Source organism: Oceanicaulis sp., assembly GCF_051859625.1.
Classification (GTDB): domain Bacteria; phylum Pseudomonadota; class Alphaproteobacteria; order Caulobacterales; family Maricaulaceae; genus Oceanicaulis.
The window spans coordinates 275,330-331,151 of sequence record NZ_JBHYFH010000003.1 but is presented as its reverse complement, the minus strand read 5'-3'; the positions used below and the strand labels follow the sequence as shown (position 1 = coordinate 331,151).

Here is a 55,822-nt window from a genome sequence, read left to right as displayed (position 1 = left end):
TTTGCGAAGGCGGCTTCAAAGCGTTCATCAATGCCCATGACCTCGCCGGTGGAGCGCATTTCCGGGCCGAGAATCGGGTCGACGCCGGGGAAGCGCGAGAACGGCATCACCGCCTCCTTCACCGCGATATGGCGGCTTGGCATGGCCGGGGTCTCGAACTCTGACAATTTCGCGCCGGCCATCACCTTGGCGGCGATCTTGGCCACCGGCGCGCCGATGGTTTTCGCCACAAACGGCACGGTGCGGCTGGCGCGCGGGTTCACCTCGATGAGGTAGACCATGTTGTCCTTCACCGCGTACTGCACGTTCATCAGGCCCTTGACGCCGATGGCTTTCGCGAGGGCTTTCGTCTGGCGGCGCAATTCGCTGACGGTCTGGTCAGAGAGCGAGTAAGGCGGCAAGGAACAGGCGCTATCGCCCGAGTGCACGCCCGCTTCCTCGATATGCTCCATGATGCCGGAAATCCAGACATCCTCGCCGTCGCAGACCGCGTCCACATCCACTTCGGACGCGTCTGACAGATAACGGTCGAGCAGCAGCGGCGCCTTGCCCGACACATGCACGGCTTCGCGGATATAGCGGCTGAAGCTCTCGACATCGCGCACGATCTCCATGCCGCGACCGCCGAGCACGTGCGACGGGCGCAGCACCAGCGGGAAGCCCAGCTCCTCGGCCATGACGCGCGCTTCAGCTTCATCATGGGCGATGGCGTTGGGCGGCTGTTTCAGGTTCAGATCATCCAGCAGCGCCTTGAAGCGTTCGCGGTCTTCAGCAAGGTCGATGGCGTCCGGCGCGGTGCCGAGGATCGGCACGCCCGCCGCTTCCAGCTCCGGCGCCAGTTTCAGCGGGGTCTGGCCGCCATACTGGACCACCACGCCCAGCAGCTCGCCCGATTGCATTTCGGTCTCGATCAGCTCCAGCACGTCTTCGGCGGTCAGAGGTTCGAAATACAGCCGGTCCGCGGTGTCGTAATCGGTGGAGACGGTCTCGGGGTTGCAGTTCACCATGATGGATTCAATGCCCATCTCGGCGAAGGCGAAGGCCGCGTGACAGCAGCAATAGTCAAACTCGATGCCCTGGCCGATCCGGTTCGGCCCGCCACCCAGAATGATCGCCTTTTTGCGATCCGTCGGCGCGCTTTCGCATTCGCCGCCGCGCTCATAGGTCGAATACATATAGGGGGTGGGCGAAGCGAATTCGGCCGCACAGGTGTCCACGCGCTTGTAGACGGGGCGTACGCCGAAGGTCTTGCGCAGCGCCTTCACCTCGGTCTCCTCGACCTTGGCGAGGGTTGCCAGACGCTTGTCGGAGAAGCCCATGGATTTGAGCTTTAAGAGCTCGTCGCCATTTTGCGGCAGGCCCAGCATGCGCACCTGTTCTTCGGCGTGCACGATCACTTCGATCTGACGCAGGAACCACGGCTCATAAAGGCACGCGCTCTGGATGCGCTCCACGGTCAGTCCTTCGCGGAAGGCCTGGGCGATCACTAACAGGCGATCCGGCGTGGGTTGCGACAGCGCCGCCAGCACGGATTGATGACGCGCGGCCTCGTCTTCGGCCTGGTCCAGACCGTCGATCTCGATCTCGTCAAAGCCCGACAGGCCGGTTTCCAGGCTGCGCAGGGCTTTTTGCACGCTTTCGGCAAAGCTGCGGCCCATGGACATGGCTTCGCCCACCGACTTCATGGAGGTGGTCAGCGTGGCTTTCGCGCCGGGATATTTCTCAAAGGCGAAGCGCGGGATCTTGGTGACCACATAATCGATGGTGGGCTCAAAGCTCGCCGGGGTCGCGCCGCCGGTGATGTCGTTGTCGATCTCATCGAGCGTGTAGCCGACCGCCAGCTTGGCCGCGACTTTGGCGATGGGAAAGCCGGTGGCCTTGGACGCCAGCGCGGAAGAGCGCGACACGCGCGGGTTCATCTCGATGACCACCATGCGGCCATCCTTGGGGTTCACGGCGAACTGCACGTTCGAGCCGCCGGTCTCCACCCCGATCTCGCGCAGCACGGCGATCGAGGCCGAACGCATGCGCTGGTATTCCTTGTCGGTCAGGGTCAGCGCGGGCGCGACGGTGATGGAATCGCCGGTGTGAACGCCCATAGGATCGATGTTTTCGATCGAGCAGATGATGATGCAGTTGTCCGCTTTGTCGCGAACCACTTCCATCTCGTATTCTTTCCAGCCCAGAACGCTTTCCTCGATCAGCACTTCTGTGACCGGGGAGTGATAGAGGCCCGAGGTGACGATCTCGCGGAACTCTTCAACATTGTAGGCGATGCCGCCGCCGGTGCCGCCCATGGTGAAAGAGGGGCGGATCACGGCCGGCAGGCCCAATTCCTCAAGCACGATCTCGGCTTCCGCCATCGTGTGCACGGTTCGCGAGATCGGGCTTTCAAGGCCGATGGAGTCCATCGCCACGCGGAAGCGCTCGCGGTTTTCCGCCTTGTCGATGACATCGGCCTTGGCGCCGATCATCTCCACATTGAACAGCTCCAGCACGCCGCGCTTGTCGAGTTCCAGCGCGCAATTGAGCGCGGTCTGTCCGCCCATGGTGGGCAGAAGCGCGTCGGGGCGTTCCTTCTCGATCACCTTGGCGACCATTTCAGGCGTGATCGGCTCGATATAGGTGGCGTCGGCCAGATCGGGGTCGGTCATGATCGTGGCGGGGTTGGAGTTCACCAGGATCACCCGGTAGCCCTCTTCCTTGAGCGCTTTCACCGCCTGAACGCCCGAATAGTCAAACTCGCAGGCCTGGCCGATCACGATGGGACCGGCGCCGATGATCAGGATGGACTGGATGTCTGTGCGCTTGGGCATGGCCGGCCTCTTAAAGTTTTGCACGCGCGCGCGAAAACGCAGCCTCTGACAAGCCCGAAACGGGGCGGAGGCGGCGTGCGGCGCTGATGATGTACGCTGAAACCCGTGCTTAGACCGGAATCGGTCGCTTGGCGAGAGGTGATTGCGGTCTATTCACATGCCAGCTGGAACGCGGGTGCGTCCGGCTGTCCAGTTGAGTGAATTATTCCTTGAAATGTATCTCTTTGGGGGAAATGTTGCTTCCTTTCGGGGGGAGCGATCATGAAAAGCATTATAGCCAGCGTCGTGTGTCTGGGGGTGGCGGTTTTCGCTGCGTCCCCGGCTGTTCAGGCTCAGACCTTGGCGGATTACGCCGCGACGCCGCTGGATTCAAACCCCCGGCTTTCGCCGAACGGTCGCTGGATGGCGACGCATTGTCGGCAGCAATCGCGGATCGCCGCTTGCGTTTATGATCTTCAGGCGAATGCGCTGCTGCATATCATTCCAGCGCCTGAAGACACCTCGCTGGAGGACGCCTATTTCGCTTCTGACGGTTATCTGCTTTTGAGCTTTTCGTCCTACAACACGCTGAGCACGTCTGAAGGCCTTCGCCATTACCTGGTCTCGCGCAGCGTGTCTCTGAACGTCGAGAGCGGGGAGGTGGTGCTTCTGGCGCCCAATCTTCGCAGCAGCACGAACACCACCAATATCGTCTCCATGGCTATCAACGACCCTGAATCGGTCTTGATGGAGATGAATTATTATCGCGACGGCCAAAGTCAGGTCGGCACGCGGTTTGAGACACGATCCGGGTTTGACAGCAGCCTGTATCGGGTCAGCCTCGAAACGGGGGGCGCGCGGCGTATCGATCGTAGCGACATCATGGGGCGCGTCGTCAGCGCGACCGGCGACGTCGTGGCCGAGACCCATTTTGATGAAGGATCAAATCTGCTCGAAATCCGCGAGCCGGGCCGGGATGGGGCGGTGATCTATTCGCGCCAGCACTTGAGTGACGCCCCGTCGATCCTGGGCTTTGTCGGAGACACGGATTTTCTCGCGATGTTCCCGAGCGAGCAAGGCGGATACCGTCAGATTGATCGCACGACCGGCGACATCTCCCTGCCGGATGAGCACGATCTGGATATCGTTGAGCGGCCTGTCTGGGGTCATGACCGACAATTGTTGGGATTTATCGGCGAGCGCGAAGGCCTCAGGGCGCAATATTTCTATGATCAACAGCTGCGAGCGGATGCGAGCGCGCTTGAGGGGGCTCTGGGGGCGCCGGTCATCATTGAATCCTTCAGCGCCGACCGGAACATGCTGCTTCTGACCCTGTCTGAACCAGGACGCCCGCAAACCTATTATTTGTACGAGCGGTCGGCAGGCAGCGTGGCCGTCGTGGCCGCCGGCTATCCGAACCTGTCTGCGCAAGATCTGCCTGAACGCCGGTTTTACACCTATCAGGCCTCCGATGGTCTGGAGATCGAAGGGGTGCTGACGACGCCGGCGGGATGGACCGAAGCTGCAGGTCCGCTCCCCTTGATCCTTTTGCCGCATGGCGGTCCCGCCAGCCGCGATGATCTGGACTTTGACTGGTGGGCTCAAGCCTATGCGTCACAAGGCTACATGGTTCTTCAGCCCAATTTTCGCGGCTCGTTGGGGTATGGCGTCGAGTTCCAGCGCGCCGGATTTGGCGAGTTCGGCGATCGGATGATCGAGGACAGTCTGGATGGGGCGCGGGCGCTGCAGGCGGCGTCATTGGCCCGACCGGGTCAATTCTGCGTCGCGGGCGCGTCTTATGGCGGGTATGCAGCGCTCAGAGCGGCGATCATGGCGCCGGAGGATGTGGGCTGCGTTGTGGCGGTGGCGCCGGTGACGGATCCGGTCAGCTTGCTGGCGGAGGCCCGTCAATCGGGCGGCGGCGTGTTCGCCTATGATTTCTGGGAACAATATATCGGCGATCTTGTCTTTGATCGCGAAGAGGCCGCCCGGATTTCGATTTTCCGCAATGCTGACGCATTGGACGCGCCGATTCTGCTGATGCATGGCGATGAAGATTCCGTCGTGCCGATCGAGGCGTCCAATGCGCTTCGGCGGAACATGTCATCAGAGCAGGCGTTTGATTTTATCCTGCTGGAGGGGGAGACCCACTTCCTGGAGCTGAGCGCCTCGCGCCAGATTCTGCTGAACCGGTCGCTGGCCCTGTTTGACGAGGTGTTGCGCGCCGACTAGCGCGTCAGCTTCTCCAACTCGCGCTGCATATTGGCGCGCGCCTGCGCTTCAAACCGGTCCTGATAGGCGGCGGTGTGAAACAGGCGTTCCCGCTCGAGCTGGCGTTTGAGAAACGCCGCGCGGCCTTTTTTATAGGAATGCGGCAGCGCCCAGACATGTTCTGCGCGCACCTGCCGGGCATACTGGTCATAGGCGTCAGGGGCGGCGCCCAAAACGGCGCAGTCCATGTCCAGAAACAATGCGTCATCAGCATCCGCCCCGCCGCCGGCATGATCCGCCGTCGCCAGAATGAGGCGGTGTACGCGCGCCGCCAGATCTTCGCTCGCGCCCATGTCCACAAGCGCCGTTTGCGCCCAGTCGGCGCTGCGCTGCTCATTGTCGCGGCGCCAGCTCTTATAGATCGCGTCATGAAACCAGGCGGCGTAGATCAGGCGCGGCAGGTCGGTGATCTGGTCCGTCTGCGCTTCGATTTGCTCAAACAGAACCGCCAGATGATCCAGGCCGTGATAGCGCCGCAGCCAGCCGGCATGATTGGCGATCACGCGCTTGCCGGTCTTCAGCTGGCGGTCTTGCAGCTCAAAGCGCACCAAGTCCGCACGCCAGAGCGTGAGGGCGAAATCGGGGGTCATGGTTTAGCTATAGGCCAGGAAGCGGGCGAGCCTGTCGGTCGCGGCCTGAGGATTACGAGCCCCCTCGATCTGGGCCAGCAGGGCCGGAGACAATGCGGTGTCATCCATATCCGTCGTCGCCGCCGCGGTTTTGCCGCTGATCACGGTGGCCGAGCCAGACTGCTGGGCGCTGACGCCGCGCTTGTCGTCATTTTCCTCAGCTTGTTGAACCGTTTCGCCTGTCGCGCCGCCCGATGCGTCGTCCGTATCTGTCAAATTGGCGCTGCCGCCATCCACGCTGGTGGCGCCGTTCGCGATTTCAGAGCCGGCTTCGTTGTCCCGGTCCCCCATGGGATTGGATTGCGCGAAATTCTGCATATCGAGCAAGGCGGCGAACAATTGCGACGACAGGCTTTCATTGATCTTGCCTGCCTTTTCCTCCCGGTTCAGCTCAGGCGCAGCGGCGGCCTGTTCGCTCTCGCGGGCGTCTTCGGGCTTTTTTGTGGGATCGGGCAGGGCCATTTCGCCCAGGGCGGCGCCTTTGGCGTGCTTGGTGTCCCACGGTGTCCATGAGGGGCCGGTAATGGCGCTCGCGCTCATGTGTCTTCTCCTGACGTCTTGTCCCCGAAGGTCGGGTCACAGGCTGCGGCAGGTCGGTCTTGCCGTCCAAATCTGCATATCGGCAGTTTCTTCCGCCTTCAGGATCGCCCCTTAAGGGGCGGCGCAACCGCTTTGCGGTCGCGCTGAACGCCTTGAAATAAAAGCGCTCTTCAGGCATTTGAACATGGCTTGGGCTCTGTAGCGCCCTGTCCGTATTCGCATGTCCGGGGAAAGAACGTGCAACGCTCATGCCGCGCTCGCGCGTCTGGCCTAGCGGAGCGCCAGATCCCGCCAGAGCTGGGGCTGGATGTCGTCAGGGGTGCGGGTGCGGTCCGAGACCAGCCAATAGGCGCGTTCATGCAGGAGCGGGATATTGGGCATCGCCTCCAGAAAGATCGCTTCCGCGCGTCGGAACTGCGCCGCCCGCTCCGCCGGGTCGATCATGGCGTAGGCGTCCGCCATCAGCGCGTCGAAATTCTCCCGCGCCGCGCCGGACCAATTTGTGTTGTCAGCGAAGCCGTTGCGGGAAAAGGGCTGCAGCATGAAGTCGGGGTCCGATTTCAGCCCGCGATCAAACCTGGCCAGCGCCACATCGAAATCCCCGGCGTCCACCGCCTGATAAAGATCGAGGGGATAGCTGGCGAGCAGCTCGCCCTCCACCCCGATTTGCGACCAGTCATCAAGCAGGGCGATGGCCAGCCGGTCTCGGTCGCCGGCGGTCGCGCGCACGGTCAGCCGCAAAGGCGATTGGGCGGTGAAGCCCGCCTCGGCCAGCAGCGCGCGTGCGCGCTCAGGGTCAGGGCGCGGCGGCGTGTAGGCGTCGCCCTGACGCGGGATCACGGTGTCTGAGGATTGCGCCTCGTCATTGAAGAAATGCGTGTTCAGGAACGCCCGGTCGAGCCCCAGGCTCAGCGCCCGCCGCACCCGTGGATCGCTCAGATGGGGCTGGGCGCAATTGAGCTTGAGATAGGTCAGGATCGGGGCGGGATAGGCGTGCAGGCGATCGCCCACAGTCTCACGCAGAAAGCCGATCTGATCGGTGGGCGGACGCTCGGCCAGATCATAATCGCCGGCCCGGAACCGACGCGCGCGGGCGGAGGGCGTATCAATCACATCCACGCTGATGGCGTTGACCTTGACGCTGTCAGCGGCGGGAAAGCGCGGGTTTTTCACCAGCTGCAAAGACAGCGCTTCGTAGCGGTCCAGCACGTAAGGTCCCGCCGAAACCCAGTGTTCGGGGCGGATCCAGTCATCGGGATACGCTTCCACCTGATAGCGGGGCAGGGGGTAGAACTCGCGCATCAGCACCGGGAAATTACCCACCGGGCGATCCAGCTCGAATACGACGGTGCGCGGGTCAGGGGCGCTGACGGCGATGGTGTCGGGATCACGCTCTCCCGCCAGCGCTTCGCGCGCGCCGATCACGGCGAAAAAATCGCCCAGATCCGCAAAACCTGTGGTGGGGTCCACGGCGCGCCGGGCCGTCCAGACCACGTCATCGGCGGTCAGGGGCGCGCCGTCCGACCACACCAGGTCCGGGCGCAGAGTGAAGCGCCAGACGCGGGCGTCTTCGCTGCGCCACGTCAAAGCCAGTCCCGGCGCCAGCCCGCCAGAGGGCGCATATTCGGTCAGCGGCGCATGGAGCTGCTTGTATAAAAGCGCGGCGGAGGCGAACTGACCGCGCAACGGGTCCAGGCTGTCAGGCTCGGTCTCGATGGCGACGCGCAACAGATTGTCTGGCGCACCTGTCCGCCCAGAACAGGCGGCGACCGTCAATCCTGTCAGCCCCGCCAACCCCGTGGCCAGCGTTTGCCGCCGTGTCAGCTCCATCATGCGCGCGCCTCCCCTTCCCGGCAGGCAGACTAGCATTGCGCCAGACGGAGCCGCTAGCGGCTTAACCGGCTTTCAGCCCGCCGACAAAGCTCTCAAAGACCTTGAAGCTGTCTTGCGGGCCGGGGCTGGCTTCAGGGTGATGCTGGACCGCCCAGACCGGCTTGTCGGTTAGTTTGAACCCGCAATTGGTGCCGTCAAACAGCGACACATGGGTCTCGACCGCGCCCTCGGGCAGGCTGTCGCGATCCACCGCGAAGCCGTGGTTCATCGACACGATCTCCACCTGGCCGGTCTCGATGTTTTTCACCGGATGGTTCGCGCCGTGATGTCCCTGAACCATCTTCTCGGTCTTCGCGCCAAGCGCCAGCGCCAGCATCTGATGGCCCAGGCAGATGCCCAGAACCGGCACGCCGGCCTCGATCACGCCGCGGATCGTATCGAGCGCGTATTCGCCGGTGGCGGCGGGATCACCCGGCCCGTTGGAGACCAGAACGCCGGCGGGGTTGAGCTTGAGGACATCGTCCTTGCTCGCCTTGCCCGGCACGACCTGTACGCGGGCGCCGGCGGAGACGAGGCGGCGCAGAATGTTGGCCTTCACGCCATAATCGAGCACCACGACGAGCGGGCCGTCTTCGGGGCCTTTGGCGAAGCCTTCCGACCAGCCCCAATCGCCGTCCGTCCAGTCATTGGCGGCGTCGCAGGCGACGGCGCCCGCCAGCTCGACGCCTTCCATCGGCGGGGCGTTCCTGGCTTGGGCTTTCAGCGCGGCGATGTCGAGCTTGCCGTCGCGCGCATGGGCGATGGTGGCCATGGGCATGCCGGTCTCGCGGATGCGGCGGGTGATGGCGCGGGTGTCGACGCCGGTGATGGCGATGATTTCGCGCGCCGCCAGCCATTCGTCAAAACCGGTTTCCGCCCGCCAGCTCGCCGGCGGGGTGATCTCCTCGCGGCTGACCATGCCCACGGCCGCCTTGCGGGCGATGAGGCTCGAGGCCTCTTCGTCTTCGGCGTTGGCGCCCACATTGCCCACATGGGGGAAGGTGAAACACACGATCTGGCCCGCATAGGAGGGATCGGCCAGGATTTCCTGGTGCCCGGTCATCGCGGTATTGAAACAGAGTTCGGCGACGGCGGAGCCGGTCGCGCCTGCCCCTGTTCCGTAAAACACTGTTCCGTCTGCTAAAATCAGAGCGGCTGTGGCCCAATCGGGCTGGGAATCGGAAGAAGTTGATTGCATCGGCTCTTGATTCTTGATCGCTTCCGGCATAGGTGCTCGCCTCCTGACACGCGCGGGACCGCGAGCTGGGCTCCAGCGGCGGGCGGTTAAACGCGCGGAACGTAGGCGAGCGGTGAGGCCGGGTCAAGCTAAAGGCAGCGCTGCAAATTCTTGTAATTCCAATGGCTTGGCGCTTATTAGCAGCGCCGCCGAAAATAGGTGCCCTCATGTCGCTTCGCGACCGCATCCTCTCTGACCTCAAAGACGCCATGCGCGCCAAGGACAGCACGCGTGTCTCCACGCTGCGCCTGATCCAGGCCGCCATCAAGGATCGCGACATCGCCGCGCGGGCGGAAGACCGCTGCGACGGCTGCGATTTGCCTGAGATCCAGGCGATCTTGCAAAAACTCCTCAAGCAACGCGAAGAGAGCGCCGAGACGTATGAAAATGCGGGCCGGCTGGATCTCGCCGAGCGCGAACGCGCGGAAGCCGAGATCGTCAGCTCTTATCTGCCGGAACCCATGAAGCCCGCCGAGATCGCCCAGGCCGCCCAATCTGTGGTCAGCGAGCTTGAAGCGGGGGGGCTGAAAGACATGGGCCGCTGCATGGCGGCGCTTAAAGAGCGCTATACCGGCCGCATGGATTTCGCCAAAGCTGGCAAGGAAGTGAAAACTTTGCTGCAAGGTCAGGCTTAGGCTCCTAGCCGTCTGACCCGCGCAGGTTTATGCTGTCGGGCTGGAGGATGTTCAGTTCGTGGCGATTCCCGACGGTTTCAAAGACGAGATCAAGACGCGCATCCGCCCATCCGAGCTGATCGGGCGTACGGTGCCGCTCAAGCGGCAGGGCCGCGAGTTCGTCGGATTGTCTCCGTTCAAGAAAGAGCGCACGCCCTCGTTTTTCGTCAATGACGAGAAGGGCTTCTACCATTGCTTCGCCAGCCAGGAGCATGGCGACATCTTCACCTGGCTTCAGAAAACCCAAGGCCTGAGCTTCATGGAAGCGATCGAGGCTTTGGCTCAGGAAGCCGGTCTTGAAGTGCCGCGCATGGAGCAGCGCGACCCCCAGCAAGAACAGCATCGCAAGACGCTGCTCGACTGGATCGCGCTCGCCCAGGAGTATTTCACGCGCTCTCTTTATGCGCCTGAAGGCGAAGAGGCGCGGCTTTATCTCGAACGCCGCGGGCTCAGCCGGTCGGATATGGAGCGCTTTGGTCTGGGATTTGCGCCCGATAATCGCCGCGGCCTGACCCGCGCGTTGATCCAGAAGGGCGCCAGCGCGCAAGACATGTCGGACGCCGGCCTGTCGATCCTGCCCGATGATGGCGGCGAGCCTTATGACCGGTTTCGCGGCCGGGTGATGTTTCCCATCAAGGATGCGCGCGACCGGCTGGTGGCGTTTGGCGGCCGCGCGATGAGCAAGGACGTCCGGGCTAAATATCTCAACTCGCCCGAGACCGAATTGTTTCACAAGGGCTCGCTTTTATACCGCTATCCCGAAGCGCGCGCCTTCGCCCATGATCCCAAGATCAAGGCCAAGGGCCTTATCGTGGCTGAGGGCTATATGGACGTGATCGCGTTTGCGCGCGCCGGGCTGGGCCAGGCCGTGGCGCCGCTGGGAACCGCGCTGACCGAAAACCAGCTGCGTTTATTATGGCGCGCCGGACCGGAGCCTGTGGTGTGCCTGGACGGCGATGTCGCGGGCACGCGCGCGGCGGCGCTGGCGGCGGAACGCGCGCTTGAATTGCTGGAGCCGGGGCGCACCTTGCGCTTTGTTTTTCTGCCCGACGGACAGGATCCCGACGACCTGTTGCGCGACCAGGGCGCCCAGGCGCTGAAAGACGCCATCAGCGACGCCAAGCCGCTGATCGACGTGTTATGGCGGCGCGAAGTTGAGTTGGAACCGCTGGACGATCCGGATCGCCGCGCGGGGTTCCGCAAGCGGATCAAGGCGTTGGTCGCCAAGATCAAGGACCCTGACATCAAGGCGGAATACCGCGCCGAGTTTGATGTGCGCATCGATGCGCAGTTCGGGCGCACGCCCCAGGCCGGCTTCCGAGCTGAACGAAATCGTGGCGGATACGCCGGGCGCGGCGCCGGTCGGCGCTTCACCCCGTTGCAGCCGCCGACCGCGGAACTGGTGGCGCAGCGCAAGCACAAATCGCCGTCCGCGCCCTTGCGTCAACTGCTGCTGGCGGTGATCGAACACCCCGAAATCGCCGAGGCTGAGGCCGAAACTTTGCTGCAAATCTCGTTCGGAACGCTTGACAGCCTTAGGGACGCGATTCTAGACGCGTGTTTCTCTGGGGAACCTCTGCCTGTCGGCGGACTGCGCGATGCGTTGTCTCGACGGGGTTTCGGGCCTCAACTGACACGTTTGGCGGTAGACAAAGCGCCGATGCGCGCCAGTCTTGGGGGGAGTGAAGCGGATGCTGACAGCCGGCTTGAGGCTTGGCGCAGACTTTCGGCTTCTTATATGGAAAGAGTTGCGCAAGACGCTCAGGACCGACCAAGACACGCCGACTTCTTTGAAGAGGGTGATTCTGACGCCCTCAAAAATTACCTCGTCGCGGAGCGGCGGGGTCGACAGCGCTAGCGCGCGCCCACGCCGCCCTATGTGCGCGCAGCCAATGAAATCCTCCGGGAGCATGATCACCGAATGAGCAAAGCCGCCGCTGAAAACGCTGAAGCGACCTCTGAAAATCAGGACGGCCCGCTGCTGGACCTGACCGATCAGACCGTCAAAGCCATGATCAAAACCGCGAAAAAACGCGGTTATGTGACCCATGACGAGCTGAACAAGGTCCTGCCGAGCGAAGAATTCAGCTCCGAGCAGATCGAGGACATCCTCGCCCAGCTCTCCGAGATGGGGATCACGGTCGTGGATTCCGAAGAGGACGCGGACACGGAAGCGTCCGGCGCCGAGGCGGACGACGAGGAGGACGAGGAGAAGTCCACCGCCGTCACCAAGAAAGCCAAAGCGGACGTCGTCGCCGGTCAGAACACCACCTCTGCGCAAGACCGCACCGATGACCCGGTGCGCATGTATCTGCGCGAGATGGGCTCGGTCGAGCTGTTGTCGCGCGAGGGCGAGATCGCCATCGCCAAACGCATCGAGGCGGGCCGCAACGCGATGATCCGCGGGCTGTGCGAAAGCCCGCTGACCTTTGAAGCCATCATGGTCTGGCGCGACGAGCTGCGCGAAGGCCAGGTGCTGTTGCGCGACATCATCGATCTGGACGCCACCTATGGCGGCGTGCGCGAAGACGCCACGGCGGTGACCGAAGAGGGTGAAGACGGCGAAGCCGAGGGCGATGAGGCCAAGGCGGACGACGCTGACGCCAAATCCGGTGATGAGGCTTCGGACAGTGACTCGTCAGACAGCGAAGACGGCGAGAAAGCCGAAGGCGAGTCTGAAGGTGATAGCGACGACGACGATGATGATGACGGCGCGAACATGTCGCTTGCCGCCATGGAGGCCGAACTGCGCGACGGGGTCATGGAGACCCTGGACGCCATCGCCACCGACTTTGACGTCTTCCGCCAGCTGCAGGACCGTCTGGTCTCCTCGCGCCTGTCCGGCAAGCATCTGAGCGACAAGGATCAGGCCGCCTATGACGATGTGTTCGAGCGCATCGTGGCGAACCTCAATTCGCTGCACCTGAACAACGCCCGGATCGAGGCGCTGGTCGAACAGCTGGACGCCATCAACAAGAAGCTGATGGGCCTTGAAGGCAAGCTGTTGCGCATGGCGGAAGCCCATGGCGTGCCGCGCACGGACTTCCTCAAATCCTATCAGGGCCATGAGCTTGATCCTGACTGGCTGAAAGACATGTCCGGCAAGACCAAGGCCTGGACGCGCTTTGTCGAGCGTGAAGAGAAAGAGGCGGGCGAGCTGCGCGAACAGATCGCCACTCTGGCTCAGGAATCCGGCGTTCCGATCGATGACTATCGCCGCATCGTCGCCACCGTCCAGAAAGGCGCCCGCGAAGCGCGCGTCGCCAAGAAGGAAATGGTGGAGGCCAACCTGCGCCTGGTGATCTCCATCGCCAAGAAATACACCAATCGCGGCCTGCAATTCCTCGACCTCATCCAGGAAGGCAATATCGGCCTGATGAAGGCGGTGGATAAGTTCGAATATCGCCGCGGCTACAAGTTCTCCACCTATGCGACGTGGTGGATCCGTCAGGCGATCACCCGCTCGATCGCCGACCAGGCGCGCACCATCCGTATTCCGGTGCACATGATCGAGACGATCAACAAGATCGTGCGCACCAGCCGTCAGATGCTCCACGAGATCGGCCGCGAGCCGACCCCGGAAGAGCTGGCGGAAAAGCTCTCCATGCCGCTTGAGAAAGTGCGCAAGGTGATGAAGATCGCCAAGGAGCCGATCTCCCTTGAAACCCCGATCGGGGACGAGGAAGACAGCCATCTAGGCGATTTCATCGAGGACAAGAACGCGGTTCTGCCCATCGACGCCGCGATCCACTCAAACTTGCGTGAAACCACCACTTTGGTGCTCGCCTCGCTCACCCCGCGCGAAGAACGTGTGCTGCGCATGCGTTTCGGCATCGGCATGAACACCGACCACACTCTGGAAGAAGTGGGCCAGCAGTTCAGCGTGACCCGCGAGCGGATCCGTCAGATCGAAGCGAAAGCGCTGCGCAAGCTCAAGCACCCGAGCCGGAGCCGCAAGCTGCGCTCCTTCCTCGACAGCTAGAGCGCCGCCGACAGACAGACACGAAAAGCCCCGCTGTTTCCAGCGGGGCTTTTTGCTGTCGGGGGCGCAACCAATGGGGCGGCGGGGCGTTTGGTCTAAAGCGACTTTTCTTTTCCTGCGCCTTGCGCAAGTCTTGCCGGATGAACCCTCTGACCCTGTTCCGCTCTCTCGCCCTGTTGATCCTTCTGGCGAGCGCCTTTGCGCTGTGTCCAGAGACGGCGTTCGCGCAAGTCGAAGGCGGTGAGGCGGGCGGCGAGATCGCGCTTGAGACCGACGCGCCGTCGGACGCCGCCATCGCCGCGCGGATCGCCACGATCTTTGGAGAGATCGACACCCTGTCCGGGGTCGAGATCAGCGTTGAATCAGGCGTCGTCACCCTGACGGGGGACACCCTGACCGCCGAGGCCGCAAGCCGCGCCGAGGCGCTGGCGCTTCGGGTCGAGGGCGTGGTGACGGTGGAGAACCGGATTGATCGTGATCTGTCGGTCTCCACCCGCGTCGCACCGGCCATGGGCGAGCTGGAGACGACGCTGCAAGACCTCGTGCGGGTCATTCCACTTCTGGCGTTGGCGATAGCGGTGTTTCTGGTCCTTGGCGGGATCGGCTGGCTGCTGAGCCGCTGGGACGGGCTGTGGCGTCTGCTCGCGCCCAACAGCTTTGTGGCCGATCTTCTGGGCTCCACGGTGTTCAGCCTGTTCGTGGTGTTCGGACTGGTGTCGGCGCTGACCTTGCTGGACGCCGCCGCCTTTCTCGGGGCGCTCTTGGGCGCCGCGGGGGTGATCGGCCTCGCGGTCGGGTTCGCGGTCAAGGACACGATCGAGAACTACATCGCTTCGATCATGCTGTCGGTGCGCCAGCCGTTCCGCCCCAATGACCATGTCGTCATCGACGGGCAGGAGGGGCGGGTGATCCGGCTCACCTCGCGCGCCACCGTGCTGATGACGCTGGAGGGCAATCATCTGCGCCTGCCGAACGCGCTGGTCTTCAAGGCGGTCATTCTCAACTACACCCGCAACCCTGAGCGCCGCTTTGATTTCACCCTCGGCGTGGACCCCGAGGATGATCCGTTATCCGCGCTCGAGACGGGTCTTGAGGCGATGAAGGCTCTGAACTTCGTGATGGCGGAGCCCGATCCGGCGGCCGGCATCCGCGAAGTGGGCGATTCCACCATTAATCTGTTCTTCTCCGCCTGGATCGACCAGACGGAATCCGACTTCCTCAAATCGCGCTCGGTGGCCATTGCGACCGTCAAGGCGGCGCTCGATCAGGCGGGCTTCACCTTGCCCGATCCGACCTATCGCCTGCGCATCGAAAGCGGAGCCTTGCCAGCGACGGCGGCGCAGCCAAAACCCGCGCCAACTTCTGACCGCGCATCCGCGCGGCCCGTCAAGGCGGCGAGCCCTGAGATCACGGACGTGGCGCCAGACACATCTCTGGCCGAACGCGTCGAGGCAGAGCGCCGGGAGGACACCTCAGGCGATCTGCTGTCCGAAGACGCGCCGAGCGAATAGCCGAGGGCGCCCCCTCGGCTTCATCTCACATCTCAAAGGAGATCCCATGAGCCAGTCAGATCTGACCGTCCGGGCCGCGCGCCCCCGCGATGCGGCGGCGATCGCGCGTCTGTCGCGCGAACTCAATCAAGTCGTCGGCGATTCAACCGAGCACTGCACCCCGGAAAACATCAAGACCACCCTGTTCGGTCATGACGCCAGCTTTCATGTGCTCGTTGCGGCGACCGCGAATGGCGAGCCCATCGGATATGCGGTCTGGCACGCCTATTATGATAGCGGCCATGGCGGCGCCGGCGCCTGGCTGGCGGAAGTGTGCGTGGGCAAGGCCGGCCGCGGCGAAGGCGCGGGCCGCGCCCTTTTTGAAGCCGTGGTCGAGGATGTGCGCGAAAGCCCCGCCACCTTCCTGATGTGGACCAGCTCTGAAACCGAAGCCGCCGAAGCGCTCTATGAGAGCTCGGGAGGATACGCCAAGCCCGTCCGCCGCTGGGAGTTGAACGGGCTTTAGGCGAGGGCGGCCGACGTCATACCCTTTCACCTTGAGGGTTCGTCATTAGGGCGTGCGGCCTCGCCAGGATAGGCTGAGAGCTAAGAGGGGGATCCATGCTCAGAACAAGCCTGATGATGCTAGCGCTCACGGCCATGCCGGCTGCCGCGCAGGACACGCCGCCACGCCTTGAGGCGGTGGACGCCGCGGTCTCGCCGATCATGGACGAGGGACGCTTCCCCGGCGTCGTGGTGGCCGTTCTCGAGCACGGCGAGCCGGTTCATGTGGGCGAGTATGGTTTTGCAAGTCTCGAGCATTCCGCTCCCGCCAGCGCAGCCACCGTGTTCGAGCTCGCCTCTCTCACCAAGCATATGACCGCCCTGATGGTGCTCAGCCTGGCTGAAGAGGGGCGCCTGTCACTGGATGGTCCGCTCTCTTTCTACATCGAAGATACGCCAGAGGATTGGTCGGCGATCACTGTCAACCAGCTGCTCAGCCACATGGCCGGGCTGGCGCATCGGTTTGAAGACATGCCGAACGGACAGTTCCAGATCGCCTATTCCACCGATCAGATGCTGGCCTCAGCGATCGAGACCCCGCTTCAATCAGAACCGGGTACGGACTGGCGCTATTCCGATCAGGGCTATTTCCTGCTCGGTCTGGTGATCGAGGAGGTGACGGGGCGGTCCTTCGAGACGGCCTTGCGGGACCGGTTCTGGACGCCGCTGGGCATGGACCAGACACGCATGCTCGACCAGTCCGCCATCGTGTCCCATCGCGCGGAGGGCTATGGTGTTTATGACGGTGAGCTGGCGAGAAACCGCCGGGTCTGGCAGTTCGGCCTGACGTCTCATTTTGGCGTCACCTCATCACTCAACGATCTGATGATCTGGGAAGCGGAGCTGGATGACCCGCAGGTGCTCGATCCGGACGTGATTGCGCAGGCCGCCGAAATCCAGCGGGCGTTTGATGCGGGCGAAAGCTGCGAACGCTGGGGGTATGCGCGCGGCTGGTGGAGCCATGACGTGGACGGTCGCCAGATCACCAGCCATGCCGGTTATTCCGGCACGGCCTATGTGAGGGACATGACGACGGGCCAGTCCGTGATCGTCTTGACCAATCGCGAAGACGGGGAGGAGCTTGTCTCCCCCATGGCGATCGCCTGGGCCGCTGGCCATGCCGCCGGGATGGACGTTCCAGAAAACGGCCTGACCTGCTGGCGCTAGCGGTCTACCCGCAGCACGACCCGCTGCTGGGCGCATGCGGGGAGGGCAGGGTGAAGGGATCGCCGCTTTCCTGACGCGGGGCGTCATTGGCGGGGGCGGGGCGAAGCTCGACCGTGGCGGAGACGAATTTGAGGCCGTCCAGTTTCTCGATGAGCGCTTTGTCGGTGATCGCCAGCGGGCGGTGATCGACGAGCTCCGGCGCGTCAAAGCCGGTGTCTTCAGCGATGGCGAGAAAATCTGACCAGGCCAAAGCGCCCGCCAGGCATTCGCCATAGAGCACCGGGTCGGTGCGCAGCTCTTCCGGCACGGCGCGCTCGGCGTAGACATCCGCGAAATGCATCACGCCGTCAGGCTTCAGAAGATGACGCACGCCCGCAAAGACCGCCGGCTTGTCGGTGGAGAGATTGATCACGCAGTTTGAGATGATCAGATCAAAGCTGCCTTGCTCAAGGTCGAGCTGGTCGAGCGCCTCGATATAGCCCTTGAGGAAGCGGGTGTTGGGTTTGGCATAGCCGAACCGGCCGGCGTGCCAGGCTTCATGCTCCAGCGCGACGGCAAGCTGGTTGTCGGTCATGTCGACGCCGACGACTTCGCCGGTTTCGCCCACCAATTGGGCCAGCAGGAACACGTCGCGCCCCGTGCCGCAGCCCAGATCGAGCACGCGCTTGCCTGTGATGTCGTCGGGCGCGATCAGGCCGCAGCCATAGTATTTGTTCGCCACGTCGGGATGGATGTTTGTCAGCGCGTCACGGATATGGGGTTCGGGCGCGGAAATCTCGCAGCAGGCGTCAGATTTCAGATCGCCGCTCGATTGCAGCACGTCGCCATAATAATCCCGAACCTGTTCGCGCATGTCTTACCTTCCAAGCCGCCGCTGAATTGATGCGGGACTGTTTCAGATTTACCCCTCAGGGTCGAGACACAGACTGGTGAGCCTGAAGGAGACGCGCACATGCCGCAGACGGTGCTGGAGATCGAAACCCGCGGGCCCGGCCTGTATGAGGTCACCCGCGAGGCGGCGCGGTTCGTGGCGGCGTCGGGCATGGGCGAGGGGCTTCTGACCTGTTTCGTGCGCCACACCTCGGCGTCCGTGGTGATCCAGGAAAACGCCGATCCGGACGTGCAGCGCGATCTGCAGGCGTTTTTCGCGCGGCTGGTTCCGCGCTCGGATGATCTGTCGATGGCTTGGCTCAGCCACACCACCGAAGGCCCGGACGACATGCCCGCCCACATCAAGTCCGCGCTGACGGCGGTTTCAGTGGGCGTGCCGGTCAGCGGCGGCCGGTTGATGCTTGGGACCTGGCAGGGGCTCTACCTGTTTGAGCATCGGGACCGGCCGCATGTCCGGCAGATGGTGCTGCACCTTTCGGCCTAGCTCGCCGCTTTCTTCCGGCGCAGCAGGCGGCGGAAGCCGATGACGACGCCCGAGATCACGGGAACCGCGATCACCAGCCAGGGCAGGGCGCCGGCGAGGAACAAGATCAGGCTGGCGACAGATTCAGCGAACACTTCGCCCATTTCCTTGAAGGCGCGCCCGATCGGATTGAAGGTTTCAGGCTCCACCACCTGACGCTCGGCCTGATAGTTCAGCGTCAGCATGGAGGTGTTCACCCGCTGGCGCAGGGCGGCCAGAACGCTCGCCTGGGCGTCGAGATTGGCCTGTACGTTCGCGAGCTCCCGCTCCACCGCCAGCAGATCGCTGAGATCGCCGTCGCGGGTCTCCAGAAGCTGCTGCAGCCGGTCGCGCAAGGTGGTCTGGGCCGCAACGCGCGCAGCGGTATCCACGATGCGCGTGGTCAGATCCTCGACCGAGGTCTGGTCTGACAGCACCTGACCGCCCAGCTCTTCGGTCTCGCCTTCAAGCCCGGCGCGGAACTCCACGATCCAGTCCGGCGCGGCGCGCAGCTGCAGATAGGCGCTGGGGCGCGGCCCGTCGGCGTTGTTCACCTGCGCGCGGATCACCTGACAGGTCGCGGGCCCCGCATCCTGACACGCCGCCACATGGCTGGCCTGTGTGGCCGCCAGAACCTCGCCCGGCAGCTCGAGGCTGGTTTGATAGGAGTAGGCCAGCAAGGGCGCGGAGACGTCCTCTGGCGCGTTCTGAGCGGCGCCGGAGCCTGCGACCGTCACGGCCTCTGACCGGGCGCGCATGGGGGCGGGGGCCGCTTGCGGGGCCTCCATCATCGCCATGTCATCGACCATATAGCCTTCGGAATCGTTGGTGTAGGTCGATTGTTGGCCGCAGCCGACCAGCGCGGTGCTGGCGATCAGTATCAATCCTGTGGTCCGAACCATGTGGTCTCTCCCCTCAATTCGCCCGTGTGAACCCTATCATGCGCAGAGCCTAGCTGAACCGGAGTTGAAAGGGCGCGGCGATTTCAAGGCGATTGCAAGGCGAGGGCTCCGTTTTCCCTGTCAGCGCCTGCGTCAGTTCGGCGGGTGCGCGCGCGCCGCTATTTGCTAGTCTGGATGAAAGTGCGGCGCTCTGATTCGCGCCGCCTCGCCAAGGAGCTCGCCCATGACCACCGCCCCGCTCGGATCCAAAGCCAATCCCAGCAAGCATGACTGCCTGCCCGACCTCGCCGATGACGAGCCCTATTTCGTCATCCGCGCCGACGACCCGCTGGCCAACGCGCTTGTGGAGCTGCACGCCTATATCGGCGCGGGCCAGGCGGGCGCCGCCCATAACAAGCTGGCGGAAATCATGGAGCTGACCCGCGAACAACCGCCCCGCCCCGCCGGCAGCCCCAAATACCGCGAAACTTTCGCCATCTCCCTGTCCATGGAAGCCTGGCGCGGCCAGCACCCGAAATAGGCGCCGGAGCGGCGCGCGGAGTGTCCCGATGGGAGTCATGAGAGTCTCATCGCGGTGACTCCTATCACGACTACGATGACTCTCACGCCTCTCATGGCGGCGGAATGGCGTCTCTGAAAGCTGAGAAAGAACGCTGCGGAGTCTAGCGCGGTTTCGGGGGAGGGGGATTGGGGGCGGTATCAGGCTCTCGCCTGTTCCAGTTTTTCCCTCTTTCCCGGACTGGGTCCGGGACCCAGAGAGCATCGAGCGCCGCGCCTTGCGGCTCTGGGTCCCCGCCTTCGCGGGGAAAGAGACGGATGGTGACCACCCGCGTCATCCCGGCCTTGAGCCGGGATCTGCTGCAGGCGTCTCTGTGATAAGAACGCGGCCTATCGGCTACCCGCCCCAACACACGCATTCCCTGAATGTGGAAATGTAGGTGAAAGTTGGTGTCCTATAGAGACAACGGTATGGGTGTGCACCTTATGACCGATAAAGATTTATCATGATATCGTCCGACCAGAACGGCTTCCCTATCGAAGAGATGATGTCGCGCTCGTCCAACCACCTGACCAGTTCGCTGTTTTCACTCGTCCTCTCGAGCGTCGGACGTGCATACCCAGTTTGGATTTTCGAGTATGGGTAAGGAAGCTGTCCCATAACCTCACGAACGTCGTTCATATTGAGCGTTTCATGAAGGAGGTTGAGCAACTGGACCTGTGTGCTTACTGGCTCAGCGTTTGCTACAACTGCCTTGACGATATCAGGTGTGAGTGAGGGCAGCGCGCCATTCGTGCGCAACAGAATCGGCCCGACCTTGCCGGCACGTTCTGGAATGCTGGGAAGTTCGCTCAAGTCCATCAAATCGATAATCTTACGCTTATGGTCATCCGAGACATCGGCGCCAAGCAATCTCTCGTGCAGGTCATCATTGATAGAGAAAGAGCTGGGGTCGCGAAGATATGAGGCGATGTTCTGGCTGAGGAACAACGTTTGAAGTTCGACCTCGCCGTCAAGTTCAGCTAAATTCTCGGCTACAAATGTGACGCGCTGCTCTTCGATAAGTATACGGCGTTTAAGGGTGCTTACAGCCTCTGGAAACTTTTTAAATTCATTGGGTAGCGCTCTGATATAAGCACGGTATGCCTCATCCTCGAGTTCTTCAGCTTCGATCAGGAACTGACCGAGAGAGAACGCTTCCTTCGTTGCTGGAATCGACGTTTTCAGAAGAGTGTTACGGACCTCGTCATCATCAAGGAAGGCGATGAGAGCGTCCCTCTCGAAAGATTCTGAGCGGAGGTAAGCAAGGCAGTTGGACCATGTGGGAACGATCTGTGCCTTGCGGACTACAAGGGTCTGAAAACGCTCTGGTACTTCTTCGAGTGTCGGAAAGAGCTTGGTTTGGCGCAGGAAGAAGGTTTCTATTTTTTCGGTGCCGAGCTCTTCGTGGGACATTACAGCTAAAATTGCTTCGATATCTTCCTCATCGTTATCGTCCATCTCCAGCAAAATATTCATAAAATAATCTGCGAAATCGCCTTCTACCCGTCTCATCAGCGGTTTGGCGTCTGAATTTAGAACTCTTGAATAATGCCGTTTCCGCAGGTCCAGGCCTTTCTCTTCTCCGAGGATAGAGCCGAAGATGTAGTCAAAATTCATTTCGTTCAGTTGGTAATGGCCGAGCTCATACAGCCTGCGCACCACGTGTGGATGCTCTCCGATTGCCTCAAAATCCTTCGTCTCGATTTGCAACTCGTCAAATTTTACCGGGTCCACGCCCTCCAAGAGCTCGAGAATGTCCCTAAGATTATCGGCTACGAACGACCGTAGTTCGGGATGCTGCTCTCGTTCGCGAGCCAGTAAAGACTGAGGAAGAAGCTCGATCAGACGTGCGATGTGTAAGACTGCAGAGGAACTTTTAATGGCCGCGGGTGCGAATCCGCGCCAAGCGTTAACGAGCTCCCTCAGAAAATCGCCAACCTTCGATCCCATCGTGTAATAGGCTTCGAAGAATTCCTGCTGGTTCGCAAACTCGCTCGAAATGTATGCGAATACCTTTCTGAGCCGTTCCTTATGTTCCTCGCGCTCTAGTAGCGCGTCGACGAGTCGCACGTTTAGCGCATAATCCAAGCCGAAATCGACCTCTCTCATTCCCGCGATAACTTCATTCGGGTTGTCAATCGGGAATAGGGGTTCAGGCGTTTGGAAGGCCCTGATCTGTATGAGGAATTTGTTGTCGTTCGGTGAAAGTCGTCCTTTGTGGAACAAAGACGTATACTGGTAGTAGCTATCATCGAGATAGCCTTCCAATACTAAGAAACGGGCGAGTTCACCGCCATCCCCTAGGTTTGCAAAGAGACTCTCTAATTCTTGTTGACTGGATCGCAAAAGGACATTGAACTTGCTCGTCCGGATCGATTTTATCTCGTTTCTCAGGTGGGCGATTTTCTGATGAATAAGTTTTTCGCGTTCCTGCGTTTTGCTTTCAATTATCCGTTTTCGTTCGGCATAACTTGCGTTGGGATCAACGCTCTCTTGGAAGTCGGCGTTACTATATTGGTGGTCGCTACCATTTGTCATGCGGCAGTAGAAAGATGAAGCCGTAATTAGCTTCTCAAAATCCTTACACTCGGGTAATTCCGCGGGCGTAATAGTAGTGTTATGATCTAAGCTCACCCATAAGGTTCTAGCGGGTAGCCTTTCAAGCAGAGCCATTGCATATATTTGTCTTAGCTCTCGCAGATCCTTCGGGGTCTGATGTTCGGCCCTCTCGATATCACGTTCTAATTCGATAATCTCGGATCGATACTTTTCTTCACGTGTGGCGATGAGCTCGTCTTTGCGGCTCAAAATACCGGCGAGCTGCCCTATACCGCGATGGAGTTGCTCGAAATCTCTTGGGTAAACGTTCTTGTAGATCAGTACTGCGAGCAGCTTCGTGGGGTTTAATATGTTCTCCCCGTCGGTTTCCAAGTTTGCGACGTAAATAGCGTACTCGTTGAAAATATTATGGATCAGTCGCATATCGCTTACGTAGCGCGACACTTCTCGTAAGAACTGTTGATCGAGCCTTCCTCCTAGTTCTAGCCGTTTGCCCTGCGCGAGCACCATGTCAATTGAGTTCGAGCTGTTGATTATTGGAATGACAGGGATGATGAATTCGAAGAACTTTGTCCGGTCGGTGTTGTTGAACATGTCGTCGCGCAGCGCGTATAGAAATCTGACTCGGCGTTTCACACCCACATTCCCGTTCACAAGACTATTGATCTCACGAAGCGTGACGAAGATGTCAGAATCCTCGAAGCGATCGAGATCCTCGACGACAACGAGGTCGTATCGCGTCGACTGAAAGAAGTAGACGATTTCATCCAGGTGACGATTGAGGATAGAATCCTGTTCGTCTGAGGAGGGTCGCAACTCAATATCCTTCAGCGATATGCTTTTGAGAGACACACCGAAACTGGCGACGTAGAAGAAATGTACTGCGGACCAAAGAAATAACAGTGCGTAAGTGGCTACAGAAATTCCGAATAAGTTTGTAAAATTGAATTGTTCGAAAAACGTCCCCTGTAAAAACGTTGTACGATTGTAGAAAACATGACAAAGAGCGAGCAGTCCGGTAACAATGTATAGTGACCGGAAAATCGACCAGAAACCTGGCGATTGGATGCGCTTGAAACGCGAGAGTGGCAATTTGTCTGCATCTGCACCATAAAGCAGTTGCTGAAGGATGCTCCGCTCAATCTCCTGTTTAGTAACTTTACGTCGCTCATCGTCTGCTTCCGGAAGGAAGGCGGCGAGAGATATCGGCAGGGCTTCACGGGGGTAGGACTTCAGGAATGACCGGATGATGCTGCTCTTGCCAGAGCCATAAGGTCCAGTGAGAGCTATATTGGATACATTCGGACTGTCAGTCGCGAATTTCAACGCGGCCGAATATACCCCTTCCTTGTCAGCTTCATCAGTCGGGGCGAGGTCGACGAATTTCGCTGATTCCTCTGGCGAACCGGATAGAGAGCTCAAGTTTTTTGCTAATTTGGTGAGCTTCTCTGAGAACCAACGTAAGACCCTATTAAGTCTTGTATTCATAATGGGCTGCCTACCAAGTTCGAGGTTTTATTCTAGCCTCATATAGAGTTAAGTCGACCATGCGCGTCTAGACGAGGCGTTCGCTGTCGCTTGAATTTGGAAAGTTCATTGTGTTGATCGCATATATCCGCTTTCGAGATTCAAGCGATCTTTCCCCTAACACCTCCCCCCTCACGACACCAGCACAGGCCCTTCGGCCCCCGGCTTCAGCCAGTCTTGCAGTTCGGCGAGCCAGCCGGCTTTGCGGGCGATTTTGAGGCGGTGTCTGGGGTCGCACTCGGCGATGAGGACTTGCTCGTCGCTGCCGGCGCGGGCGAGGATTTCGCCGTCAGGGCCGGCGATGACGGAGTGGCCGGCATAGGCCTGGCCGTCCTCGGTTCCGCAGCGATTGGACATGGCGGCGTAGACCGAATTCTGCATGGCCATGACGCTGATCTCGCTGGCGAAGAGATCGAGATTTTCAGGGGCGAGATTGCAGGCGGGAATGGCGATGATCTCCGCGCCTTTCAGGGCGCAGGCGCGCCAGCTTTCAGGGAAATGCCGGTCATAGCAGATCACCACGCCGACCCGGCCCACGGCAGTGTCATAGACCTCAAACCCCTCGCCATGATCGTAATAGTCTTTCTCCCAGAAGCCGTCGAACTGGGCCACATGGACCATCTCGCTGACGCCCAGCAGCGTCCCGTCCGCGTCAATGACGGGCGAGGCGTCAAAGCGGCGGCCGTCGCGAGACATGTAGAGATTGGCCACGGTGACGAGCTTGTGGGCGCGCGCCAGCTCTGACAGGCGGTTGAGGGCGGGGTGGGACCGATCCATCAGGTGTTGGGCGGAGGGATCGTCCTGGGCATTGGCGCGGCGCTTGGGGAAGAAGGGGCTGAGCTGCAGCTCGGGGAAGACCACCAGCCGCGCGCCCGCCTCGGCGGCGTCACGCATCAGGCGTTCGGCGGTGTCGAGATTGGCGTCGATCTCTGGCGCCATGGCGTGTTGCAGAACCGCAATTTTGAACATTTCTGACGGGCCCCCCGGAGCGCTAGAGGCCAGCATGGCCTTAAAAAACGCACATGTGAAACCTATCTGACAAATATGTCAGTGAAGGTTGGGCTGTAATTTCTTCACCAATAGCGTATACCGCAGTGCAACAGACTCATTTTCATGACGAGGGCGGCATGCAACTCACCATGATGAAGACCAAGCTTCACCGCGCCGCGGTGACGCAAGCGGACCTTCACTATGAAGGCTCCATCTCCATCGACCAGGACCTGCTGGAAGCGGCGGGCATTCTGGTCAATGAGCAGGTGGATGTCCTGAACATCAACAATGGCGAACGGTTCACCACCTACGCCATCTCCGCCCCGCGCGGCTCCAAGATGTTCGGCATCAATGGCGCGGCGGCGCGTCTGGCCCAGCCCGGCGACCGCATCATCGTGGTGGCGTATGCGGGCATGGCGGCGGAAGAAGCGCGCCAGTTCGTCCCCACCGTGGTGCTGCTGGACGAGAACAATGACGTGGTCAGCGTCGAGGAAGGCTCGGGCCGCAAGCTGGACGCCGCCTAGGCGACTATTGCTGGGCGCTTTTTCGAACCGTAAAACCGGTTCCCACTTTTACTGAAAAAGCGCCTGAAGACAGACACGAAAAAAAGCCCCGCCGGGATCCGGCGGGGCTTTTTTCATGCGTGGATCAACACGCATGGTGTTCGTGTGATTTTTTCAGGTCGCTTTTTCGAACCGCAAAACCGGTTTCCACTTTTGCTGAAAAAGCTCTCCGGTTTAATCAAACAGCGCGTCGATGGAATCCTGGTCCATGGCCAGCAGATCATCGACATTGTCCTGACCCACTTCCGGTCCGCCAATGGCCGGGCCGTTGAGGTGGAGCTTGGCTTTGCGCTCTTCCTCGGCCTTTTCGTTGGCGGTGGCCTCGGCGTCGTTCACGCCCATGGTCTGGGCGAAGCGCGCCACCCGCTCTTCAATATGCTTGAGCGAGCTGACCACTTTGGACACGCGTTGACCGGTGAGATCCTGGAACGAGCACGCCTCGATGATCTTGGTCATCGAATCGCTGACCTCGGTCTTGTAGGCGTCCAGGTCTTCAGTCTCACTGCACATGAGCGTTTCAGCTTCGCTCATGATGGTCTCGGTCGCCCGTTCAGTGTCGGCGATCAGCGCTTCCAGTTCGGCGCCCGCGCCCGGAAGCCGGGAATCGCGGATGTCGTTGGGGCGCAGATGGGCGATTTCATCGCGTGTCTTCGCGATGTATTCCGCGATGGAATTGAATTCCTCGTGGATCGACTTGTCCAGAGACCCGAAAAACATCTGCATGGTGTCGGTGAGCTGCTGCGCCATGCGCAACACCTCGATCAGCTGTACGTCTTCGAGATCGGAAACTTTGACCGCCTCCAGAGACTGGCGTACCCGTGCGGCGACTTCTGCGGCAGGCATGTCGGTCTTCCTTTCACTCCAGCCCTAGCGGGACTTCAACAGCACCGCCCCTAACGACTTGTTAGTCATGAGGGGCGGACGAAGCGCCCGCCCTAGAATTCGCCGATGACGGCGGTCATCTTGGCTTTTAGCGTTCCGGCGTTGAACGGTTTCACGATATAATTGTTCACGCCGGCTTTTTTCGCTGCGATCACGTTCTCGGTTTTGGATTCCGCCGTGACCATGATGAAAGGCGTGGCCTTGACGGATTCGTCAGCCCGGACTTTCTGCAGCAGCTCATAGCCGGTCATCGGCTCCATATTCCAGTCGGAGATGACTAGGCCATATTTTTTCTTCTTCATCTTTTCAAACGCTTCGGTCCCGTCCGAAGCTTCGTCCACATTCTCGAACCCGATCTGCTTGAGCAGGTTCTTGATGATGCGAACCATGGTTTTGTAATCGTCCACCACCAGGATCGGCATCGTCATTTCGACAGCCATGACCCTTCCTCCATCCAATTAACGACCATAGCTGAACCCCTCAAAGCTCCTGATTGAGGGCTCAGTACAAAACTGACAGTAGACAAGCGCGGTCAAAATTCGGTTAAACACGCGCCGCAAGTGGAAAGGCAGTGACACAATGAGTGATTTTGAGGGCTACGGCATCAACGAGCTGGAGGTGGGGCAATCTGCTGAAATCACACGGCTCGTGGATGATAATACGGTGAAGCAATTCGCCGAGGTTTCCGGTGATTTCAACCCGCTGCATATGGATGAAGCCTATGCAGCACGCTCTCCGTTTCGGGGCCGGATCGCCCATGGCGCGCTGGTGGCGAGCTTTATTTCCTGCGTTCTGGGCAATCATTTGCCGGGTCCGGGCGCCGTGTTCGCCGGCATGACGATGCGGTTTGAACGTCCCGTGCGGATCGGCGACACCGTGATCGCGCGCGCCACTGTCACAGAGGTGGACATCAAGGCGCGCCGGGTGAAACTCGCCTGCGTATGCGAAGTGGAAGGCCAGACCTGTATGGAAGCTGATGCTGAAGTGATTGTCCGCAAGCGCCGCAAGAGCCCGGCGTAAGCGCGTGTCGGTCTATCACGGCTATACCGATCTGCCTGAAGTGTCGCGTGGCTGCGTGGCGGCGCTGGGCAATTTTGACGGCGTGCATCGTGGCCATCGCGCCGTGATTCAGACCGCCTGCGCTTTCGCCCGGACGCTGGACGCGCCCTGCGCCGGGGCGGTGTTCAGCCCGCACCCGCGTCAGGTCTTCGCGCCGGACGCGCCGCCCTTCTTGCTGATGAATGATCATCAGCGTGCGCGCGCTTTGAAGGCTGCGGGCGCCGAAGCGGTGTTTCATATCCCGTTTTCAAAGGCCATGGCGGCGATGACGCCCGATGCGTTCGTGCGCGAGGTGCTGGCGGAAGGGTTGGGCCTGAAAGGCGTGGTGACCGGCGCGGATTTCTGCTTTGGCAAGGACCGGGCGGGCGATGCGGCGGCGCTGAAGGCGCTGGGCGCGCGCTATGGCGTCGCGGTGACCATCGCTGATGCGGTCAATCTCGATGACGCGTCGGGCAAGATCTCCTCGACCAATGTGCGCAACGCCTTGCGCGAGGGCGATGTGAAGGCCGCTGCGGCGTTGCTGGAGCGTCCTTTCGCCATTGAGGGCGTGGTGTCCAAGGGCGATCAGCGCGGGCGGCTTCTGGGCTTTCCGACAGCCAATATCGGTCTGGGCGAGTATCTGCGCCCCAAATTCGGCGTTTACGCCGTGCGCGCGCATCTGCCGTCGGGCGACAGTGTCGCCGGCGTCGCCAATCTGGGCTCACGCCCCACGGTTGACGGGACCGAGGCGCGGCTTGAGGCGCATCTGTTTGACTTTGAGGCGGACCTTTACGGGCAGACCCTGGAAGTCGATCTGATCGACTTCATCCGGCCCGAGCAGAAGTTTGACGGGCTGGACGCCCTGACCGCCCAGATCGCGGCCGACAGTGCGCAAGCGCGACAGATGCTGGGCGTTTAGGGGCCTGCCCCTCACGCTCCCCTGTCATCCCGGACGCGCAGCGATCCGGGATCTACCGGAATCGCTTTGTTCTGATCACAGAAATGAAGCGGGTAGATCCCGGCTCAAGGCCAGGATGACGAGAACGGTTGCTCGGATCAAAGGTCAGAGCATGGATTCACCGGATAAACCGGCGAATGACAATCGGAGAGGGGAAGCGCGGTCGCTACACCGCCCGCCTGAGAAACCGCACGACCGTGTCGCCCGCTTCCAGCGTGTCGATCAGCGCCCAACCGGGCGCGTCGACCTCGACGCCCTTGCGTTCTTCGAGCACGGCGAGGGCGTCGTCCGTCACCCAGGCGCCTTCGATCAGCTTGATAAGGGCGACATCGCCCAGACCCTTGTCATAGGGCGGGTCGAGAAACACCAGGTCAAACGGCGTGCCGACCTTTTCCGGCTTGGGGCCGAGATCGGTGGCGCTGCGGCGATGCAGCTTGGTGCAGCCGAACAATTGCAGCGCGTCCACATTGCTGCGGATGGCGCCGCGGGCGGCCGGATCGGTCTCTACAAACAGCGTGAAGCTCGCTCCGCGGCTGATCGCTTCAAAGCCCAGAGCGCCCGAACCTGCGAACAGGTCGAGCACCCGCGCGCCGTCCAGCTCAACGCCCCAGGGCGCATGGGTGAGCTTGTTGAACACGCTTTCGCGCACGCGGTCGGTGGTGGGGCGGGTGACATCCCCCTTGGGGGCGATGATGGCGCGGCCCTTATGGACGCCGGCGACGATCCGCATCACGCTTGCCTTCACTGGGTTTGCCGCCGGATTTTTTCGGGTCGGCGCGTTTGGATTTGGGTTTCTCATTGGCCTTGGGTTTGGCTTTCGCCCAGCCCTTGGCCGATTTGGACTTGCCCGCGGGCATGATGGAATCCGCGTCCGGGCCCGATTTGTGTTTGCTGCTCGTGGAGGCGCCGCGAGAGGCGGGTCGCACGGCGCGCGGCTTGGCTTTCGCCGTGCCGGTGCGGGTGTCGGGCTGGGCGGTCTCGCCGGGTTTCAGCGGCAGGCCGGCATTGTCGAGCGGATAGAGCTTGCCCAGCTGGTCGCGCAACACCGCCAGCTTGGCTTCCGATACGTCGCCGCGTTTCAGCGAGCCGAGCTGGAAGGGGCCATAGGCCACCCGCATCAGCCGGTTCACGGTCAGCCCGACGCTTTGCAGCACCTTGCGGACCTCGCGGTTCTTGCCTTCCTTGATGCCCACGGTCAGCCAGACATTGGCGCCCGTGCGGCGATCCACGCTGACCTCGATCGGGCCATAGACGACGCCGTCCACGGTCGTGCCTTTTTCCAGCTCGGCGAGCGCCTTGTCGGTGGCGTGGCCATAGGCGCGCACGCGATAACGGCGGGTCCAGGCCGTGCTCGGCAATTCCAGAACCCGCGCCAGCTCGCCGTCATTGGTCAGCAGCAGCAGGCCTTCGGAATTGAGATCGAGCCGCCCGACCGAGATCACCCGGCCCATATCCTCGGGCAGGGCCTGAAACACGGTTTCGCGCCCTTGCGGATCGGAATGGGTGGTCAGAAGGCCCACAGGCTTGTGATAGCGCCAGACGCGCGTGGGCGGGCGCGCGCCGATGGATTCGCCGTCCAGCCGCACATCATCGCCCGCGCGCACCTTGAAGGCGGGGGTTTTCAGGGTTTCTCCATTGACGCTGACCCGGCCCGCTTCAATCAGTTTTTCAGCCTCGCGGCGTGAGGCGATGCCGGCATGGGCCAGCACTTTGGCGATGCGTTCGCCGCTGTCTTCAGGCGTGTCAGGGGTAGACGGGGTGTCTGTCAAAACTTGCCAGCGCTCCAGGCCAGAGGTAAGGCCCGCTCATGACGACGCACAACTCGACGCCAGAACAGGATCGTGAAACGGGCTTTATGCGGCGAGCGCTGGGTATAGCGCAAGCCGCAGCCGCCGCGGGCGAGACGCCTGTGGGCGCCGTGATCGTCGATCCTGCGACCGATGCGATCGTCGCAGAAGCGGGAAACGCTCCGATTTCAGAGCATGATCCCACAGCCCACGCTGAAATTCGCGCCCTGCGTCTCGCCGCGCAACAGCTTGGCAATTATCGGCTTACGGGGCTTGAGCTCTATGTGACGCTGGAGCCGTGCGCCATGTGCGCCGGCGCGATCAGCCATGCCCGCATCGGCCGGGTCATCTATGGCGCGTCCGATCCCAAGGGCGGGGCGGTCGATCATGGGCCGCAGTTTTTCTCTCAGCCCACCTGTCATTCCCGCCCGGAGGTGACCGGCGGCGTGCTGGCGGAGGAAGCCAGCGCGATGCTGAAAGCCTTTTTCCGCGCGCGTCGGAAGAAATAGGGCGGGGCCCAAAGCCTATTGATCACATCCCGTCGTACACGGTTGCGAGGATGATGCAGGCGGACACTAAGGTAGAGGCGTAAATCGGCGCCGCCTCACCATCATGGCCGGGACCAGCAAGGTAAGACAGCCTAGCGTGACGCAGCTTGCAGCGCCCCAAACGAGACCGGCGAAGCCCAGATTCCCATAAACCTGACCTAGCACGAGGGCGCCGATCAGGGCGCCGAAATAGGTGATGGCCGAGTTCAGCCCCAGAACCGCCCCGCGCTGGTCGCCGCTGATACGAGACAAACGCAGCACAATTACATTCACGACGAAGTGGTTTACGAAGCCCCAAGCGAAGGCCGCCGCCACTGCCCCGCCCAGCGAAGTGACCAAAACCGGCATGACGCCATAAATAATCACCACGCAGACCAGCGCGCCGGGCAAAACGCGCGCCGGGCCGACCCGGTCGATAAGGCCATCCGCGAGCGCAGCAAGCCCGAACCCCACCCCATAGGACAAGACCACAACCCCGGCGACGCCCGTCGAAATATCCAGGCTGGCGCGAAGCTGATCGCCGAAGAAGGCGTAGGTGCCGTAAAAGGCCGTCATGAAGAAGAACTGGGTCACCAGCAGCGGACCCACGTCCGGTATCGCGATCGCTTTGAGCGGGTTGCCTGTGTTCACGAGGAGCTGAGAGTCCCGCCGTGGCATGGTCCAGAAGCCGACCAGGCTGACAAGAACCAGCACGGCGAGGGTGAAGAACGATACCTCCCAGCTGAACCGCTCCGCGATCAGGGCCGAGACCGGCACGCCAGCGATCAGGGAGACGGACCACCCTGTCAGGACCCGGCCGAGTATGCGCGAGCCTTCGTCTTCCGAACCCGTCGTTGTCGCCACGGCGTAGATCGCAGGCAACATCACGCCCGCCGCCAGGCCGGCGACCGCCTGTCCAGCGACAAGCATTTGCCAGGACGTGGACAGAGCACAGACGAGCATGGAAACCGCAAGACCCAAACCTCCGACCAGAAGAACCGAGCGCGCGCCGAACCGATCGACCGTGAATCCAAGGAACAAGGCCGACACAGCCGTCGCCCCGCCATAGGCCGCGATCGCACGGGCGACCGCGATGGTGCTGGTCTGCAGATCCGCCGCCACATCCGTCAGGATCGGGGACAGCACCAGTGAGTTCGACCCGATGACCGCCACGCCTAGCAACAGAATGATCGTTATCCAAAGTTTTGACATCGCACTTCGTGTCCTTATTCTATACTGCGATGCGGATTTAATTCCGAACAAGGTTCGGCTAAAGGGGAAATGAGTCTAATGGAGTCAAAAACGAATGGCGTTCGGCGGTCTCCCGGCATGCCTGCGGATCTGGATGAGCGGGACCGAACGCTATTAGGCTTGCTGAGCGAGGATGCGTCCCTGTCTTATGCCGAGCTGGGCGAACGCATTTCGCTGTCCGCGCCGGCCGTCCATGAACGGGTCAAACGCTTGAAACGGGACGGCGTCATCCAGGCGACAGTCGCCAAGATCGATGGCGGCCGGATCGGACGCTCGCTTCTGGCGTTTGTCCATGTTGATACGGTTGGGTGGGGCGCAAGCGGCCCGTTCCTGGAGATGAGCGCGGAACCGGATGTGGAAGAAGTGCACACGGTTGCAGGCGACGCCTGCCTGATCCTCAAGGTGAGGTGCGTGGACGCTCAGGCGCTCGAAACGCTGTTGGAGCGCATCTACACGTTCGAAGGCGTGCGCGGCACCCGCACCTATATCGCGTTATCCACCTACGTTGAACGCGGTCCGCAGCCGGTCCTTGCCAGCAAGGACTGAGGGCGAAGGCTCAGGCCCAGCCAAACCACATCATGAAGCCGCGGATGGCGCCCAGCGGGGCCAGCGCCAGATCAAAGATCAGCCAGAGCCATTTGACCATCATGGCGTCGCGCACGACTGCGGTGATCCAGCCCGCCAGCGCAACGACGCCCAGGCACCCGCCGCCAAAACAGCCGCCGCGTTCTCTGACTTGAATGATCATCATGGCGATAAGCTCCTGTCCCGAACGCCGTCACTTGGACATGTCGGCGTTCGGCAGGGCCGGATCAAGACTTGGATTTGGGAGGCTGCATGGGGGACGCGGCGTCGTCGCCCTGGCTCTCGTTCATTTCCATTTCCATGTCATAGGCTTCCACCGTGGCGTAAACCTCGCCCATATCGGTGAAGACATAGGCTTCGCTGTCATCGCACACATGGCCGGGCGCAAACGTATCCGCGAGGATCCGCGCCGCCTCGTTGGCGTCGGTGATCTGGCTGGCGTCCACCACAAAGAGCGGGCAGGCGACACGCTCGTAACTGTCGGGGTTGAGCGCGGTGATCACCAGATGGTCCTGACGCTGGTCTTCGCCTGAATCCGGGCCGCCATTGGGATCTACATCCATGGACGGGCCTTCGCTGACATAGCGGTGGATGGTGGCGTAGGCGCCGCTCTCATTGCGGCGCCATTCCATGGTCGAATGATAACCGCCGAACAACAGCGTGCGGGGCGGCGTATAAAATTCGGTGCGCTCGCTGCCGTTATAGGCGTAGGAACTGCCGCTGCCATGCTCGGACGAGTGCAGGAAGATGCTCCAGCTGTCATGGGCCGCGCAGGCGGTCTCCCAGACCGGCTCGCCCGGCAATTGATAGCTGGCGCAGCTATCAATCTGGAAATAGACGCTGCCAGGCTCGCTTTGAGCCCATGCGGGAGCGGCGAGGGCGGATAAAGCGCCAAGCGCCAGAACTGTGCGAAGCATGTGAGCGTCCCCTGTGATTTGAGGCCCCATCATCACCGCTTGCCCCGCAAACTCAAGCGTTTGTGAGCCGGAGGTTTAATCCGGCCTGAACGCCCGGCCATTCTTCTGGCAGGATGGAAAAGAACACCGTGCCCCGGCGATCCCCGCGCCAGGTGCGCATATGGCTGCGCAGCGTCCCTTCCCGTATGGCGCCCAGTTTCAGCATGGCGGCCTGGCTGCGCTCGTTGAGATGGTGGGTTTTCAGCTCCACCCGCTCTGCGCCGCCGGAAAACGCCTGTTCGAGCAACAGCGCCTTGCAGGCCGGGTTGGTGACGCCGCCGCGATAGGGCGCGCCATACCAGGTCCAGCCGATCTCCACGCGCAGATTGTCCCGGTCGATCTGCAGGAAGGCGGTGTGACCGGCATAGGCGTTCGTGGCCTTGGACCAGACCGCATGGCTGATCTGCGTCCGCGCCTCCTGCCCCTTGAGCATCATGTCAAACCAGGGATCGAACCAGGGACCGTCGCCGCGCTTGCTGGTCAGCGCCCATATCTCTTCCTCCTGAGCGAGCGGACGCAGGGCCTCGCGATGGGTCTCCTTGAGCGGTTCAAGGCGCACATGGGCGTTTTCCAGCAGTTCGGGCTCAAGCAGCATGGTGCGCTTCCAGATCCAGCATCATGAAGACGTTGAAATCGGTTTCCTTGTAACAGCCAAAGGGCGGGCATTGTGTGAAACCCAGCTTGGCGTAGAGCGCGACCGCCGCCTGAAAGCCTTGAGTGTTGCCGGTCTCCAGCCACAGCTTTTGCAGGCCTTGTCGGCGCGCCTGTTCAATCAGATGCTCCATCAGCGCGCGCGCCGCGCCCTGACCCCGGGCGGCTTCGGCCACATGCATCGACTTCACCTCGCCGTCGGCGTCTGACAGGGTTTTGAGCGCGACGACGCCCAGCAGCGCGCCATCCTTGCGCGCGCTCCAGAAATTGATGTCAGGCGTTTTCAAGCCCGCCACATCCAGGAAATGACAGGTGTCGGGGGGCGATTCCTCCAGCGCGAACGCAGCGTGCGTCTGAAGCAGGGCGGTGACGTCCGGCCGGGCGGGATCGTCGATTTCAATGCGCAGCGCAGACATGGCCCAACCCTTTCCTTGTTGAGATTGCTGCAGATGCTAGCACACCGATCTGCGGGCGCCATTGTGCCGCAGGGTTTTAAGGCTGGATTTTCGCGCCGGGATGACGATAATTAGATAAGCTCTTAAGAACTGTTCGGCGGACCGGGTCCGGATCGCCGCCAAGGGGAGGCCTATCGCCATGAATTTTGAATATTCCGACCTCTGCAAAGACTATCAGGCGCGCGTCCGCGCCTTCATGGACGAGCATGTCTATCCCAACGAGCCGGTGTACGCCGCGCAGATGGCGGCGTTCGGAACCGATCGCTGGCAGGTCCCCGCCATCATCGAGGAGTTGAAGCAAAAGGCCAAGGCCGCCGGCCTGTGGAATTTGTTCCTGCCTGACAGTGAAGAGGGCGCCGGCCTGTCCAATTCCGATTACGCGCCGCTGGCCGAGGAAATGGGCCGGGTGCCGTGGGCGAGCGAAGTGTTCAACTGCGCCGCGCCGGACACCGGAAACATGGAAGTCTTCGTTCGCTACGGCACCGAGGAGCACAAGCAGAAATGGCTCAAGCCGCTGCTGGCGGGCGAGATCCGGTCCGCCTTCCTGATGACCGAGCCGGCCGTGGCCAGCGCCGACGCGACCAACATCGAATGCCGGATCGAGAAGGATGGCGACGAATACGTCATCAATGGCCGCAAATGGTGGAGCTCGGGCGCCGGCGATCCGCGCTGCAAGGTCTTCATCGTCATGGGCAAGACCAATCCCGATGCGGACACGCACTCCCAGCAGTCCATGGTCGTCGTCCCCGCCGACGCCAAGGGCGTGACCATCGAGCGCTTCCTGCCGGTGTTCGGCTATGACGACGCGCCGCACGGCCATATGGAGATCAAGCTCGAAAACGTGCGCGTGCCCGCTTCCGCCATTCTTCTGGGCGAGGGCCGCGGTTTCGAGATCGCGCAAGGCCGGCTTGGCCCGGGCCGCATCCACCACTGCATGCGCACGATCGGCGCTGCGGAGCGCGCGCTGGAGCTGATGGTCAAACGCCTGATGAGCCGCGAAGCCTTTGGCAAGCCGATCATCAAGCATTCGGTCTGGGAAGGCCGCATCGCGACGGCCCGTATCGAGATCGAGCAATGCCGTCTGCTGACGCTGAAAGCGGCGTGGATGATGGACACGGTGGGCAACAAGGTCGCCCGCGGCGAGATCGCCATGATCAAGGTGGCCGCTCCGCGCATGGCGCTGAAGGTGATCGACGACGCCATTCAGGCTCATGGCGGCTGCGGCGTCAGCAATGACACCCCGCTCGCCTATTCCTACGCCGGCATCCGCACCCTGCGTATGGCCGACGGCCCGGACGAGGTGCATGAACGCACGATCTCCCGGCTGGAAGCCAAGCGCTGGCTCAACGGCTAGCCAGTCTCCGAACTCACGCCCCTCAAAGCCCCGGCGCTCACGCCGGGGCTTTTCTTTTACGGCGAGGCTGTGGATAACCGCGCCTTGAAGTGATCTGATCGCCGTGTCCGCGCGTAAGCTCGTTCATAGCGACAATGAGAACCGCCATGATGGACTTTCCCGCGACCTGGATTATCGCCGGCCTCGCCGCCCTGATGGGCGTCGGGATGGGATTGGGCGCGCTGATCATGCCGCGCTGGGCGCAAAGCGTCGTGCGGTTGGCGCCCGATCCGCGCTGGAAAGGCGGCTGGTCGGAGTTTCGCGCCAGTTATGGCGGCGCGCTCTTGCTGCTGCACGCTTCGGTGATCCTGACGATCGTGATGAGCTTTCAGGCGGGCGCCGGCGCGGTGATGGGCGCCAGCTTCGCGGCCAGCTGCTATTGGCTCGGCATGGTGATCGGGCGCGCCCTGTCCATGCTGACCGACGCCGAGCAGGAGACCCGCACCGCCTATAACGCCATGGCGCTGGGTTTCGAGCTGGTGATGGCGGCCGCGCTGGGCGCGCCCTTCCTCAGCCATCTGGGCGGCTAGGCCGCCTACGCCCCTTCTGCGATGCTCCAGGCGTATTCCGCCATGGGCTGGACGAGGGCGCCCATTTCCTTGGCTTTTTCATTGGAGGCGTTGCCCTGCAGCGAGCGGGCGTAGACGCCCTGCACGATGCTGGTCAGGCGGAAAATGTTGTAGGCGAAATAGAAATCGAGCTTGGGGATGCCGTCCCGGCCTGTGCGCTCGCAATAGGCTTTGACGTATTCGTCCTCGGTGGGAATGCCCATCGCCTTGAGATCGGCGCCGAGGAAGCCGTTGCGCATGTCTTTGGGCGTGCGCCATTGCATCAGCTGATAGGTGAAGTCCGCCAGCGGATCGCCCAACGTCGACAATTCCCAGTCCAGAACCGCGATGACCTTGGGCTCGGTGGGGTGGAAGATCATGTTGTCGATGCGGTAATCGCCATGCACCACGCTGGTGCGCTCTTGCGCCGGGGCGTGTTCGGGCAGCCATTCGATCAGCTTGTCCATCGCCGCGATGGTCTGCGTCTCCGCCGCTTTGTACTGCTTGGACCAGCGGCCGATGGAGCGCTCGAAATAATTGCCCGGCTTGCCGTAATCGCCCAGGCCCGCCGCCTCATGGTCAATCGAGTGCAGATGGGCGAGGGTGGCGTTGGACGCGTCATAGATCGCGGCGCGATCCTCGGGCTTCAGATCGGGCAGATACGGATCCCAGAAGATCCGGCCCTCGACGAAATCCATGATGTAGAACGCCGTGCCGATGACGCTGTCATCCTCGCACAGGCCGAACATGTGCGGGGCGGGGAAGCCCTGCTCGCCCAAGGATTTCATCACCCGGTATTCGCGGTCCACCGCGTGGGCGGAGGGCAGCAGCTTGCCCGGCGGCTTGCGGCGCAGCACATAGCGCGCCTTGGGCGTTTCAAGCTTGTAGGTGGGGTTGGATTGCCCGCCCTTGAACTGCTCGATGGTCAGCGGTCCCGCAAACCCCTCCACATGCGCCTCCATCCAGCGCTCCAGCGCGGACTGGTCGAATTTCAGGGCGTCTGCGACCGGCTTGGTGCCGGTATAGGTGTCGTCAAGTTGGGACATGGGTCGGGGTCACTCTTGTTGTCTAAGATGAAATCCCGGACGGTCTGAAAGACCGAGCCGGGACCTCTTTGCAGATTGGCGCCATAGGCTGAGAGAGGTCCCGGATCAGCGTCCTGCGCTGTCCGGGGCGAAGCCTTACTCTTCGTTCTTGTGCACCACGCCGCGGGCCATGACGAAGTCGATGTCCATCAGCTCTTCGATGTCAGACAGCGGATCGCCATTGGTCGCCACGATGTCGGCGGAGAAGCCCGGCGCGATGCGGCCGATCTCGTCTTCCAGCCGCACATGGCGGGCGCCCACGGTGGTGGCGGTGGCCAGCGCTTCCATCTCGGTCATGCCGGCTTGCGTGTAGAGCAGAAACTCGCGCGCATTGTCGCCATGGGCGGAGACGCCGGAATCGGTGCCGAAGGCGATGGTGACGCCGCCCTCATGGGCGCGACGGACCATTTCAATCATTTGCGGGCCGACCACGCGGGCTTTCGCCGCCTGGAACGGCGTCATCCAGCCGGCGTCCGCCTGATTCGCCACCCATTCGCCCGCCATCACGGTGGGCACCAGCACGGCGTCATTGTCGCGGAACAGGCGGATCGACTCGCGGTCGAGATAGGTGCCGTGCTCAACGGAATCCCCGCCGGCGCGCAGGAAGGCGTTGATGCCGGTCACGCCGTGGGCGTGTGCGGTCACACGGCGGCCCATCATGTGCGCGGCGCCGACGATCGCTTCGAGCTCTTCCTGGAAGAATTGCTGCTCGACGCCCGCGCCGGTGGAGGACAGAACCCCGCCCGTCGCAGTGATCTTGATGACGTCCGCGCCTTCCTGAACCAGCTGGCGCACCGCGCGGGCGCAATCATCCGCGCCGTTGCAGGCATAGGGGCTGCCATTGGCGCGCAGGACTTCCACGCTCCAGCCATTGGCGTCGCCATGGCCGCCCGTGGGGGTCACCGCGCCGCCGGCGATGCGCAGGCGCGGGCCGACGATGTCGCCGGTTTCAACGCCGTCGCGCAGCGCGCGGACCGCTTCAATATCGCCGCCCACATCCTGAACCGTGGTGAAGCCCGCCATCAGGGTGCGGCCAGCATACATGACGCCGTCAATGGTGCGGTCCGCCGTGCCTTCGGTGAAGGCGGAGATGCGGCGACCGGCGCCTTGCTGATTGGTGATGTGAACATGGGCGTCGATAAAGCCGGGCATCACCCAGGAGTCCGACAGGTCCACGACCTCTGCGCCGTCCGGAGTGACATAACCGTTTTCGATGGCTTCGATTTCATCGCCGCGCACCAGAATGGAGACGCCTTCGCGCACACGCTCCTCGCCCGGCGCTGCGATCAGATGGCCGGCATGGATGACAGTGAGCGGCTCGGCGTCTTGCGCCAGGGCGGTCGCAGGCCAGACGGCGGCGAGCGCGCCAAGTGCGGCGATGGTGCGGATCATGATCTCTCTCCCCTTTGGTGCTCTTTAGAGCTTAACCGCAAAAGTGTCCGGCTCCGGGGCGAGTGTCAAACCTCAAACGGCAGGAAACAGGGTCTGCTGAATGCAAAACGCCCGGCGCAGGGCCGGGCGTTCGCAGATATCAGCCAGGGTGCGCCAGGCTTAGAGGCCGGGCAGCTTGCGGCGCACGGTGCGGCGGCGCTCGATCTCGACTTCTCCGCCGCCGGTGACGGTTTCGATCGCCGCGGTGACGGCTTCGGGATCAATCGGCTCGCCGCCTTGCTGGACCAGGCGTTCATTGTCGCGCCAGAACAGGACGCGATTGGCGAAGCTCTCATCCTTGCGGACGAGGGCTGCGGTTTCACCATCAATGATGGCGCGCACATTGGGATTGGCGTCCGCTGCGCCGGCGCGGGATGCGAACAGGATCTCGGCGTCGCTGGCGTTGGTGCCGGACAGATCGCCGAACAAGGCGCGGCGCGCTTGCTGGTCCTGGAACATGTCTTCTGCGCGCAGCTCACCGGGACGCGGCGGCGTGAGATTGTATTCGGGCGGCACCGACAGCGGCGCAATCGTCACGACGCGGAACTCGTCCGGGGTGGTCTTGTCCACGCCAAGGGCCTGGCGGACGCCGGAATTACAGCCGGTCAACGCGAACAGGGCGGTGGCGGAAAGGATCAGGGCGGTGCGCATACGCATGGGTCGAAAGCTCGCTTTCATGGGCGGTTCTCACCGCTTGTATCAGACTGGCGCACGCTCTGGCCAGAGGCCCGGCGCCGCTGGAAGGCCGGTTTAACGGTCCCCGTTCACGATCAGGTCCAAAATCATCACGGCGACGCCAATGCAGATGCCTGCGTCCGCGACATTGAACACATAGGGGAAGTAGAGCCCCGAAAAGTCGAAAAAGTCGACCACCGCGCCATAGATCAACCGGTCGATGACATTGCCGATGGCGCCGCCGATGATCAGGGCGAAGGCCAAAGCCTGCAAACGGCGCGTGGTCTGGAACATCCAGAGGATCAGCATGCCGGCGATCGCCAGCGACACGCCCGCCAGCAAATAGCGCTGAAGATCGGAATCGGCCTGGAACATGCCGAAGCTGACGCCGTGATTCCACACCATGGTCAGGTTGAACCACGGATCGAGGACCTGAACCTGTTGCGGGGTGCGCCCGTCGAGATCGAGCCCGTACAGGATCCAGTATTTGCTGGCCTGATCTGCGATCAGCACAAGGACGGCGACGATAAAGCCGAAAATCGTGAACGACCCGGCGCTGCGCCGACGCGAAAACATTCGCTGCATGATCAAGTCCCTGCATTCCCTCTGATGAAACGCTTAGCAGGGCGCGCGCCACACGGTCCAGTGAAAGCGCCGCAATCTGACTGCGACAGAGTGTGGGGCGGCGGCGTTCACTCAGTGCTGGTTGTCGAACCCGAAGTCGGTCAGCCCGCCATTGCGCGTCACGGCGAACCGGCGCATCCGCACCTCGTCGGCGAACTGGTCGGCCTGCGCCCGCACCCGGAACCGCAGATCGGCCCGCAGGAAACCGCCGCAATCCACCAGATCATTGGAGGCGATGACGAACTCGTTCCGCCCCACGCGATTGGGTCGGATCTGAAGCCAGCAGTCCGAGAAATCGCCCTGGAAGCCGTCCGTTGTGGCGTTCATCAGCGCGATGTCCACGCTGTCCGGCGCTCCGGAAAGCCCCGAGATGCGGAACACGTTCTGGGTGGAGACCGTGTGGTCGCCGGTCCATTCAAACGGCCCGAATTCAATCTCCGCCATGCCGTTGGCGATGGGGGTGGGCGAGACGGCGTCGCGGTCATCCAGATCAAACCCGAAATCGGTCAGATCGCCATGCGCGCCGACGGCGAGGCGGCGGAGCGTCGGAGGCTCATCACCTTGGGCGTTGGTCACATAGGTGATTCTGAACTGCAGGTCCGCCCGGCCAAAAGCGCCACATTCCGCAAGGTCCTGATTGGTGATGATATAGTCAAAAGCGCCCGCGTTCTCATCCCCTATGGGCAATTCGCAATCGGTCCAGTCTTCGTCCTGAAGCGCCCGCAAGACGATTTCCACAGGCGCGCCGCCATTCAGACCCGCAAGGCGGAACAGGTTTGACGTGGGGGCGTTGGCGTCTCCGGTCCATTCAAACGGCGGATAGACAGCCAGGGTCACCCCGCCCGACAAGGCTGTGAGCTCGGGCTGAAGAGAGGGCGTGTAGTCGGGTGCGAAATCACTGATGGAGCCGTCAGCTGTTGAGATCAGCCGGGATGCGGAAGTGAATTCATTGATCCAGGGTGTGGCGCCGCTCAGACGAAAGCTCAGATCAGCGCGCCCGATCTCGCCACACGCCGCCAGCATCTGGGACGTCAGTAGATAATGCGACTCCTCAGCGTCCGAAGGCGACCTGTTGAAGGTGCAATCAGAGTAGGCGCCTGAGAAGCCGGGACGAGAGGCGTTCCGGATTGCAACGTCAATCTGCTGCACTCCGCTGACTGCGCTGAAGACGATCAGATGCTGACGCTCCTGGCCGCTTTCCACCCACTCAAAGGGACCCAGTTCCAATTCCAGCGCCTGGCGTTGCTCATAATCATAGGCGGTGATCACGCGATCCGCGGCCATGTCCGTCAAACGCCCGCTCGGGCTGAGTTTGAACCGGCTGAGGGTCACCGCGTCCGGGTCTTGTTGCGCCGGAAAGCTGATGAGAAACCGCAACTGGGTCAGACCCATGTTCGAACAGGTTTGCGCGATATCCTGCGACAGGATCAGATATTCCGAGCCGTTATAGCGATCATCGCGCACGTCCACGGAACACGAAGACAGCGTGTTGTCGGTGTCTTCGACGCTGATGAGCTGGATGGATGAGGGCGCGCCATGCTGCAAGCCGCTCAGACGGTAGATGTCCCGGTAGGGATGGTCTTCGGTGCCGACGCCCGCCCAGGAATACGGACCGAACCGGCGCTGGTTGGGCTCCAGAATCTCGACGCGTTCGGGGGTGGAGGGCAGCTGGGTGAGAGAGGTCGCTTCATACGCGTCCGTATCGGCCGCCGTCGCGATGAGCTGATAGCGTCCCGGACGCCCGATGAAGTCGCTGAGCGAGAAGCTGTAGGTCCCGTTCGCGCTGGGCGCACCCTGCAAATCAATCGTTTGAGATTGAACGCGATCGCCGGTTTCTGATTCCAGGGCAAGCTTCAGCCAGCGCAGTCCGCGCTCATCCCCGTCAGTCAGGGCGTAGCTGACGACCAGCTCGCCGGACGGATCATCGGTGTGAATGGTGTCAGCGCTGAGGCTGAGCGCCGTGAAGACAGGGCTGACAGACCCTTCTGTGACTGTGAGGCGTTCGCTCACGGTCCCGGTCGCGATATTGCCGGCTGCGTCCTTGAGCTCATAGCGCAGGAAGTATTCCCCGATCGGCAGAGAGGCGGGCAGGCTGATCTGGGTCTGGCTGTCCAGACGCGATTCACGGGTGAACCGGAGGGTGTCGACCGCGTATGTCCGGCCTGGATTGTTGACGTCGCGCAGAGACAGCTGGAGTTCGCGCAGGCCCGCAGTGCCCGGATCACGCAGCGAATAGCTGAGCGACACAGGTGTCGCGATGGGGCTGGTCTCGATCTGATTGGGCGTCAGGGTCAGCGAATTGACGTAAGGGTTCTGCGTGTCGTCGCTTGTGATCTCGATGCTGTCGAGGTTTTCCTCAAAGGTTTCATTGTCGGCATCGTCGTATAGCCGAACCGCTAGAGTGTAGCGCCCGGCATTCAGATCAAACGCGTTCGTCAGGGAATGAGAGCCGGACACGCTGCGCGTTGGAGAATCAAATGCAATGGTCAGCGTTTGACGATCAGAGGAGTCCTCTTGATTGACGAGGATATAGTCAACTTTAGAAACCCCTATACCAACATCAGAGTATTCATAAAGCACTACAAATGGAGGAGGGGTGTATTTCTCGCCCAAATCTATGGATGCGTCTCTAAACGAAACAGACTCAATGACGGGCGGCGTCTCTTCATCTCTGAGATTGGTGATGTCCAGAGTCCGACGCGCCGTTGTAGACAGGCCAGACGCATCTGTGACAGTGAACACGACCTCATGCTCACCATCGCTCAAGGTTTGAGGGAGGTTGATCTGGGTACCCATAACACCGCCGGGAGGGGAACCTGAAAACCTTGCCATATCATCGGGCAAGACATGGGACACCCGTGAGCCTGTGCTGACGCCATCCTTGAACAACTCGACCGTCAGGGACACGAGCCCGGAGCGATTATTGTCAAGCATTCGAACATAATAGCTATATGATCCAGGCGCGTATGTGACATTGGTGTCGCCAACGGTCCCAAAGATGTCTGTAAAGCTCGGCGGTGTGGTCCATGGACCATCACCGCCTCTGAAGAGCGTGACCGTGCCCGGCGTGGAGATACCGAGTTGTTTGTCAATGACTTTTCTGCTTGCCGACCGATGGATCGTGACGGCCACGTCGTATTCGCCAGGCGGCAGAAGGGCGGGTATTTCAAGTTCCACTGTGCCTCTGGCCCGTAGGGGCCAGATTACATCAAAATTCGCGTTCCCAAACACTGCCCTGGTATCAAAAGTGACCGGCTCACCCTCATCATTGATGAGGTGAATGAAGAGGTCCTCGAGACCCGGATTATCCTCTGACACATCTTCAATGTCGTAGTCGATATAGATGGTCGGCGGCGTGCCGCTCAGATCAATGCTGCTGTCGCGCACATCCATCTGGTGGATGACAATCGTTTCGGACTCCGAGGCGCCCTGCGCCAGCGCGGGCGTAAATCCAGCGAGCAGCGCTGCAAACAGCGCCAGAACAAGCGTTGTGCGAAAATGATGCACGATATTCCCCCGTCACGGTCCCTCGCTCTGCTTATGCAAGCGGGAGGCCCAACAGGCAAGGCGTGAAACCTTTTGTTAGGAAATAAATTAATGTATACACGCAAAGGCTTGCGCGCAGATCGCTCCTAGCGCCGCCCGAACAAGCGCTCGATATCGGCGAGTTTCAGCTCCACATAGGTGGGGCGGCCGTGATTGCACTGGCCCGAATGGGGCGTCTCTTCCATTTCGCGCAAGAGCGCGTTCATTTCCTCGCCCGTCAGGCGACGGCCCGAGCGCACCGAGCCATGACACGCCATGGTGCCGACCACCTCTTCGAGCTTTTCTTTCAGAGACAGCGCTTCGTCATATTCGGCGATCTCGTCGGCCAGGTCCCGGATCAGGCCCTGCACGTCAAGGCGTTTGAGGAGGGCCGGCGTTTCGCGCACCGCCAGCGCGCCGGGGCCGAAGGGTTCGATCACAAGACCCAGCTCGGCGAGCTGATCGGCGCGGTCGAGCACGCGGCGCGCCTCGGCTTCATCGAGCTCGACGATTTCAGGCACCAGCAAGGCTTGCCGCGCGACGCCGGTGGCGGCGAGCTGTTTCTTCATCCGCTCATAAACGAGGCGCTCATGGGCGGCGTGCTGGTCGACGATGACCAGACCGTCCTCGGTCTGGGCGATCACATAGGTGGCGTGAACCTGCGCCCGCGCCACGCCCAGCGGATAGTCGGGATGCTGGGGTTCAGGCTCTGACCCGCTTTGTGAAGGTTCGCCGCCATAAGAGGGCTCGGTACGCGCCGACATGCCCGGCGCCAGATCGCCGCGCTCATATTGGGACGTTTCGGTCCGGGACTCGCCATAGCCATACCCTGACGTGTCGTGATGCTCGGACAGCTGGCTCTCCCAGGCGGGGGAGGGCCGGTTCGCCCAGCCGCTGGAGATCGAACTGCCCCGCGTCAAAGGCAAAGCGTGAGACGGCGCGCCTTCAGGCCGCGCGCGGCCCAGCGCATAACCCGCGACCGTGGTCGACGCGCGATGGCCCGCCCCCGCAAGCGCATGGCGCAGCGCGCCCACAATCAGCCCGCGCACCAGAGCTGAATCGCGAAAGCGCACTTCGGCCTTGGCGGGGTGCACGTTCACATCCACATGGCCGGTGGGCAGATCCACATAGAGCGCCACCACCGGATGCCGGTCGCGCGCGAGAAAATCCTGATAGGCGCCGCGCACCGCGCCGACGATCAGCTTGTCTTTCACCGGGCGGCCATTGACGAACAGGAACTGGTGCTGGTTCGAGCCGCGATTATAGGTGGGCAGGCTGGCGAGTCCGGTCAGATGCACGCCCTCACGCTCCTGATCGATCACCAGAGCGTTCTCGCCAAAGTCCGCGCCCAGGATCGACGACAGACGACCCCGCCGCGCCTCGTCGCGATCATCGGTCGTTTCCGCCGGGGCGGAGACGCGAGAGCGGCCCTCGACGGACAGGAAGAAGCCCACATCAGGGCGAGCGAGGGCGAGGCGCTTGATCACATCGGCGACGGCGGTGCTTTCCGCGCGTTCCGATTTGAGGAATTTCAGGCGGGCGGGCGTCGCGTAGAACAGATCGCACACCTCCACCCGCGTGCCGCGGCGGCCCAGCGAGGGCGCCGGGCGCGGGCCGGATTTGGTTCCGCCCTCGACCGATAGCTCCCAGGCTTCACCCAGCTCCTGATCCTGTGTCGTGATCGTCAGGCGCGCGACCGACCCGATGGAGGGCAGGGCCTCGCCGCGAAAGCCCATGGAATGGATGTTCAGAAGATCGTCCTGGCCGTCCTCGCCCACGGGCAATTTGGACGTGGCGTGCCGCTCAATGGCGGTTTCCAGCCCCTCGGCGTCCATGCCCGAGCCGTCATCCTCGATGACGATGCGGGTCAGCCCGCCGCCTTCGATACGCACGTCGATCCGGCGCGCGCCGGCGTCCAGCGCGTTCTCCACCAGCTCCTTGACGGCGCTGGCGGGGCGCTCGACCACTTCGCCTGCGGCGATGCGGTTGACGGTTTCTGGCGACAGGCGGCGAATGATGCTCATGGGACCAACCTCGCGACGCGGTGTGAGTCGGTCAAGAAAGGCGTGCTGTTTGCCATCTTCCGTTTGCGCAAAGAGACGTGATAGGAAAGGCGCATGACCGATACTGATCTGACTTCTTTTGATCGTGATTTCACCGGCGAGGCCATGCTCGAGTATGGCGACGCGGATTTCATGATCCTGAAACCCGGCGCCTATGTGAAATGCGCGGTGACGGGTGAGAAAATCGCCATCAACAATCTGCGCTACTGGTCCGCCGAGCTGCAGGAAGCCTATCTGGACGCCAACGCCGCCACGGCGCGCTGGCGTGAGGTCTATCAAGGCCCTGGCAGCACCAAACAGCAAAAACCGGGATAATCCTCATGGTTCTGATCGCCGCGCTCGCCCTTGTTCAATCCGTCGCCTCAGCGCCGGAGGGCGCGGCTGATCCCATGGCAGCCCTGATCGCGGAAAGCGCGCCGACCGCGGTTTCGCCGATCAATTGCGCCGGAACCCATCGCCAGGGCGCGATGATCGTCTGCCGCACCGCGCCCGGCGCCGATGTGAGCCTGGGCGACATCACCGTCTCCGCCGATGACGACGGTTGGGTGGTGCTGGGCCATGACCGGGACGCCGAGCCGCAGACGACGTTGAGCGTCAGCGGGGCGGGTCTGTCTTATGAAGAGAGTGTCAGCGTCGCGCAGCGCGAGTATGACATCCAGCGCATCGAAGGCGTGCCGCAGGAGTATGTCACCCCGCCTGAAGAGGTGCTGGACCGCATCCGCGCCGAGGGCCGCGAAAAGCGCAACGCCTATACCTCGCGCTGGTCTGGCGACGGTTTCGCGACCGCGTTTGAAATGCCGGTCGAGGGGCGGCTGACGGGCGTGTATGGCAGCCAGCGCTATTACAATGGCGAACCGCGCCGTCCTCACTATGGCATCGACATCGCCGCCCCCGGCGGCACGCCGGTGACCGCGCCGGCGGCGGGCGTCGTCACGCTGGCCGATCCCGACATGTATTACGAAGGCGGGCTGATCTTCATTGATCACGGCCAGGGCCTGACCAGCGCCTTTCTGCATCTGGGCGCGGTCAATGTCGAAGTCGGCCAGCAAGTTGCGCAAGGCGAGGTGATCGGCGAAGTCGGTTCCGGCGGTCGTTCCACCGGCGCGCATCTCGACTGGCGCATCAAGTGGCACAATCGCTATATCGACCCGGCTGAAGCGCTTGAGGTGGATCCGAGCGGGTTGCGGTAGGGCTTTCAGTTCTTTCCTGCGCAGGAAAGAACTAGGTCTCTCCAACGTGTCATCCCGGACTTGATCCGGGATCCACCGGAATCACTCTGTTCTGATCACAGAGACGCCTGCAGTAGATCCCGGCTCAGGGCCGGGATGACAATGTTCGGATTCCAAGACTCTCATACACGTCATCCCCCGCTTCATGCGGGGGATCCATGCCGGTGGGTTCGATCACAGGTCACGGCATGGGTTCGCCGGATAAACCGGTGAATGACAGGTGGGGGAGTACTCGCGAAGCTGCTGGTGAGCGTCCCTCTCCCCTTTTTGAGGGGAGAGGGGAAGAAACGCCCTAAGCCCCTTCCGTCTTCGCCTTCTTGTACAGTGGCTTTTCAAAGCGGCGATGCACCCAGAACCATTGGCTGGGGGCTTCGCGGATGCGGTCTTCGATGAAGCGGTTGATGGTGGTGACGGTCTCAAGGATGGCCGCCGCGTCCTGACCGTCAGGCTTGGGCAGGGGCTCGTAGATCGTCACCTTGAACCGGGCGCCGTCCTTGCGCACCACATTCATCGGCACCAGCGGACAGTCATAGCGCAGCGCCATGCGCGCGGGGCCGGCGGCGGTCATGGCGTCACGACCAAAAAACGGCGCGGCGACGCCGTCATTCATCTTCTGATCGTTCATCAGCCCGACCGAGGCGCCCGCTTTCAGCGCCTGCATCAATTCCTTGGCGCCATGGCCGCCCTTGGGGGCCAGGATGTTGATGCCATAGGCCTTGCGCTGGTCGATGATGCGTTTGTCGATCAGCGGGTTGTTCGCGTGGCGATAGGTGATGCGGCAGTCTTTCATGTGCTGCACGATCACGGCGGCCAGCATTTCCCAATTGGCGAAATGCCCGCCCACCAGCACGGCGGGGCGCCCCTGACGGTCGAGCTCGGCGAGGATGTCCGCGCCCACCACTTCGACCTGGTCGCTGTCCGGGCCGAGATCAAAGCGGTGCATGTTGGGGAATTCACCGACCACGCGGCCGAAATTGTCCCACATGGCGTCCAGCAATCCGTCGATTTCGCGCTCTGACGCCTCGGGAAAGGCGATTTGCATGTTCACGCGCGCCACATGATGGACGGAGACTTTCGGCCCCAAAGTGCGCAGAAGCTTCGCGCCATAGTCCGAGGCGCGCTCCAGACCCATGGAGCGGAACAGACCCTGATAGGCGTCCCAGCCCAGGGCTTCGGCGCGAAAGCCGATGGATTTCATCAAATCTGACATGGCTCTGGCTTAGCGGGAGTTGGCGTAGGAATCCATGGCCTGATCAATCAACGCGTCCAGCCGCGCTTCATCCTTGAACACGGCGCGCACTGGCCAGGCGATGACCGAACCCTTCACACCGCCAGGCAGGCGCACATGGTCTTTCTCGGTGGTGATCAAAGTGGCGTTATGACTTTCAGCCAGATCGGCCAATTCCTCGATCTCGCCACGGGTGAAGGCGTGATGATCGGGAAAGCTCGCCGTATCGGCCAAAGTCCCGCCGGCGGCTTCCAGCGCGTCGTAGAATTTCTGCGGACGTCCGATGCCGGCGAAGGCCAGAAGCGGACCGGAAGGCGGCGCGGCTTCCGGCGCCAGCCAGGCGGTCAGCACCGGGATTTCAAGGTCTGAGAGCTGAAGCTTTTCAAGGTCGGGCGTGTATTCGGCGCTGGGACACATCACGATCACCGCGTCGGCGCGCGCCAGGCCGGCCTTGACCGGTTCACGCAACGGCCCGGCGGGAAAGATCGTGCCCGGCCCCCAACCTGTCACCGCGTCCACCACCACGATGGAGAGCGTTTTTTCAAGGCTGGGGTTCTGGTGGCCGTCATCCATGAGGATGAGGTCCGCGCCCTCCTGAGCGGCCATCATCGCGCCCTCAGGCCTCTGACGGGCCACATAGACCGGCGCCAGGCGCGAGAGCAGCAGCGGTTCGTCGCCCACATCAGCGACGGCGTGCATCTTCGCGTCGACCTTCACAGGTCCCGCCAGCTTGCCGCCCCAGCCGCGGCTGAGCCCCGCCGCTTTCAGCCCTTTTTGATGGGCGGCGCGCATCAGGGCGGCGGTCACCGGCGTCTTGCCGACCCCGCCCACGGTGAGATTGCCCACGCAGATCACAGGCGCGGGGGCCGGCGCAGGCGTTGTGGTGCGGATGCGGCGGGCTCCGGCCCAGGCGTAGAGCGTCCCCAGCGGCGAGAGCAGAGCGCGGGTCAGCGCGGCGGAGCTGCGCGGTGCGGTGTCATCCCAGAAGGGCGGCGCTCTCATCGAGGGAGTCCTTGGTCCAACAGGCGGTTCAGGGCTGACAGGGTGAGGGGCAATGCGCCGCCGGGCAAGGCGTCGAGCGCCGCCCGGGCGTTTTCAGTTCTGTTGTCCCCGTCGCTCCAGCCGGTCTGAACCGCCTGTGCGATTTCGGTCGCCGTGCGGGCGATGATACGCGCGTCATGGCTGTCATAGACGGCGTAGACATCTGCAAAGCTGTCCACATACGGCCCGGTGATCACGGCGGATCCGGCGCGGCTGGCCTCGATCGGGTTATGCCCGCCAATGCCGTCGATGAAACTGCCCGCGATCACGGCGACCGGACACAGCGCATACCACAGCGCCATCTCGCCCAGCGTATCGGCCAGCCAGACCTGAGCGCTCTGAGGCGTTTCGCCCTTGGAGCGCTGGGCGAAGCTGAGCCCCGCTTCGCTCAGGATATCCGCGACTTCGCTTGCGCGCTCAGGGTGGCGCGGGACCAGGATCATCAGCGCGTCGGGGTGAGAGGCGAGCAAGTGAGCATTGGCGCTGGCGATCAGCGCTTCCTCACCCGCATGGGTGCTGGCCGCGACAAAGACCGGACGGTCGCCGATCAGCGCCTGAGCTTCAGTCAGCGTCTCGGGGTCCGGCGTCGGCAATCCGCATTCCAGCTTGAGATTGCCCGCATGGGTGATGGGCTGGCCTGTGAGGCGGGACAGACCGTCCGCCGTGCGTTGGTCCGCGGCGCCGATCCAGTCAAACGCGCCCAGAAGCGTGCGGGCGCTGCCGGGCCAGCGCGCCCAACCGTCGAGGGATTTGCGGTTCATCCGGGCATTCATCAGCGCCAGCGGCACGCCGCGCGCTTTCGCGGCGAGGATGAGGTTCGGCCACAGCTCGCTTTCAGTGAACACCGCCAGGTCAGGCATCCAATGGTCGAGAAAGGCGCTCACCCAGTCTGGCGCATCCACGGGCGGAAACTGATGGATCAGCCGGTCGAGGCCGCGACGGGCGATGAGGTTTGCAGAGGTGCGGGTGCCGGAGGTGATCAGCACATGGGCGTTCGAATGCTGAGTGAGCAGGGCTTCAGCGACTGTCAGCGCCATCTGGCTTTCGCCGACGCTGGCGGCGTGCAGCCAGATGAGCGCGCCCTCGGGCCGCGGCAGTCCCGCCTGTCCCAAGCGCTCGGTCAGCCGGTCTGGATCTTCCTTGCCGGCGCGGGCTCGCCGGTTCAACAGCCAGCGCGCCGCTGGCTTCAGGGCGGTGCTGGCGGCGCGATAGAGCGACAGGCCCGGCGCGCTCATGCCGCGTCCTGTTGGGCTTCGGGCCGCGGTGCGGCGGTGATCGCTTCCCCCCGGCAGGCGAGATCGGCTTCCATATTGGCGCTGATCATGCGCGCTTCCAGCGTGGCGCGCGCCGCTTCCAGCGCATCCTTGTCCGCGTCTCTGGCGATCCGGACAGGCTCGGCCCAGACGATGACGCCCTTGCCAAAGGGCAGGGGCAGGACGAACCGGTCCCAGCTCTTGAAGATGATCGCGTTTGAGGTGGACCAGCCCATGCCCAGCAGGGGCGCGCCCGTGGCGCGGGCGAGTTTCACGGCGCCCAGGCCTGCGCGCATGCGCGGCCCGCGCGGCCCGTCCGGGGTCAGCGCCATGCAGCCGCCGCCTTCGACCCAGCGGGCCATTTCGCGGAAGGCGCTCAGCCCGCCCTTTTGCTTGGTCTTGGTCTTGTTGCGCGAGGAGCCGCGCACGACTTCCACCTTGTGATGGGCGGCGACCTTGGTGACCACATCGCCTTCGCGTGAGCGCGAGATCAATATGGCGGGCGGCTGCACGTCTTTGGGCCAGGCGGCGATGGTCATCAGGATCCGGCCATGCCAGACGCCGCACACCACGCCGTCTCCGCCCGCCCAGATCTGTTCGGCGTGTTCGCGCCCGCGCACCTCCCAGCGGGTGGTGGCTTTGACAAGGCTCATATAGCCCGCCAGCAACGCAGCGATCAGCGCCTGAACCGGAGGCGAGGAGAGGATGGACTTCAACATGGTCTGCGCTGGATCGCCGCCCCGGACCGATCCGTCAAGCGTTCCGTGCGCGTCAATCGCACGGACGAGGCCATTGCATAGGGCGCTCAAGCGCCTTACTTCACCCCGCCATGACGTATGATTTGAACGATCCGCTTGATTACAAGCGCGCGATGAAGGGCCTGATGTGGGGCGATCATGGCGTGCTGCGCCAAAGCTTTCACAACATGCACCGCGTGGGCGGCGAAATGTGGCGCGGCAATCAGCCCAGCCCCAAGCGGCTGAAAGCGCTCAAGGATATGGGGTTCAAGACGATCCTCAACCTGCGCGGGACCCAGCCGGGGCGGCATTATTATGATCTTGAGCATCATACCTGCGCCGAGCTGGGCCTTGAGATCGTCGACCTGCCCTGGGGCTCGCGCGAGGCGCCGTATGTGGAACGGATCGAGCATCTGATCAAAGTGTTCGACGAGATCGCCTATCCCGCCTTCATGCACTGCAAGTCCGGCGCGGACCGGGCGGGCATCGTGGCGGTGATGTACAAGCTGCTGCACGAGAAGGCGCCGTTTGAAGAGGCGGTCGAGCAGCTCTCGTTCAAATACGGCCATATCAAGCAGGGCAAGACCGGCATGCTCGATCATTTCTTTGATCTCTATCGTCAGAGAAACGCCGCGTCGCCGATCGATTTTCTGGACTGGGTGCGCACCGAATATGACCGCCAGGCGTGCCATGACGGCTTCATGGCCAGCTGGTGGGGCTCAGCCCTGACCGAGAAAATCCTACGCCGCGAATAGCTTGAGGTTGATGGCGCACCGCTTGCATCTTCTGGATGCAGGAGGGAGCGCCTCATGCCGATCACCAGTCATGTCCGGGCTCTGCAAAGCCGGTTTCCGCGATTTGTCGACGCCAAGGCCCGCGCCCAGCGTTTCATGCGCCGCACCTTGCGCCGCCCGTTCGAGCGCGAGTTCTCGCTGCTCTCACGCTGGCGGCCCGATCCGGGCGAGGTCTTCATTGATGTGGGCGCCCATCGCGGCCAGAGCGTGGACGCGATACGGCTGTATCAGCCTGACGCCCTGATCCATGCCTTTGAACCCAATGTGCCGCTGGCCTGCTCGCTCGCGACCCTGTTTGACGATGATCCTGCGCTGGCGGTCTATGCCTGCGGGCTCGGCGACAAGGACGAGGCGCGGCGGCTCTACGTGCCGGTCTATCGCAGCTTTGTTTATGACGGGCTGGCCTCGTTTGATCCCGATCAGGCGGGCGGCTGGCTGAGCGAACACCGGGTCAGCGGGTTTGACCCTGACCAGCTTGAAATGATGGCGGGCGAGGCGCGCACCTTCACGCTGGACATGCTGGGACTCAATCCGGGGTTTCTGAAGATCGACGCGCCAGGCTGGTTCGCCTCGGTGGTGCGCGGCGCCAAAGAGACGCTTCAGCGCTGCCGTCCGCTCATCCTGATGCAAACCAATGAGCTCGCCGATCAGGCGCTGACCGAAGAGCTGGGCTATACCCGCGCCGCCTTTGACGGCGACCGCCTCCGTCCGGGCGAGGAAGGCGTAGAAAACACGGTCTATGTGCCCGGTGAGCGGGTGGGCGACTTGAAGCGCTGCGGGCTGTGGCCAATCATGGGGTGAGGGAGAGCCCGCTCACCCGTCCGCGAATTGCAGCGCGCTCAATTGGGCGTAGAGGCCGGTCTGGGCGATCAGGCTGTCATGGTCGCCGCTTTCCACGATCTCGCCCGCCTTCATCACATAGATGCGGTCCGCCTTGCGCACGGTGGCGAGGCGGTGGGCGATGACGATGGTGGTGCGGTCGCGGCTCAGCTCATCAAGGGCGTGCTGCACCCGCGCTTCGGAATTGGCGTCGAGCGCGCTGGTGGCTTCATCGAGCAAGAGGATCGGCGCGTCTTTCAGGATGGCGCGAGCGATGGCCACGCGCTGGCGCTGACCGCCCGACAGGTTCGAGCCTTTCGGTCCGGCCTGGGTGTCATAGCCGCCCGACAGGCCCAGAATGAAGTCATGGGCGTCGGCGGCCTTGGCGGCGGCGATGATCTCGTCATCCGAGGCGCCGAGCTTTCCGAGCGCGATATTGTTTCTGATCGTGTCGTCAAACAGGGTCACCTCCTGGCTGACGAGCGCCAGCTGGCGGCGCAGCGAGGCGAGCTGGGCCCGGGCGATGTCCTGACCATCAATCTCCACCGAACCTTCACGGGGATCATACAGCCGCGCGATGAGGTTTAGCAGCGTCGTCTTGCCCGAGCCTGACGGCCCCACCAAGGCGATCGTCTCGCCCGGCTTGGCGTCCAGCGTGATGTGCGACAGCGCATCCACGCCCGGCTCATACTGAAAGCTGACATCATTCACGCGCACATGGCCGCCTGTGAGGGCGAGGGGTTTGGCGTCGTCCGCTTCGGTGAGACTGGGTTCTTCATCGAGCAGGGCGAAGACCCGGTCGAGCACCGCGAAGCCTTCCTGCAGCACGCCCGAGAGCGAGGCGAGGGCGCGGATGGGCGAGCTCATCACCCCGAAAGCGACGATGAAGCCCAGAAGGTCCGACAGTTCCGTCGCGCCGTTCAAGGCGCGCCAGCCTGCGAAGCCGAAGATCACCGCCAGCGCGACGCCGGCGGCGACTTCCATGATCGGCTCGATCCGGGCGCGCTGGGCGACCATGGCGAGCAACAGTTCAAAGCGCTGCTGGAAGCGGCCGCGGGCCCGGGTCTGCGACCAGTCTTCGAGCGAGAAGGTCTTGATCATCCGGGCGCCGGAAAAGCCTTCCTCGAGAAAGCTCGACACATCGCCCATCTGGTCCTGAATATCGCCCGAGCGCTTGCGGATCGCCTTGCCGATGACGGTGATGGGATGGCCCGCGAGCAAAAGCACGGCGAGCACCACCAGCGTTAGCGCCCAGTCGAGCCAGAACAGCACCGCAAGACAGCCCACCACGGTCAGGAAATCGCGGGTGAGATTGTTGGCGGCGCGGATCAGGCCTTCGCGCAGCATGGTGATGTCGTTTGTGAAGCGCGAGATGATCGCGCCCACCGGCTCACGTTCCAGCCTTTGAAAGTCAGCCGTGATCAGCCGGTCGAACATGGCGACCTGAAGGTCACGCATGATCGCCAGCGCCAGCCGGTTGGTGGCGAGGTTTTGCAAAAACAGGCTGACCGAGCGCACGATCACCGCGCCCAGGATCAGCGCCGGCGCCAGCCAGAGCACGCTGGGGTCGCGGCTTTCCAGAAGGCCTGACGCCTGTTGCACCACCACGCCATAGCCGGACGCCGCCGCCGCCGTGATGGCGGCGAGCAAACTCGCCCAGGCCAGCAGGGCTTTATGCTTGGTGATCTGCTCGCGCCATAACCGCGCCGCCAGCGCAAACGAGCGCGCGCGTCGAGGCTTGGGCGCGCCGGGCAGGGCGCCGTCAGTCGCAGGCGGGTCAGCAGACAGGGCGCTTAGTCCTTTTTGGACGGATCCAGCATCTTGTGCGCGTGGATCACGAAATAGCGCATATGCGCATTGTCCACGGTGCGCTGGGCGGCGGATTTCCACGCCTCGCGCGCGGCGTCATAGCTGGGATAGGCGCCGACAAAATCGACCTTGGTGAGGTCTTTGAATTCAGGCGCGCAGGGGCCGATATCTTTCAGCTCGCCGCCGATCACCAGGTGAAGCAATTGTTGTTCAGACGTTTCGGTCATGGGGAGTCTCCCGAAAGGACGTTATGGGGTCTGCGTCAGGCGCTCTAATAGCAAGGCATGCAGCACCGGACCAGCCGCCAGCGGCGGATCCTGAACAGCGCTTGTCCTGTTATAATACACCGGCTCGCCTTTCGACGAAGTGAAGACGCCGCCGGCCTCTTCCACCAGTAAATGACCGGCCGCCAGATCCCAGTCCCATTTGGGTCGGACCGCCACCACCGCATCGGCCTCGCCCTCGGCCAGTCGGCACAGGCGCAAGGCGGCGGAATTGACCGTATGCGCCTCGGCGCCGAGCGCGCGCAAATCCGCCAGCCGTCCAGGGTCGCCGATCAGCCGCGCGTCGGTGATCCGGTCATGGGTGCTGATGGCGAGCGGCGCGCCGTCCTTGCGCGCGCCATGGCCCAGGGCGGCGTCATACATGGCGTCCGCGCTGGGGTCGTAGATCGCGGCGGCGACCGGCCGGCCATCCTCCACCACGGCGCAGGAGATGACGAATTCAGGCTTGTTCTTCAGGAAGGCGCGGGTGCCGTCGATCGGATCAATGAGGAAGCTGCG

The 55,822-nt window shown here is 62.4% G+C and carries 51 protein-coding genes (2 of these 51 cut by a window edge); 20 read left to right on the top strand and 31 right to left on the bottom strand.

The annotated features are described in order from the left end of the window. Nucleotides 1-2,816 carry the 5' portion of a carbamoyl-phosphate synthase large subunit gene (carB, locus tag ACTIGF_RS14810; RefSeq protein ID WP_439637602.1) on the bottom strand. It extends 445 nt beyond the left edge of the window, so 2,816 of the gene's 3,261 nt are visible here — the first part of the coding sequence; its start codon is at nucleotides 2,814-2,816; its stop codon lies beyond the left edge, outside the window. Nucleotides 2,817-3,077: 261 nt separating this feature from the next. Between carB and ACTIGF_RS14805 the strand changes: the two genes are divergently transcribed. After that, the gene (locus ACTIGF_RS14805; RefSeq protein WP_439637601.1) at nucleotides 3,078-5,027 is read left to right on the top strand and encodes an alpha/beta hydrolase family protein; all 1,950 of its coding nucleotides are present in this window, start codon (nucleotides 3,078-3,080) and stop codon (nucleotides 5,025-5,027) included. Here the strand turns inward: ACTIGF_RS14805 and ACTIGF_RS14800 are convergent. From ACTIGF_RS14800 to carA, 4 genes are all read right to left on the bottom strand, one after another. Then, the gene (locus ACTIGF_RS14800) at nucleotides 5,024-5,656 is read right to left on the bottom strand and encodes an HD domain-containing protein (protein ID WP_439637600.1); all 633 of its coding nucleotides are present in this window, start codon (nucleotides 5,654-5,656) and stop codon (nucleotides 5,024-5,026) included. The two genes, ACTIGF_RS14805 and ACTIGF_RS14800, sit on opposite strands and share 4 nt — an antisense overlap. Nucleotides 5,657-5,659: 3 nt before the next feature. Then, complete coding sequence (locus ACTIGF_RS14795) at nucleotides 5,660-6,235, bottom strand: hypothetical protein (protein ID WP_439637599.1); 576 nt, start codon at nucleotides 6,233-6,235, stop codon at nucleotides 5,660-5,662. 270 nt (nucleotides 6,236-6,505) lie between these two features. Then, a complete protein-coding gene (locus tag ACTIGF_RS14790; RefSeq protein WP_439637598.1) occupies nucleotides 6,506-8,068 on the bottom strand; it encodes a peptide ABC transporter substrate-binding protein in 1,563 nt (520 codons plus the stop codon). A 61-nt stretch (nucleotides 8,069-8,129) separates the two neighbouring features. Then, nucleotides 8,130-9,305, bottom strand: a complete 1,176-nt coding sequence (carA, locus tag ACTIGF_RS14785; protein ID WP_439637597.1) for a glutamine-hydrolyzing carbamoyl-phosphate synthase small subunit — start codon at nucleotides 9,303-9,305, stop codon at nucleotides 8,130-8,132. Nucleotides 9,306-9,511: 206 nt separating this feature from the next. Between carA and ACTIGF_RS14780 the strand changes: the two genes are divergently transcribed. From ACTIGF_RS14780 to ACTIGF_RS14755, 6 genes are all read left to right on the top strand, one after another. Continuing rightward, nucleotides 9,512-9,979 (top strand): GatB/YqeY domain-containing protein, encoded by a 468-nt coding sequence (locus ACTIGF_RS14780; RefSeq protein WP_439637596.1) that lies wholly within the window; start codon nucleotides 9,512-9,514, stop codon nucleotides 9,977-9,979. 58 nt (nucleotides 9,980-10,037) lie between these two features. Continuing rightward, nucleotides 10,038-11,876, top strand: a complete 1,839-nt coding sequence (gene dnaG / locus ACTIGF_RS14775) for a DNA primase (protein ID WP_439637595.1) — start codon at nucleotides 10,038-10,040, stop codon at nucleotides 11,874-11,876. 63 nt (nucleotides 11,877-11,939) lie between these two features. Then, a complete protein-coding gene (gene rpoD / locus ACTIGF_RS14770; RefSeq protein ID WP_439637594.1) occupies nucleotides 11,940-14,000 on the top strand; it encodes an RNA polymerase sigma factor RpoD in 2,061 nt (686 codons plus the stop codon). Between the two features lie 140 nt (nucleotides 14,001-14,140). Then, nucleotides 14,141-15,511, top strand: coding sequence for a mechanosensitive ion channel domain-containing protein (locus ACTIGF_RS14765; protein ID WP_439637593.1), 1,371 nt, complete (start codon nucleotides 14,141-14,143; stop codon nucleotides 15,509-15,511). A 46-nt stretch (nucleotides 15,512-15,557) separates the two neighbouring features. Next, nucleotides 15,558-16,016 (top strand): GNAT family N-acetyltransferase, encoded by a 459-nt coding sequence (locus ACTIGF_RS14760; RefSeq protein WP_439637592.1) that lies wholly within the window; start codon nucleotides 15,558-15,560, stop codon nucleotides 16,014-16,016. 113 nt (nucleotides 16,017-16,129) lie between these two features. After that, the gene (locus ACTIGF_RS14755) at nucleotides 16,130-17,221 is read left to right on the top strand and encodes a serine hydrolase domain-containing protein (RefSeq protein WP_439637591.1); all 1,092 of its coding nucleotides are present in this window, start codon (nucleotides 16,130-16,132) and stop codon (nucleotides 17,219-17,221) included. Nucleotides 17,222-17,225: 4 nt separating this feature from the next. Here ACTIGF_RS14755 and ACTIGF_RS14750 read toward each other — a convergent pair whose 3' ends face one another. Continuing rightward, the gene (locus ACTIGF_RS14750; protein ID WP_439637590.1) at nucleotides 17,226-18,074 is read right to left on the bottom strand and encodes a methyltransferase domain-containing protein; all 849 of its coding nucleotides are present in this window, start codon (nucleotides 18,072-18,074) and stop codon (nucleotides 17,226-17,228) included. Nucleotides 18,075-18,173: 99 nt separating this feature from the next. Between ACTIGF_RS14750 and ACTIGF_RS14745 the strand changes: the two genes are divergently transcribed. After that, a complete protein-coding gene (locus ACTIGF_RS14745) occupies nucleotides 18,174-18,596 on the top strand; it encodes a secondary thiamine-phosphate synthase enzyme YjbQ (protein WP_439637589.1) in 423 nt (140 codons plus the stop codon). On the opposite strand, the gene ACTIGF_RS14740 is transcribed toward ACTIGF_RS14745, so the two are convergent. After that, a complete protein-coding gene (locus ACTIGF_RS14740; RefSeq protein ID WP_439637588.1) occupies nucleotides 18,593-19,516 on the bottom strand; it encodes a DUF4349 domain-containing protein in 924 nt (307 codons plus the stop codon). The two genes, ACTIGF_RS14745 and ACTIGF_RS14740, sit on opposite strands and share 4 nt — an antisense overlap. Nucleotides 19,517-19,739: 223 nt before the next feature. Between ACTIGF_RS14740 and ACTIGF_RS14735 the strand changes: the two genes are divergently transcribed. Then, nucleotides 19,740-20,036: an aspartate decarboxylase gene (locus ACTIGF_RS14735; RefSeq protein ID WP_022701585.1), complete on the top strand. Its 297-nt coding sequence runs from the start codon at nucleotides 19,740-19,742 to the stop codon at nucleotides 20,034-20,036. 462 nt (nucleotides 20,037-20,498) lie between these two features. Here the strand turns inward: ACTIGF_RS14735 and ACTIGF_RS14730 are convergent, their stop codons facing one another. After that, complete coding sequence (locus ACTIGF_RS14730; protein WP_439637587.1) at nucleotides 20,499-24,104, bottom strand: YobI family P-loop NTPase; 3,606 nt, start codon at nucleotides 24,102-24,104, stop codon at nucleotides 20,499-20,501. A gap of 171 nt (nucleotides 24,105-24,275) precedes the next feature. After that, a complete protein-coding gene (locus tag ACTIGF_RS14725) occupies nucleotides 24,276-25,112 on the bottom strand; it encodes a carbon-nitrogen hydrolase family protein (protein WP_439637586.1) in 837 nt (278 codons plus the stop codon). A gap of 158 nt (nucleotides 25,113-25,270) precedes the next feature. Between ACTIGF_RS14725 and panD the strand changes: the two genes are divergently transcribed. Next, entirely contained in the window at nucleotides 25,271-25,657 is a 387-nt protein-coding gene (gene panD / locus ACTIGF_RS14720; protein WP_022701587.1) for an aspartate 1-decarboxylase, read from the top strand. Between the two features lie 213 nt (nucleotides 25,658-25,870). Here the strand turns inward: panD and ACTIGF_RS14715 are convergent, their stop codons facing one another. Together ACTIGF_RS14715 and ACTIGF_RS14710 are read right to left on the bottom strand one after the other, a co-directional pair. Next, nucleotides 25,871-26,539, bottom strand: coding sequence for a protein phosphatase CheZ (locus ACTIGF_RS14715; protein ID WP_439637585.1), 669 nt, complete (start codon nucleotides 26,537-26,539; stop codon nucleotides 25,871-25,873). Between the two features lie 92 nt (nucleotides 26,540-26,631). Continuing rightward, nucleotides 26,632-27,018: a response regulator gene (locus tag ACTIGF_RS14710; protein ID WP_022701589.1), complete on the bottom strand. Its 387-nt coding sequence runs from the start codon at nucleotides 27,016-27,018 to the stop codon at nucleotides 26,632-26,634. A 139-nt stretch (nucleotides 27,019-27,157) separates the two neighbouring features. On the opposite strand from ACTIGF_RS14710, the gene ACTIGF_RS14705 reads away from it, so the two are divergent. Beyond that, the gene (locus ACTIGF_RS14705; RefSeq protein ID WP_375549767.1) at nucleotides 27,158-27,598 is read left to right on the top strand and encodes a MaoC family dehydratase; all 441 of its coding nucleotides are present in this window, start codon (nucleotides 27,158-27,160) and stop codon (nucleotides 27,596-27,598) included. Nucleotides 27,599-27,602: 4 nt separating this feature from the next. Further along, nucleotides 27,603-28,535: a bifunctional riboflavin kinase/FAD synthetase gene (locus ACTIGF_RS14700; RefSeq protein ID WP_439637584.1), complete on the top strand. Its 933-nt coding sequence runs from the start codon at nucleotides 27,603-27,605 to the stop codon at nucleotides 28,533-28,535. A 205-nt stretch (nucleotides 28,536-28,740) separates the two neighbouring features. Here the strand turns inward: ACTIGF_RS14700 and rsmD are convergent, their stop codons facing one another. Both rsmD and ACTIGF_RS14690 read right to left on the bottom strand, forming a co-directional pair. After that, entirely contained in the window at nucleotides 28,741-29,304 is a 564-nt protein-coding gene (gene rsmD / locus ACTIGF_RS14695; RefSeq protein ID WP_439637732.1) for a 16S rRNA (guanine(966)-N(2))-methyltransferase RsmD, read from the bottom strand. Further along, the gene (locus tag ACTIGF_RS14690) at nucleotides 29,279-30,343 is read right to left on the bottom strand and encodes a pseudouridine synthase (RefSeq protein ID WP_439637583.1); all 1,065 of its coding nucleotides are present in this window, start codon (nucleotides 30,341-30,343) and stop codon (nucleotides 29,279-29,281) included. The genes rsmD and ACTIGF_RS14690 overlap by 26 nt, the downstream gene beginning before the upstream one ends. Before the next feature lie 86 nt (nucleotides 30,344-30,429). Between ACTIGF_RS14690 and tadA the strand changes: the two genes are divergently transcribed. Next, nucleotides 30,430-30,870: a tRNA adenosine(34) deaminase TadA gene (gene tadA / locus ACTIGF_RS14685; RefSeq protein WP_439637731.1), complete on the top strand. Its 441-nt coding sequence runs from the start codon at nucleotides 30,430-30,432 to the stop codon at nucleotides 30,868-30,870. Nucleotides 30,871-30,936: 66 nt separating this feature from the next. Here the strand turns inward: tadA and ACTIGF_RS14680 are convergent, their stop codons facing one another. Then, nucleotides 30,937-32,100 carry an MFS transporter gene (locus ACTIGF_RS14680; protein ID WP_439637582.1) on the bottom strand — a complete coding sequence of 388 codons (1,164 nt, stop codon included), beginning with the start codon at nucleotides 32,098-32,100 and terminating at the stop codon, nucleotides 30,937-30,939. Nucleotides 32,101-32,178: 78 nt separating this feature from the next. On the opposite strand from ACTIGF_RS14680, the gene ACTIGF_RS14675 reads away from it, so the two are divergent. Continuing rightward, nucleotides 32,179-32,685 (top strand): Lrp/AsnC family transcriptional regulator, encoded by a 507-nt coding sequence (locus ACTIGF_RS14675; protein ID WP_439637581.1) that lies wholly within the window; start codon nucleotides 32,179-32,181, stop codon nucleotides 32,683-32,685. Nucleotides 32,686-32,695: 10 nt separating this feature from the next. On the opposite strand, the gene ACTIGF_RS14670 is transcribed toward ACTIGF_RS14675, so the two are convergent. From ACTIGF_RS14670 to ACTIGF_RS14655, 4 genes are all read right to left on the bottom strand, one after another. Next, the gene (locus tag ACTIGF_RS14670) at nucleotides 32,696-32,890 is read right to left on the bottom strand and encodes a hypothetical protein (protein ID WP_286799540.1); all 195 of its coding nucleotides are present in this window, start codon (nucleotides 32,888-32,890) and stop codon (nucleotides 32,696-32,698) included. A gap of 61 nt (nucleotides 32,891-32,951) precedes the next feature. After that, complete coding sequence (locus ACTIGF_RS14665) at nucleotides 32,952-33,641, bottom strand: hypothetical protein (protein ID WP_439637580.1); 690 nt, start codon at nucleotides 33,639-33,641, stop codon at nucleotides 32,952-32,954. Nucleotides 33,642-33,693: 52 nt separating this feature from the next. Further along, a complete protein-coding gene (locus tag ACTIGF_RS14660) occupies nucleotides 33,694-34,275 on the bottom strand; it encodes a GNAT family N-acetyltransferase (protein WP_439637579.1) in 582 nt (193 codons plus the stop codon). Continuing rightward, nucleotides 34,265-34,747 carry a GNAT family N-acetyltransferase gene (locus ACTIGF_RS14655; protein WP_439637578.1) on the bottom strand — a complete coding sequence of 161 codons (483 nt, stop codon included), beginning with the start codon at nucleotides 34,745-34,747 and terminating at the stop codon, nucleotides 34,265-34,267. The genes ACTIGF_RS14660 and ACTIGF_RS14655 overlap by 11 nt, the downstream gene beginning before the upstream one ends. 178 nt (nucleotides 34,748-34,925) lie before the next feature. Between ACTIGF_RS14655 and ACTIGF_RS14650 the strand changes: the two genes are divergently transcribed. Both ACTIGF_RS14650 and ACTIGF_RS14645 read left to right on the top strand, forming a co-directional pair. After that, nucleotides 34,926-36,140 (top strand): acyl-CoA dehydrogenase family protein, encoded by a 1,215-nt coding sequence (locus ACTIGF_RS14650; RefSeq protein ID WP_439637577.1) that lies wholly within the window; start codon nucleotides 34,926-34,928, stop codon nucleotides 36,138-36,140. 146 nt (nucleotides 36,141-36,286) lie between these two features. After that, on the top strand, nucleotides 36,287-36,709 hold the full coding sequence (locus ACTIGF_RS14645; protein ID WP_439637576.1) for a hypothetical protein: 423 nt from the start codon (nucleotides 36,287-36,289) through the stop codon (nucleotides 36,707-36,709). Between the two features lie 5 nt (nucleotides 36,710-36,714). On the opposite strand, the gene ACTIGF_RS14640 is transcribed toward ACTIGF_RS14645, so the two are convergent. From ACTIGF_RS14640 to mutL, 6 genes are all read right to left on the bottom strand, one after another. Further along, on the bottom strand, nucleotides 36,715-37,773 hold the full coding sequence (locus tag ACTIGF_RS14640; protein WP_439637575.1) for a phosphotransferase: 1,059 nt from the start codon (nucleotides 37,771-37,773) through the stop codon (nucleotides 36,715-36,717). 135 nt (nucleotides 37,774-37,908) lie between these two features. After that, complete coding sequence (locus tag ACTIGF_RS14635) at nucleotides 37,909-39,204, bottom strand: amidohydrolase family protein (RefSeq protein WP_439637574.1); 1,296 nt, start codon at nucleotides 39,202-39,204, stop codon at nucleotides 37,909-37,911. Nucleotides 39,205-39,363: 159 nt separating this feature from the next. Then, nucleotides 39,364-39,921 carry a DUF3035 domain-containing protein gene (locus tag ACTIGF_RS14630; protein ID WP_439637573.1) on the bottom strand — a complete coding sequence of 186 codons (558 nt, stop codon included), beginning with the start codon at nucleotides 39,919-39,921 and terminating at the stop codon, nucleotides 39,364-39,366. A gap of 72 nt (nucleotides 39,922-39,993) precedes the next feature. Further along, on the bottom strand, nucleotides 39,994-40,503 hold the full coding sequence (lspA, locus tag ACTIGF_RS14625; RefSeq protein ID WP_439637572.1) for a signal peptidase II: 510 nt from the start codon (nucleotides 40,501-40,503) through the stop codon (nucleotides 39,994-39,996). Nucleotides 40,504-40,614: 111 nt separating this feature from the next. After that, nucleotides 40,615-44,049, bottom strand: coding sequence for a hypothetical protein (locus ACTIGF_RS14620; protein WP_439637571.1), 3,435 nt, complete (start codon nucleotides 44,047-44,049; stop codon nucleotides 40,615-40,617). Between the two features lie 125 nt (nucleotides 44,050-44,174). Then, nucleotides 44,175-46,091 carry a DNA mismatch repair endonuclease MutL gene (mutL, locus tag ACTIGF_RS14615; protein ID WP_439637570.1) on the bottom strand — a complete coding sequence of 639 codons (1,917 nt, stop codon included), beginning with the start codon at nucleotides 46,089-46,091 and terminating at the stop codon, nucleotides 44,175-44,177. A 93-nt stretch (nucleotides 46,092-46,184) separates the two neighbouring features. On the opposite strand from mutL, the gene ACTIGF_RS14610 reads away from it, so the two are divergent. Then, a complete protein-coding gene (locus tag ACTIGF_RS14610; protein WP_022701607.1) occupies nucleotides 46,185-46,445 on the top strand; it encodes a DUF2093 domain-containing protein in 261 nt (86 codons plus the stop codon). Nucleotides 46,446-46,450: 5 nt separating this feature from the next. Further along, a complete protein-coding gene (locus tag ACTIGF_RS14605; RefSeq protein ID WP_439637569.1) occupies nucleotides 46,451-47,320 on the top strand; it encodes a M23 family metallopeptidase in 870 nt (289 codons plus the stop codon). 331 nt (nucleotides 47,321-47,651) lie between these two features. Here the strand turns inward: ACTIGF_RS14605 and ACTIGF_RS14600 are convergent, their stop codons facing one another. From ACTIGF_RS14600 to ACTIGF_RS14585, 4 genes are read right to left on the bottom strand one after another with little or no spacing between them, the layout of a single operon-like run. After that, the gene (locus tag ACTIGF_RS14600; RefSeq protein WP_439637568.1) at nucleotides 47,652-48,569 is read right to left on the bottom strand and encodes a lysophospholipid acyltransferase family protein; all 918 of its coding nucleotides are present in this window, start codon (nucleotides 48,567-48,569) and stop codon (nucleotides 47,652-47,654) included. Nucleotides 48,570-48,578: 9 nt separating this feature from the next. Next, nucleotides 48,579-49,589 (bottom strand): tetraacyldisaccharide 4'-kinase, encoded by a 1,011-nt coding sequence (gene lpxK / locus ACTIGF_RS14595; protein ID WP_439637567.1) that lies wholly within the window; start codon nucleotides 49,587-49,589, stop codon nucleotides 48,579-48,581. Then, a complete protein-coding gene (locus ACTIGF_RS14590; protein ID WP_439637566.1) occupies nucleotides 49,586-50,863 on the bottom strand; it encodes a 3-deoxy-D-manno-octulosonic acid transferase in 1,278 nt (425 codons plus the stop codon). The genes lpxK and ACTIGF_RS14590 overlap by 4 nt, the downstream gene beginning before the upstream one ends. Beyond that, entirely contained in the window at nucleotides 50,860-51,690 is an 831-nt protein-coding gene (locus tag ACTIGF_RS14585; protein WP_439637565.1) for a lysophospholipid acyltransferase family protein, read from the bottom strand. The genes ACTIGF_RS14590 and ACTIGF_RS14585 overlap by 4 nt, the downstream gene beginning before the upstream one ends. 20 nt (nucleotides 51,691-51,710) lie before the next feature. On the opposite strand from ACTIGF_RS14585, the gene ACTIGF_RS14580 reads away from it, so the two are divergent. After that, the gene (locus tag ACTIGF_RS14580) at nucleotides 51,711-52,373 is read left to right on the top strand and encodes a fused DSP-PTPase phosphatase/NAD kinase-like protein (RefSeq protein WP_439637564.1); all 663 of its coding nucleotides are present in this window, start codon (nucleotides 51,711-51,713) and stop codon (nucleotides 52,371-52,373) included. Between the two features lie 54 nt (nucleotides 52,374-52,427). Continuing rightward, nucleotides 52,428-53,213: an FkbM family methyltransferase gene (locus tag ACTIGF_RS14575; protein WP_439637563.1), complete on the top strand. Its 786-nt coding sequence runs from the start codon at nucleotides 52,428-52,430 to the stop codon at nucleotides 53,211-53,213. A 12-nt stretch (nucleotides 53,214-53,225) separates the two neighbouring features. Here ACTIGF_RS14575 and ACTIGF_RS14570 read toward each other — a convergent pair whose 3' ends face one another. From ACTIGF_RS14570 to ACTIGF_RS14560, 3 genes are all read right to left on the bottom strand, one after another. Beyond that, nucleotides 53,226-54,881 (bottom strand): ABC transporter ATP-binding protein, encoded by a 1,656-nt coding sequence (locus ACTIGF_RS14570; protein WP_439637562.1) that lies wholly within the window; start codon nucleotides 54,879-54,881, stop codon nucleotides 53,226-53,228. A 143-nt stretch (nucleotides 54,882-55,024) separates the two neighbouring features. Further along, nucleotides 55,025-55,267 carry a DUF4170 domain-containing protein gene (locus tag ACTIGF_RS14565; protein WP_439637561.1) on the bottom strand — a complete coding sequence of 81 codons (243 nt, stop codon included), beginning with the start codon at nucleotides 55,265-55,267 and terminating at the stop codon, nucleotides 55,025-55,027. Nucleotides 55,268-55,288: 21 nt separating this feature from the next. After that, nucleotides 55,289-55,822, bottom strand: partial view of a 3'(2'),5'-bisphosphate nucleotidase CysQ gene (locus ACTIGF_RS14560; protein ID WP_439637560.1) — the 3' portion only. Its footprint extends 240 nt past the window's final position; only the last 534 of its 774 coding nucleotides appear in the window; the start codon falls outside the window, past its right edge — the gene reads right to left on this strand; it ends in the stop codon at nucleotides 55,289-55,291.

What these genes read in the sequence shown, in the direction of transcription:
- tadA (WP_439637731.1), top strand. Translation starts at nt 30,430, where the DNA reads ATGCGGCGAGCGCTGGGTATAGCGCAAGCCGCAGCCGCCGCGGGCGAG.
- panD (WP_022701587.1), top strand. Translation starts at nt 25,271, where the DNA reads ATGCAACTCACCATGATGAAGACCAAGCTTCACCGCGCCGCGGTGACG.
- ACTIGF_RS14745 (WP_439637589.1), top strand. Translation starts at nt 18,174, where the DNA reads ATGCCGCAGACGGTGCTGGAGATCGAAACCCGCGGGCCCGGCCTGTAT.
- ACTIGF_RS14610 (WP_022701607.1), top strand. Translation starts at nt 46,185, where the DNA reads ATGACCGATACTGATCTGACTTCTTTTGATCGTGATTTCACCGGCGAG.
- ACTIGF_RS14565 (WP_439637561.1), bottom strand. Translation starts at nt 55,267, where the DNA reads ATGACCGAAACGTCTGAACAACAATTGCTTCACCTGGTGATCGGCGGC.
- ACTIGF_RS14765 (WP_439637593.1), top strand. Translation starts at nt 14,141, where the DNA reads ATGAACCCTCTGACCCTGTTCCGCTCTCTCGCCCTGTTGATCCTTCTG.
- ACTIGF_RS14680 (WP_439637582.1), bottom strand. Translation starts at nt 32,100, where the DNA reads ATGTCAAAACTTTGGATAACGATCATTCTGTTGCTAGGCGTGGCGGTC.
- ACTIGF_RS14760 (WP_439637592.1), top strand. Translation starts at nt 15,558, where the DNA reads ATGAGCCAGTCAGATCTGACCGTCCGGGCCGCGCGCCCCCGCGATGCG.
- ACTIGF_RS14735 (WP_022701585.1), top strand. Translation starts at nt 19,740, where the DNA reads ATGACCACCGCCCCGCTCGGATCCAAAGCCAATCCCAGCAAGCATGAC.
- ACTIGF_RS14725 (WP_439637586.1), bottom strand. Translation starts at nt 25,112, where the DNA reads ATGTTCAAAATTGCGGTTCTGCAACACGCCATGGCGCCAGAGATCGAC.
- ACTIGF_RS14780 (WP_439637596.1), top strand. Translation starts at nt 9,512, where the DNA reads ATGTCGCTTCGCGACCGCATCCTCTCTGACCTCAAAGACGCCATGCGC.
- ACTIGF_RS14750 (WP_439637590.1), bottom strand. Translation starts at nt 18,074, where the DNA reads ATGCGCGAACAGGTTCGGGATTATTATGGCGACGTGCTGCAATCGAGC.
- ACTIGF_RS14590 (WP_439637566.1), bottom strand. Translation starts at nt 50,863, where the DNA reads ATGAGCGCGCCGGGCCTGTCGCTCTATCGCGCCGCCAGCACCGCCCTG.
- lpxK (WP_439637567.1), bottom strand. Translation starts at nt 49,589, where the DNA reads ATGAGAGCGCCGCCCTTCTGGGATGACACCGCACCGCGCAGCTCCGCC.
- carA (WP_439637597.1), bottom strand. Translation starts at nt 9,305, where the DNA reads ATGCAATCAACTTCTTCCGATTCCCAGCCCGATTGGGCCACAGCCGCT.
- ACTIGF_RS14640 (WP_439637575.1), bottom strand. Translation starts at nt 37,773, where the DNA reads ATGTCCCAACTTGACGACACCTATACCGGCACCAAGCCGGTCGCAGAC.
- ACTIGF_RS14790 (WP_439637598.1), bottom strand. Translation starts at nt 8,068, where the DNA reads ATGATGGAGCTGACACGGCGGCAAACGCTGGCCACGGGGTTGGCGGGG.
- ACTIGF_RS14575 (WP_439637563.1), top strand. Translation starts at nt 52,428, where the DNA reads ATGCCGATCACCAGTCATGTCCGGGCTCTGCAAAGCCGGTTTCCGCGA.
- ACTIGF_RS14645 (WP_439637576.1), top strand. Translation starts at nt 36,287, where the DNA reads ATGATGGACTTTCCCGCGACCTGGATTATCGCCGGCCTCGCCGCCCTG.
- mutL (WP_439637570.1), bottom strand. Translation starts at nt 46,091, where the DNA reads ATGAGCATCATTCGCCGCCTGTCGCCAGAAACCGTCAACCGCATCGCC.
- ACTIGF_RS14755 (WP_439637591.1), top strand. Translation starts at nt 16,130, where the DNA reads ATGATGCTAGCGCTCACGGCCATGCCGGCTGCCGCGCAGGACACGCCG.
- rpoD (WP_439637594.1), top strand. Translation starts at nt 11,940, where the DNA reads ATGAGCAAAGCCGCCGCTGAAAACGCTGAAGCGACCTCTGAAAATCAG.
- ACTIGF_RS14705 (WP_375549767.1), top strand. Translation starts at nt 27,158, where the DNA reads ATGAGTGATTTTGAGGGCTACGGCATCAACGAGCTGGAGGTGGGGCAA.
- ACTIGF_RS14795 (WP_439637599.1), bottom strand. Translation starts at nt 6,235, where the DNA reads ATGAGCGCGAGCGCCATTACCGGCCCCTCATGGACACCGTGGGACACC.
- ACTIGF_RS14730 (WP_439637587.1), bottom strand. Translation starts at nt 24,104, where the DNA reads ATGAATACAAGACTTAATAGGGTCTTACGTTGGTTCTCAGAGAAGCTC.
- ACTIGF_RS14660 (WP_439637579.1), bottom strand. Translation starts at nt 34,275, where the DNA reads ATGCTGCTTGAGCCCGAACTGCTGGAAAACGCCCATGTGCGCCTTGAA.
- ACTIGF_RS14710 (WP_022701589.1), bottom strand. Translation starts at nt 27,018, where the DNA reads ATGGCTGTCGAAATGACGATGCCGATCCTGGTGGTGGACGATTACAAA.
- ACTIGF_RS14630 (WP_439637573.1), bottom strand. Translation starts at nt 39,921, where the DNA reads ATGAAAGCGAGCTTTCGACCCATGCGTATGCGCACCGCCCTGATCCTT.
- ACTIGF_RS14800 (WP_439637600.1), bottom strand. Translation starts at nt 5,656, where the DNA reads ATGACCCCCGATTTCGCCCTCACGCTCTGGCGTGCGGACTTGGTGCGC.
- ACTIGF_RS14635 (WP_439637574.1), bottom strand. Translation starts at nt 39,204, where the DNA reads ATGATCCGCACCATCGCCGCACTTGGCGCGCTCGCCGCCGTCTGGCCT.
- ACTIGF_RS14655 (WP_439637578.1), bottom strand. Translation starts at nt 34,747, where the DNA reads ATGTCTGCGCTGCGCATTGAAATCGACGATCCCGCCCGGCCGGACGTC.
- ACTIGF_RS14600 (WP_439637568.1), bottom strand. Translation starts at nt 48,569, where the DNA reads ATGTCAGATTTGATGAAATCCATCGGCTTTCGCGCCGAAGCCCTGGGC.
- ACTIGF_RS14580 (WP_439637564.1), top strand. Translation starts at nt 51,711, where the DNA reads ATGACGTATGATTTGAACGATCCGCTTGATTACAAGCGCGCGATGAAG.
- ACTIGF_RS14605 (WP_439637569.1), top strand. Translation starts at nt 46,451, where the DNA reads ATGGTTCTGATCGCCGCGCTCGCCCTTGTTCAATCCGTCGCCTCAGCG.
- ACTIGF_RS14665 (WP_439637580.1), bottom strand. Translation starts at nt 33,641, where the DNA reads ATGCTTCGCACAGTTCTGGCGCTTGGCGCTTTATCCGCCCTCGCCGCT.
- ACTIGF_RS14650 (WP_439637577.1), top strand. Translation starts at nt 34,926, where the DNA reads ATGAATTTTGAATATTCCGACCTCTGCAAAGACTATCAGGCGCGCGTC.
- ACTIGF_RS14805 (WP_439637601.1), top strand. Translation starts at nt 3,078, where the DNA reads ATGAAAAGCATTATAGCCAGCGTCGTGTGTCTGGGGGTGGCGGTTTTC.
- rsmD (WP_439637732.1), bottom strand. Translation starts at nt 29,304, where the DNA reads ATGCGGATCGTCGCCGGCGTCCATAAGGGCCGCGCCATCATCGCCCCC.
- ACTIGF_RS14715 (WP_439637585.1), bottom strand. Translation starts at nt 26,539, where the DNA reads ATGCCTGCCGCAGAAGTCGCCGCACGGGTACGCCAGTCTCTGGAGGCG.
- ACTIGF_RS14670 (WP_286799540.1), bottom strand. Translation starts at nt 32,890, where the DNA reads ATGATGATCATTCAAGTCAGAGAACGCGGCGGCTGTTTTGGCGGCGGG.
- ACTIGF_RS14675 (WP_439637581.1), top strand. Translation starts at nt 32,179, where the DNA reads ATGGAGTCAAAAACGAATGGCGTTCGGCGGTCTCCCGGCATGCCTGCG.
- lspA (WP_439637572.1), bottom strand. Translation starts at nt 40,503, where the DNA reads ATGCAGCGAATGTTTTCGCGTCGGCGCAGCGCCGGGTCGTTCACGATT.
- ACTIGF_RS14740 (WP_439637588.1), bottom strand. Translation starts at nt 19,516, where the DNA reads ATGGTTCGGACCACAGGATTGATACTGATCGCCAGCACCGCGCTGGTC.